Below are 42,266 nucleotides of genomic sequence, written 5' to 3' on the forward strand. Positions count from 1 at the left end.
AAGCAAACAACTTGTGCAACAACCCGTGCTGGCCACCATACTTCGCGCAGGGCTACCTATGCATAAGGGATTACTGAATATCTTCGATATGGCAGACTCTGCCTTTATTACCGCCTTCAGAAAAACGCACAAAAGCGGCGATTTTGAGATCCAGATGGAATATATTTCTTCACCAGACCTCACAGACAGGACGGTGATCGTTGCAGATCCTATGCTTGCTACTGGTCTGAGTATGGTGATCTGCTGCAAAGAATTACTCAACCGTTTCAGCATCAAAGAACTTCACATCGTAACTGCCATTGCCAGTGCGGAAGGTATTCGCCACGTGAGGGCCAATCTTCCCCATGCTAAACTGTGGGTGGGCGCAATAGATGAAGAGATGACAACAAAGGCCTATATCGTTCCCGGTCTTGGAGATGCCGGTGACCTGGCCTATGGCCCAAAACTTTAATCATGATCAAACATATCTTTTTTGACCTGGATCATACCATCTGGGATTTCGATAAAAATGCAGAAGAAACACTGAAGGAGCTCTATCAGACCTACCAGCTTCAAACACTCGGTTTAACTTCTACAGAAGAGTTCATTCAAACTTACACAGAAAATAACCACCGGCTCTGGGCCGCCTACCATGTGGGCAAAATCAGCAAGGAAACCCTTAGGTCTGAAAGATTCAGCACTACCTTTATCCAGTTGGGCATACACCCTGACCATATACCGAAGCAATTTGAGGACGATTATGTCCGGATCACTCCAACCAAAACAAATTTATTTGAGGGATCAGAAAAAGTACTGTCTTACCTGCAAAAAAAATACAGCCTTCATATCATTTCCAATGGTTTCAAAGAAAGTACCCTAACCAAAATGGAGGTTTCCGCTTTGAATCCTTATTTCAAAAATGTGATCATTTCCGAAGATGTAGGCGTTAACAAGCCCGACAAGGCTATTTTTGAACATGCTTTACAAAAAGCAGAAGCACTAAAAGAAGAAAGCATTATGATTGGCGACAGTCTGGAAGCCGACATTACCGGCGCCCAGAACTTTGGAATGAAGGCTATTTTCTTTAATCCGCTGAAGAAAGAAGCACCGGAATATGTGGACTGGCAAATACATCACCTCGAAGAATTACTCCAGTACTTCTAAAATTCTGTCAACGTGGTATGAGATTCGTAATATGGTTTCTACACACAAATGAAACCAAATGAAAAAGATCATCTTATTGCTTGCTGTACTGCTGCAAACTACCGCAATTTTTGCCCAGCGAAGGGCTCAGACCTCGGAACTGTTTCTTGAAATCGCTGACCGGGGAAAATTTACCGTTTACCTGAATGAAGAATATGCCGGATCTTCCCAGGGCAGGTTCCGCTTCTTTGAAGTTTCAGACCCAAACCCAGTGCTCACTATACTGCAGGAAAACCGACCCGTCTTTAAGCAACGCATCCGCCTGGAAGGTAATAAAAGGATTATTGCCTCTTATTCTCAAAGACGTGGATTTCAGATCAGCTCAGCACTTGCAATATTTAACCGGGGCCAGTATCTTCTTGATGACTGGGACGGTAATCTACATGCTCAGCCCGGTTATCCTCCTGTACATCCAGGCTATCCTGACCAGGGTTATGCCATGAACCCGGAAGATTTTACGCAATTCATGAACTCTGTGCATGCAGAACACTTCGACAAAGACAGGATCAGGATTATAGACATCGCCCTGAAAAACAATTATTTCAGCACCAAACAGGTTGGAGAAATCATTCGCTCCCTGGATTTTGAAGATCAGGGACTGGACATTGCAAAAAGAGCCTACAGCGTAACTGTAGACAAGAACAATTATTATACTTTAAAAAACAGCTTCAAATTCCTCAGCGGACAGAATGGCTTGATGGACTTTTTAAAGAATGCACCCTCAAACCGTTAAAATGAATACAACCACCATTTTCTCTTCCCTGCAAAGGATTACAGATGCTTATAACGACAAGCTGCAGAGCATCAGTGATGTCCAGTTCCAGACCAGCCCCCCCATCGGCGGCTGGTCTTACAGTGAAGTATATGCACATATTTTTGACGCAAGCCTCTTGTCACTGCATGCTATGGAAGATTGTTTAAACGGAAAAGGAAAGGATAAGCCGACTGCGTTTGCAGTAAAGCTTATTCTTTTCTTTGGCGCTTTGCCTCCTGGACGGTACAAAATCCCTAAACAACTGGAGGGCAGGGCAAAAGTCATCACCAAAAAAGAAGCACAAGACCTGATCGGCCAATTTAAAAAACAACTGGAAGCCGATTACAAACAAATCCCCAGGGCCAGGGACAATGTTAAATCCAAACACCCGCGGCTGGGTTACCTCAATGCCCGGCAATGGTTCCGCTTTACTGAGGTTCATTTAAAGCACCATTTAAAACAATTGCACAGGATCGAGAAAAGCTTCGCCCAATAACCGCAATTTTCACATCTTTGCAAGAATGAGAATCCCCGGACTTAAAGGTTTTGATGAAGCCGCATTTAGCAAGTATTTCAAAAACACCAGCTGGCTGATGTTTGGCAAAATACTCAGTATGCTGGTGAGTTTCCTGATTGTACGTTATTTAGGCCCCGTATCCTTTGGAGACCTGAGTTTTGCAGATGCCCTAACTGCAATTGTTGCAGCGGTGGGTACGCTGGGGCTCGACTCCTTTATCATTCGGGAAATTATTAACCAACCTGAAAAAAGAGATGAAATTCTGGGCACTTCACTCTGGTTGCGTATCGGGGTCAATGTTATCCTTATTCCGCTCAGCATTGGTCTTTACCTGGTCTTCCACCATTTTTCAGCTCAACCCGGCAAACCCCTGACGGCTATTGTGGCCTTACTTTCCCTGGCTTCTTTTTTCAAGTCTTTTAATGTCATAGACTCTTACTTTCAATCCCAGGTTCAGTCCAAATATGTAGTGCATGTACAAAACATTTGCGTGGTCCTTTCCGCACTGGTTAAAATTTTTCTGGTATGGATAAAGGCGCCTGTGATCTGGTTTGCTGCAGCCTTAACATTTGACGGTTTCATTCTCGCTATAGGATTGGTTTTAATCTATCGTCAAAGGGGTTTAAAAATCACGACATGGACATTTCGTTACGAACGCGCATTATCTTTATTAAAACAATCCTTTCCATTGATTTTAACAGCAGTAATGGTTACAATCTATATGAAAATCGACCAGGTCATGCTTAAAAGTGAGGGCAGTGGTGAAGTTGGGATTTACAGTGCAGCGGCAAAAATAAGCGAGGCCTGGTATTTTATTCCCATGGCCATTGTCACTTCTGTTTTTCCAGCATTGATTCTTGCCCGAAAAACAGATCCGGAAAGATACCATAAACGCCTCAACAATCTGTATGACCTGCTGGTCTTCATCAGTCTGCCAGTGGCTATTGTAATCAGTTTTCTTGGAACAGATATCATCCACCTGCTCTACGGGAACCGTTTTATCGGAGCAGGCACCATGCTGAGCATCCATATCTGGTCTGGCATATTCGTATTTTTTGGAGTTGCCAGTTCCCAATACCTAATCAATGAAGGATTCACTATGATCTCCTTTCAGAGAACAGCCGCAGGTGCCATCATCAATATCGCGCTGAACTTTTGGCTGATTCCGCATTACGGGGGTATCGGTGCTTCAATAGCGACGTTGATTGCCTGCGTGGTCTCTACTTTTTATATTTTATTCATTCCTAAAACAAGACAGCAGGGTATAATGATGTTAAAATCATTATTTTTGATCTCTGCATTTCAAAAAATAATAAAACGTTGAGTAAACTTAAAGCATTAGCTACCCTACTTTCTAAGCCCGACCGGCTCGCCGCTCTATTATCTTATGGCCATAAAGGTTACCTTACCAGTATTGGTTGGTTTAGGGCGTTTGATACCAAACAAGCCGTTGATGGCAAAGGTGAAGCCCTTCCATGGGTAACTTATTCCTTTATTGACTTTATTACCAGCAGGCTGAACAAATCTCAAACGGTATTTGAATATGGTTCGGGGAGCTCAACACTGTTCTATGCACAACGTGTAGGTAAAGTGGTATCCGTAGAGCATGACGAAAGCTGGTATCATAAAATTGCAGGCACCAAACCTCAAAATGCCGAAATGATCTTTACCAAGCTGGAAAGAGGCGGAGAATACAGTAAAAAAGCCAGACTCCTGGGCACAAAGTTCGACATTATTATTGTAGACGGACGCGACCGGGTGAACTGCTGCATAGAAAGCATACAGGCCCTTAGCCCTTCCGGAGTAATTGTTCTTGACGACTCTGAACGTCCGGAATACGAACAAGCCCGGAGCTTTCTGAAAGAAAATCAGTTCAAAGAACTTTCTTTCTCTGGTATCTCGCCAGGACTGTTCTACCTGAAAGCGACCTCTGTTTTTTACCGTACCGAAAACTGTTTGGATATCTAGAAAATGCAGCATCTCGCCCCCATAGCCCTGTTTGTTTACAACCGGCCTAAGCATACAGAACGTACGCTTAAGTTTTTGCAGCAGAATGAGCTGGCCGCAGAAAGCCGGCTGTTTATTTTTTCTGACGGACCCAAAACTCCCTCAGATCAGGAAAAGGTACAAGAGCTAAGGGATTTTCTAAAAACTGTCGACGGTTTCCGTTCCGTAGAGATCATCGAACGGAAAGAGAATATGGGCCTGGCCAATTCAATAATCGCCGGAGTAAGCCGGCTGGTTAAAGACTACGGACAAATCATTGTCTTTGAAGATGACCTGATCAGCTCTCCGCATACCCTCACTTATTTTAACGAAGCACTCAACCTATACAGAAAAGAAGAAAAGGTGATGCATATTGGTGCTTACATGTATCCTTTAAAGGATAAGCAATTACCGGAATCTTTCTTTTACCGTGCTGCAACCAGCTGGGGCTGGGCAACCTGGGAGCGGGCCTGGCAACATTTCGAACCCAATATCGATGTACTGCTGAAGCAATTTGACGCCCCTAAAAGAAATGCCTTCTCCATTGAGAAGACCATGAATTTCTGGAAGCAAATGCAGGACTTTAAAAAGGGCAGAAATAATTCATGGGCTATCCGCTGGTATGCATCAATCTTCCTGAAAGGTGGCTTAACTTTAAATCCTGCACAATCCCTGGTCAACAATATAGGACATGACGGCTCTGGCATCCATTCCGGCATCAACGACATCTATAATGTGGTGATCAATCCAAAACCGGTAAAAGCCTTTCCAACAGAGATCAAAGAGAACCCGGAAGCTTATGAAGCCATTAAATATTTCCTCTCTAATAGAAAAGGAAGTCTATGGCAGCGCATTAAACGACTGATCAAAGAAAAGCTGGGCTGATTTGCTTTTTAAGCATTTATCTACCCACAACTACTCCGGAACTATAAAATCCCGCTTTTTTTCGCCTGCAAAACAATATAAGGAGAAAGCTGTCTGGAGTTAAAAGGAAAGACCTTTGTAAGCACCTTCCCACCTGTCCAAAGTATTTTTTTAAACATTCGGACAGCGAATGATCTTTGTTTTTCATTTTCAAGCCATAAGCTAAAATGGCCATAATATGCCGATTCTACCTGTTCCAGCCCAGCAGCCCGGCAAATACCGGCCAACAATTCCGGGTCCATGCAGTCAATATTATGTTTATCGTAATTGTCTTTGTCAAATTTCCTTTGAAACCATCCATTCACAGCGTTGAAATTAGGCAAGGTAATAAACAAGGTCCCTCCTGGCTTTAAAAAAGCAATATGCCGGTTAACGATATCAGCCGTATCTTTAAAATGTTCAATCAGTCCGCAGGATAAAACAAGATCGTATTTTTGTTCAGGGACGTATTTAAACAGATCGGTTTCAATGATATGGATATCGCTTTCCTCCAGTCCGTTACTCTGCAACAACTCATTGGTAATGGGTGGATGAACAAAATAATCCAGTAAGGTCACCTCTAAATGAAGATATTTCTTCAAAAAAACTGCATAATAACCCGGGAAACCGCCCAGTTCAATCGCACTTTTTAAGCCTTGCTTTTGCACAACGTCCTTAAGCTCTTTGCTAAATAAATAATTTTCAGGAATATTAACAGAGAGATCTGTCTTGCTTTCCCAATAATTCACCCAAAATTCTCTGTCTGTTAACAGGTTGTTCATCAGTATATAATTTTTTTAACGGTTATGATTTATCATATGCGACCAAAATTTTCCGCAGCACGCCCATTTTCACTCCCTCATCTTCGCGGTTCAGCAAATGTATCAGTAATATTTTTTTCAAGGGTCTAAATATACTGATATTTAGATTTAAGTTACCGGAACCAGCACTATTCGATTTTCTCCAACCTTACCCGGAGTTCTTCACCAAGTTCGCTCATTTCTGTCATGATTGCAGTGATCTCCCGTTGATACTGCTTATTCCCTGCCTCTGTTTGCTTGTACATTAAACTGGCCAGCAGGTATCCTTTTTCTGCCATTTTCGAATTGTAGCGCCGCCGTAACTGATATTTTTCATCCAGTACCAACTGCTCCATTTGTTTAACAATGTGCTGATTCGCCTTCCATTTATCCAGACCGGAAGATTGAATGATCTGAAGTTTCTGCACCTTCGGAAAAGATCGTTCGATATAATATACCTGGTTAAAAGCCCTTGAGTTCTCCAAAAAATCACCCTGGAGTTTTTCAAATTCTTTCTGCTGGTAGTTTGGCATCCATAAAATAGACAACCCTGCAGTCAGAACAACAAGTAAAATTGAAACCATATAACGAACAGCAACAGGCATCCCCACGCGAAACGGCCGTTCATTATACAAAAGATAACAAATCACAAAGCCAGAAATCAGTCCTCCAATATGTGCTGCATTATCCACCCGACGAGTGAATGCACCATTAATCAACATATAAGCCACCAGGATGGCCGTACTTATAAACAAGGCTTTATTCGCATTTTTTTCGAAAGCTTTGCAAAGCATGAGTGCCAGGAGTGCGCCAAACATTCCTAAAATAGGCCCCGATGCACCCCCCATTATTCCGGTCGTATGCATGCCTACGCTCAAAATTCCACCACAGACACCACTCAAAATATAAACAACCAATGTCTTTGTACTTCCCAGTTTAGGCTCTACCATCAAGCCGATATAAATCAGCGCATACATATTAAAAAAAAGATGAAAGAAGGAAAAATGCATAAATTGTTGCGTAAGCAGCCGCCACCATTCTCCCTTAAGCACCAGAGCTCTGGAATTAGCCCCCAGTTTCAGGTATAAACTCTGCAATTGAAAAACGTCACCCTGCTGTCCCAGTTTCCCACGGATGTATAGTACAATTGCAATATTCAAAAAGACGACACAGAATAACCAGAAAAAGATATTGATCAATACAATCACCGGAGTAACCCGATATCCTTTCTGCGGATAGAACAAATACAAAACATTTTTGATCTTATCCTTATTGACCAGTGGTGCCCTTTCAAAATAAGAATCATCCTGCGTAGCCTTCAATTGCTCAAAAACATCAATTTCCTGTTCCCAAATGCCTTCCAGATGATATTCAACATATTCAAACTCATTGAAGAAGCGCTCCATATTCTGCTCGTTTTTCCCGTAATCGGTAAACAGCATCTGCACGCCTATGCACTCGCTTTTGAACAGCGCAAAATTTGAATTTATCCGTATAGATACCTCCTCACTATAAGATTGAAAAGAGATATTGGTATAAGCGATAATTCCTGTTGCAGAAACATGGCTCAGCTTCCAGCCGAGATTTTCAATCACACGCGTAGCGATAATCAAATACCTGTCTGCAGAAAAACTACCGAGCGGTATAAATTTCTCCACTTTCGGAGAATAACCCCACTTCCAGGCACCCATCAGTTCTGAACAGAAAAAAAGCCCCTAAGAGGCGCAACAATAACATTCATAGACAAAAACTATAAATTAAAATATTCCCATTAAAATAAACAATAATTCATCTGAACAGTCAGATTTCTATTTGGAAAGAAAACTCATCAGAAGTTTCCCTGAACCGAGCGTTATTGTATTATCAGAATTGAAATTACACAACAATTTGAAGAAAACTAAGCAATATTATGTATTTTTCGCCCGGAAGCTATTTTTTAACCATGTTCAGCATACGCGGGCAGTTTTATCTTTGGGGCAATTGAAAGTATTACATATAAACACTTACGAAGGAAATGGAGGCGCAGGCAGGGCATGCCTGAGGTTAAGTGACGCTTTAAATACAGCTGGTGTCCAATCTGAGGTCATGGTCTATTTTCAGTTCAATGAAAGCACTAAAACGAAAACTTTTAGTAAATCGCCCCTGCAAAAGGCCATTGCCATATTTAACATCCTTTCAGAACGGTACCTTTCTAAATTCTTTTCCAAAGCCTTAAAAACCCCGTTCTCGCTGCAGTGGTTTGGACGGTCTATTGTGAGAAACCGGATATTAAAAGAGGCAGACATCATCCACCTGCACTGGATCAACCATGGCTTTCTCACACCAAAGCTGCTTGCACAAATCGACGACCTGGACAAACCAATTGTGTGGACTTTTCATGACAGCAATGCTTTCACAGGAGGCTGCCATGTACGATATGCCTGCGAAAACTACCACCAGCAATGCGGTCATTGCCCCTTGCTAAAATTTAGCGGAGAAAATGATTTTTCCCATAAGAACTGGCTCCGCAAGAAGAAAGCCTATTCGAACCTGAACTATCATGTTGTAGCGCCCAGTAACTGGATGGCCGAATCTGTAAGAATCAGTAGTTTAATGGGGGCAAGACCTATAGACGTTATACCAAACACCATAGAAACAACCATCTTTAAGCCCTATGTTAAAACAGAAGCGAAAAAGATCTTAAAAATTGCCCCCGAAAAATTCGTTTTAATGAGTGGTTTTATGCCCTCTAAAAATGACAAACACAAAGGCACCTCTTACCTGGTAGAGGCATTAAACAGCTTTTCTAAAAGACCAGGTATTCGTAAAGAAGATATCGAACTGGTGATTTTTGGGAATAAGGAAAATGCAGAAATGCCTGAATTCCCGTTTAAAACCACTTTTTTAGGTACCATTAGTAACGATGAGCACCTGGCAAAATGTTATTCTGCAGCAGATGCCTTCCTTACACCCTCACTTGAAGACAACCTTCCCAATACAGTTATGGAAAGTCTTTCCTGTGCAACACCCGTTATTGCTTTTAAAACGGGCGGTATCCCGGATATGGTGAAACATCTGGAGAACGGCTATCTCGCCGACTATCAATCTTCAGAAGACCTGGCCAACGGCATGGAGTGGTTGTACCTCCACAAAAATCAGGAAGAAATTCAAAAAGAGGCACGCAGAACAATTCTGACGCAGTTTTCTCCAGCCGTTATTGCCGAAAAACACTTACTTTTGTACCAATCTCTTATCAATTTACAGCCGCGCTGATCTAAAACCTGCATGCAACCTAAGTTAACCGTTATTACGATCGTATACAATAATGTAAAGGACATAGAACGCACGATGCTTTCTGTATTACATCAAACCTATACAAACATAGAGTATATAGTCATAGATGGCGCATCTACAGATGGAACGCTCGAAGTGATCAACAGCTATAGATCCCAATTATCTAAAGTGCTGTCTGAAAAAGACAGAGGTATTTATGATGCGATGAACAAAGGCCTGGCGCTTGCAAGCGGCGATTATGTTCTATTCATGAATTCCGGAGATGAGATCTATGATGAAAATACTGTAGCTGCTGTATTCAGCACTGCAGAACATGCGGATATCTATTATGGTGAGACAGAAATGTATAACGAAAACTGGGAAAGCCTGGGCAGAAGACGGCATCAGGTTCCTGAAAATTTCAACTGGAAAAGTTTCAGATATGGAATGAACATCAGCCACCAGGCCATTTATATTAAAAAGAGTCTGACCGAGCCTTATGACCTTCAATATAAATACAGCTCTGATATAGACTGGATCATTAAAGCAGCAAAAAAAGCAAAGCTTACCATAAACACACACCGCTATGTCGCGAAATATCTGGTTGGCGGTGTTTCCAAGAAAAAACACCTGGATAGCCTGAAGGAACGTTTCAGGATCTTCAGTAAGTACTACGGTCTGATCCCTAATCTATTCCATCATTTTCTGATCGCCCTGAACCTGACGGGTTACTTTATCAAACACCGCAGAACCAATGACTAGTCCTGCGGCGATATAAATTCTATGGATTTGTAGACCAGAGCCCAGCCTCTTTAACAAATACCCTTCTGTTCAGCTTCAATTGAGCAACAATCAGTTCTGCAAAATCTTCCGGTTGCATCACGCGGTCAGGATTACCGTCGGTGAGTTTCAAGTCTTTTGCCATATCCGTAGCAATGGTGCTTGGGGTTAATGTCGTTACCCGTATATTATGTTTTCTTACTTCCTGCATTAAAGACTCAGACATTCCAATCAATGCAAATTTAGAAGCACTATAGGCACTGGTTACCGCAGCACCATTTTTACCTGCTGTAGAGGAGATGTTCACAATATCGCCCGTTTTTCTGTTGATCATATCTGGCAATACGGCACGTGTAACATAATAAGGCCCAAATAAATTCACTTTCACGATCTGCTCCCAGCGTTCCGGCTCAAGTTCCATGAAAGACCCAAAGCTGCTAATGCCTGCATTGTTTATTAAAATATCTACTGTCCCTAATCCAGCTTTTATTTCAGCAACGGCAGCATTTACCTCTGCGATATTCGAAACGTCTGCTATCGCTGTCACCACCTTCACCGGCCAGGCACTTAATTCCTCTGCCACTTTATCCAGATCTGCCTTTGTGCGGGCTACCAGACCAACATGTACACCTTCTTTAGCCAATTCGATAGCCAACGCCCTACCTATTCCTTTACCCGCTCCAGTAATCAGCGCGTTTCTTCCTTGTAATGATTCCATAGCATTCAATATTTAAACTCAAAGCTAAAAAGATAATATTTGATATCAGAATTACAGGCTAAGCTTGACAATTGTTTAACTCACTATTCACATAGGCTCAATACTTTTACATGAAAAGATATTTTAATGCCACCCCCACTTTTCAAAAAACTCTGGAGCCTCCCTTATTATTTTCTGCTAGCGCTGGCCTTTGCACTGGCCTCTTCCCTTTTCATCTTTCTTCATACCAAAGAAGAGGGCTTTACACTTCTCAATCCATTCCATACCAGTTGGCTGGACCTCTTCTTTATGGTCTATACCAATCTGGGAGATGGACTTACCTGTCTCGCGGTTATTATACTGTTGCTGATCCGCAACAAGAGAAAAAAAGCCATTACTCTATTTGTCGCTTTCCTGAGTTCAGGAATGATGGCTTCTTTGCTGAAGATCATCTTTCATCAGCCCAGGCCAAAGCTTTATTTCCAAACAGAAGGGCTGAATACCCCGGCTTTTATGAACCAAATGAGTTTGTACAGCTCTAATTCATTTCCATCAGGCCATACCACAACTGCTTTTGCCCTGGCTACCGTACTTGTTCTTGTTTATAAAAAGAACAGAATCTCTATCCCCTGCCTGCTGGGCGCCATATTGGTTGGTTATTCCCGGATCTACCTGGCGCAGCATTTCCCCGTCGATGTACTGGCAGGTATGTGTGTTGGGGTCTTCTTTGGTATGCTGAGCTACCACGTGGTTTACCATGTTAAGGTTCTGAAAGCAGTCAAAAAATGGCGGAAAAGCCAATCGAAAGCAAGTCATACAGCTTTAAAGAACAGCATTTTCTAAAACCGCTACCATCCGGCAAAAAAAAATCCTGATGGCCATGCCACCAGGATTTTTTATATTTAAATCCGTCTTAGAAATTAAGACTGGAATTTTTTAGCATTGATCTTACGCTCATTTTCTGTCAGGTAGATCTTACGTAAACGCATACTTACCGGAGTAATTTCGATATACTCATCAGCCTGGATATACTCCATAGCCTCTTCCAATGAGAATTTAATTGCTGGTGCAATACGTGTGTTGTCATCCGTACCAGAAGCACGCATGTTAGTCAAGGCTTTACCTTTAACAATATTTACAACTAAATCGTTGTCACGGATGTGCTCACCCAGGATCTGACCTTCGTAAATGTCTACGCCCGGATCAACAAAGAAACGACCGCGATCCTGCAATTTATCAATAGAATAAGCCGTAGTAGTACCTTTATCCATAGAAACCAGTACACCATTTAACCTTCCAGGAATTACACCTTTCCAAGGCTCGTAAGATTTAAAACGGTGTGCCATAATTGCTTCTCCTGCTGTTGCAGTCAATACATTGTTTCTTAATCCAATGATTCCACGTGATGGAATTTCGAATTCCAAATGTTGTAAATCACCTTTTGGCTCCATGATCAGCAATTCACCTTTACGTTGTGTCACCAGTTCAATTACCTTTCCGGCAACTTCACCCGGTACATCAACAATCAGGGTCTCCACCGGCTCACATTTTTTACCGTCAATTTCTTTAACGATTACCTGTGGCTGACCTACCTGGATTTCATATCCTTCGCGACGCATGGTCTCGATCAAAACAGATAAATGCAGAATACCCCTTCCGTAAACCAGATAAGAATCCGGAGATTCCGTTTCCACAACCTTTAAGGCAAGGTTTTTCTCCATCTCTTTGTACAAACGTTCTTTAATACGCTGAGAAGTCACAAATTTACCTTCTTTACCGAAGAAAGGAGAGTTATTGATGGTAAACAACATGTTCATTGTCGGCTCATCAATTTTGATTACAGGTAATTGTTCTGGTGCATCAAAATCAGCAATAGTATCACCAATTTCGAAACCGTCAATACCTACAACAGCGCAGATATCTCCTGAACTTACTTCCTGTGCACGGATTTTTCCAAGACCTTCAAAAACGTATAGTTCTTTTACTCTTGATTTCACCATCTTGCCATCACGTTTAATCAAAGTAACCGGCTGGTTTTCTCTGATTGTACCGCGGTGAACACGACCAATAGCAATACGACCTACGAAAGAAGAATAATCTAAAGAAGTGATTTGCATCTGTAAAGTACCTTCATTGATCGGTGCTGCAGGGATATGCTCTACTACCGCATCTAAAAGAGGGAAAATATCAGTAGTCGGCTTGGTATAGTCTGTGCTCATCCATCCTTGTTTAGATGAACCATAGATCACAGGGAAATCAAGCTGCTCTTCGGTAGCCGCCAGGTTAAAGAACAATTCAAAGATCTGCTCATAAACCTCTTCCGGACGACAGTTTTCTTTATCTACTTTGTTTACAACTACAATTGGTTTTAATCCCAATGCAAGTGCTTTCTGAGTAACGAAACGGGTTTGAGGCATTGCACCTTCAAAAGCATCGCATAATAAAAGAACACCATCAGCCATTTTCAATACACGTTCTACCTCACCGCCAAAATCCGCGTGACCAGGAGTATCAATAATATTGATTTTATAGTCTTTGTATCTTACTGAAACGTTTTTGGAAACAATAGTAATTCCCCGTTCACGCTCAAGATCGTTGTTATCAAGTATTAAATCACCTGTTTGTTCGTTATCACGAAAAATAGAACAAGTGTGTAAAATCTTATCAACCAGCGTAGTTTTACCGTGGTCAACGTGTGCTATGATAGCTATATTTCTTATTTTTTGCATATAATGCGCCCTAAATTTGGCGCAAAGATATGATTTTTAATCGATATATCAGCCTATTAACTAGGTATATAATAAAGGAATTGCTGATAAAAAATAATATACTCTTCGAGGACTGGACTCCTTACCCCGCTTCGCTCTTGTGGCAAGGCGCCCTGAGGTCCTCTCGGAGTAATATTATTTTTTTGGGCGCATAACCGGGCGGGGTGTCCGGGAAAGGAGTCAATTGGATAAGCCAAAACTGGAAACGGGATAGCGCAATGCTTCAATTTATAGTAATAATTTTTGTAATAACACCTACGTCTTCTGTAATTAATATATCCGTAGCAGCCAAAAGATAAGAACAAATTGCATAACCTTTTCTGCGCCATACCCGGACTCCCCCCAATTAAGCGCCCTATAAAAATCAATATTACTCCGAGAGGACCTCAGGGCGTCTTGCCACAAGAGCGAAGCGAGGCAAGGAGTCCAGTCCTCGAAGAGTATATTGATTTTTTCAAACAGCTTTTATCTTCAAAACTCTTATATTGTCTAGCTAATTACATTTAACAGTTATGAATGCAAAAAAATCCTTTTTCAGTGCTGCGCTCCTTATTTCGGGTTGTGTATCCATGGCAACCGCACAGGGAGCCAAACACGAAGACACAGAGTTTTACACCCCGGTACCCAAAGTCGTAACACCAGGAAAAATAAATTCAGACGCGCCATCCGATGCCATTGTTCTTTTTGATGGCACAAACCTTGATCAATGGGTCATGACAGACGATCGTTCCCAGCCAGCCAAATGGAAAGTTTCAGGAGGTATTTTAACAGTAGACAAGAAAACAGGAAATATTGAAACCAAACAATCCTTTGGCAATTACCAACTGCACCTGGAATGGAGAGTTCCTGCGAACATCACCGGAGAAGGCCAGCTAAGAGGCAATAGCGGACTATTCCTCGCCTCTATAGGCAAAGGAGATTTGGGTTATGAACTGCAAATCCTGGATTCCTACAACAATAAAACCTATACAAATGGAATGGCCGGCAGTATCTACAAACAAACTACACCAATGTTCAATGCAGCCAGGAAACCTGGCGAATGGCAAACCTATGATGTGATCTGGACAGCCCCTGTTTTTAATGCAGACAGCTCATTGAAATCACCAGCAAAGGTTACCGTACTGTTTAACGGAATCATTGTACAAAATAATTTCGAATTGAAAGGCCCGACCCAATACGTTGGCTTACCTGCATACAGAAAAGCACATGGCCCATCACCTATCAAATTACAGGCACATGGAGACAAAAGCGAACCGCTGAGTTTCCGCAATATCTGGGTAAGAGAACTCTAATTGTTTTTCCGGGGGAGGAAAACTTCTCCCGGTCTACATTGTTATTCAACATATGGGCAAAAAAGCAATTCTCTTAGGCGCAAGCGGACTCATTGGCACACATCTTCTTTCTCTGCTGCTCAACAGCAGCACTTACGAACAGGTATTGATCCTGGTCCGGAAAGAATTGGATATACAACATCCGAAACTCCGTCAGCTGGTTGTAGACTTTGAGCTTTTAAATCAATATGCGCATGAAATCAAAGGCAATGTGGTGTTTTGCTGTTTAGGTACCACCAAGAGTAAAACCCCAGACCCTGCTCAATACAGAAAAATTGATCTTCAATACCCGGTAGATGTGGCCTGGATGGCGCAATCCAACGGCGCAGAACAATATCATCTGGTATCAGCCTTGGGGGCCAACAGGAATTCTTCCATTTTCTATTCTAAACTAAAGGGGGAAGCCGAGCACGAGATCAAAGCCGTTCCATTCAAAGCTATTCACATCTATCAGCCTTCCTTGTTGGATGGAGATAGAAAAGAAAGCCGTTTTGGAGAACTCACCATGATCAGGATCATGCGCGTCCTTAACCCTCTGCTTATTGGTCCGCTGAAAAAATACAGGAGCATTAAGGTCAGCAAAGTGGCCATGGCCATGTTCCTGAAGTCAACAGAAGAGCATAAAGGCATCTATACCTATACCTCTGAACAGATAGAAACTATAGGTTCGTAAACCTCGGTTTTCTTGGAAATGCCCAGGTCAGAAATGCAGGCAATGCTTTTGCCCAGGTGGCCACTTCATGCTTTCCGCCCACCATCTCATAATAAAAGATATCCTCAGGCCGCTTATAGCTTTTTGCCATCAATTCCTTGATCACATCAACAGTATCATCGATAGAATCTATAATAAAATTCCGGTTCCGGTCAGCCGTTTCATCATCCGTACCGGTCATCAGCCAGAACTGGGCTTCGGGTTTTCCTGTTGTGGTTCTGATCATTTCATGCAAAATCCTGTCCTGATCATCCCGGTAACCATCTTTCAGGTCTTTTTTCCGCCACCAGAAAGATCCAGAAAATACCCCGGCTACATCAAATAAGTTATCATTGTTCCAAACGATATCAAATGCAGACAAGCCACCCAGGGAAAAACCAGCAAAAGCCCGTTTACCATTTACAGGAACAGACACTTCAGCCTGCACAAAAGGAAGTAACTCATTGGTAATAAAAGCGGTATACTTATCCGCTTTCGCCCCTCTCCCAAGGAAATCAGGAACACCGGCAACACCATATTCCTGAACACGATCTTCTGAAGCCTTAATGGCAACAACAATCAGCGGTTCAATTTTACCAGAAGTATACAATTGAGAAAGTGCATCCTGAACTTGCATCGCTTCCGATTCCTGGCCATCATTTAACAACAACAGATTCACTTCTTCATTCCCCATCAGCTCATCGGGACTGTACATCTCCAGTTCCACTGTTCTGTTTAGATGGAGCGATTTAATGCGATGCGTTGATTTGATAATTTCAGATGATAACATGGTTGTATACATAATTCAGCAATTCCCTTTCACAAAAATTTTTCGCAAAGATATTAATCTGTATAAATTTTGAGATAACACTTCTGTTTTTTTACTTAAAACACAGATTTATAGTAAGAAAACACCCTTAAATACTTGTTTATAAAAAGGTTCTTTCTTACCTTTTAGCACCTAAATTTTCGATTTATGCAAGAAGACTATATAAAGTGGTATAGCCCAAACCTGAGTGCAGATTTCGAAATGCTCACTTTTGGCCATGGCGGTTACCCCATCGTACTATTCCCTACAAGCAAGGGACGTTATTATGAGAACAAGGATTTTAAACTTATCGAATCCGCAAGGCATTTAATTGAGGAAGGAAAAGTTAAGATTTATTGTCCTGACGGAATTGACGACCTCAGCTGGTACAACAAAAGCATTCATCCGGCCGACCGGGTAAAGAACCACATCTGGTACGATAAAATGCTGCTGGAAGAAGTAGCGCCCCGTGCCAGACAGGAAACCGGATTTGAAAAGATCATTACTGCCGGATGCAGTTTTGGGGGTTACCATGCCGCAAACTTTGCCTTCCGGCATCCCTGGCTGGTCAGTCATTTATTCAGTATGAGTGGTGCTTTTGATCTCAGAGGGCAAATGGACGGCTTTTACAACGGCGATTTCTATTACAACAACCCTATTGATTTTCTACCGAACGATCAGAGTGCCGCACTCTGGGATATGAAAGTCGTTTTGGGTGCCGCCGACAGGGATATTTGCCGGCACGACAACGAAAGGTTGTCTGAAATATTAAGCCGCAAAGGGATGAACCACTGGCTGGACATTCGTCACAACGCAGATCATGACTGGGTCATCTGGCGGCAAATGTTTCCCGAATACCTTGGACAACTTTAAAAAACACATACAAACAGCATTTAAAAACGATATATTTATGAAGAAAATAGGCATCCTGTTCGGTAAAGAAAGATCTTTTCCGGAAGCTTTCGTAAAACGAGTTAACCAAATTGCCGGCAAAGATATCCGTGCAGAATTTGTAAGTATCGATAAAATATTCCAGGCTGAACCCCTGGATTACGCCGTCATTATCGACCGTATATCCCAGGATGTTCCATTTTACAGGGCCGCCTTAAAAAACGCAGCCATTACCGGAACTGCCGTCATCAACAATCCGTTTTGGTGGAGTGCAGACGAGAAATTCTTCAACAATGCCCTGGCCGTAAAACTCGGCATCCCAGTACCCAAAACAGCCTTGATCCCTTCAAAGGAACATCCCGATGATACTTCAGAACAGTCCTTCAGTAATCTGGCATATCCCATGGACTGGAATACCATATTTGATTACACTGGTTTTCCAGCCTATATGAAACCTTTTGACGGTGGCGGATGGAAAGAGGTTTATAAGCTTCACGACAAAGAAGACTTTTTTGACAAACACAGCCAAACTAAACAAACGGTAATGATGCTCCAGGAAGAGATCATTTTTGATGAATATTACCGGTGCTACTGTATTGGAGGGAAGTATGTACGCATCATGCAGTACGAGCCGAGAAACCCTTTTCATTTGCGCTACTCCGTAAACACCCCTCCTTCCAGCGAAAAATTGCTAAAAACCATACACGATTATGTGATTAAATTGAACCAATACCTGGGATACGACTTCAATACCGTAGAATTTGCGGTGAGAGACGGTATCCCTTATGCTATAGATTTCTGTAATCCGGCCCCGGATGCCGAAGTGACCAGTGTCGGACAGGAGAATTTTGACTGGGTCGTAGAACATGCTGCAAAATATGCCATTGAAAGAGCCCAAGCACACAAAACAGATCAGGATAACCTGACATGGGGCGAATACATTAAGACTTCAGCAGCAGGAAAACCACTGGTTGCCCCCAAAAAAACTGCAACTCCGGCAGGCAAACCCCTTGTCCAGGAAAAAGCAAAACCAGCTCCAGCAAAGAAAGCTCCGGTTAAAAAAACAAAATAAGCCAATAAAGGCAAACCAGATAAACACCTATAGAAATACCAAATATAATGATGAATGATTTCACACTGGGAATAGAAGAAGAGTACATGGTCATTGATCCTGTTACCCGCGAGCTGACTTCTCATGACCAAAAAATTGTAGAAGCAGCTCAAAAAATACATAAAGATCAGGTTAAGGCTGAAATGCACCAGGCTGTAGTAGAAGTTGGGACCGGAATTTGCAGGAACACCAGCCAGGCCAGGGAGGAAATCACCCAGTTGAGACATACCGTTTCCCAGCTGGCCGGAGAACAGGGTCTGCGGATCGGAGCCTCGGGAACACATCCCTTTTCCCACTGGGAGAAACAGCTGATTACTGAACACCCACGTTACAGCGAAATTGTAAATGAACTGCAGGAAGCTGCCCGTTCTAACCTGATCTTTGGCCTGCACGTACATGTAGGTTTTCAATCCCGGGAGCTGGCCATACATATTGCCAATCAGGTACGATATTTTCTACCGCATGTCTTTGCCTTGTCTGCCAATTCTCCATTCTGGGAAGGCAGAAACACAGGATATAAGTCTTTCAGAACCAAAGTTTTTGATAAATTTCCCCGTACAGGAATCCCCGATATTTTCAACAGCATTGAAGATTATGACAATTATGTAAAACTGCTCATCAAAACCAACAGCATAGACAACGCCAAGAAAATCTGGTGGGACATCCGGGTTCACCCTTTCTTCGAAACCATTGAGTTCAGGATTTGTGACTGCCCGATGCTGGTCGATGAAACCATGGCTTTTACAGCCCTGTTCCAGGCACTTTGTGCCAAACTCTACAAACTCAGACTGCAAAACATGAAATTTATCAGTTACTCCAGAGCTCTTATCAATGAGAACAAATGGCGGGCTGCCCGTTATGGTATAGACGGCAACCTGATCGACTTTGGAAAAGAAATGGAGGTGAACTGTCGCAACCTGGTCTTGGAACTTCTGGACTTTGTAGACGATGTAGTGGACGAACTGGGCTGCAGGGAAGACTTGAACTATGTCCATAAGATCTTACAGAATGGAACCGGCGCAGACCGGCAACTGGCGGTATACGAACAAACTGGCAGTTTTGAATCGGTAGTAGACTATATCACCACCCAAACCCTCCTGGGAACAAAATAACATGAGCAGCAAAAGAGCGATCAAAGTGGCCGTTATCGATATGAATAACGGCGCTCCGAATCAGGGCATGAGGGGAATTAAAGAGATCCTGCATCAATATAAAATGCAAACTGGCACACCTCTTTCTTTCGAAGTCTTTGACCTGAGACAAAAAGAGGAAATCCCAGGTATAGACTATGATATTTATATCTCCTCCGGTGGCCCCGGAAGTCCATATGAAGGAGAAGGTCTGGCATGGGAGACACATTTCTTCCATCTGCTGGACCAGGTAGAGGAGTTCAACAAGGAAAACGAACGAAAAAAATCCTTCTTTTTTATCTGCCATTCTTTCCAGTTGGCTTGCAGAAAGTACGGTCTGGGCAAGGTCACCCGACGCAAGTCAAACGCCTTCGGCATCTTCCCCATTACCCTCACCAGCGAAGGTGAAAAGGACCTGATCTACCAGGGCCTGCCGAATCCTTTCTATTCAGTAGACAGCCGCGACTGGCAGGTGATCTCCCCGGATGAAGACAAATTCAGCAACACCGGAGCAGAAATACTCGCCATTGAAAAAGAAAGACCACATGTAGACCTGGAACGCTGCATTATGTCCATCCGTTTTTCCAGAGAATTTGTGGGCACGCAATTCCATCCGGAAGCCGACCCGGTTGGCATGAAAATGTACTTACTGCAGGATGAAAAAAAAGCCGCAATTACAGAGAACCATGGAGAAGAAAAATACCTGGATATGCTCAACAGCCTGGACGATCCGGAACGTATTAGCCTTACCCAGCGGATTATTTTGCCCAATTTTTTAAACGAAGCCATTCAACTATTACAGGAGAAGGAACATGATCAGCAAGTATAGAAAACAATTCAACAGCAATTTTACGCATCAGAAATATAGCTTGTTCCTCCAAAACCTAACAAAGGATCTTCTTCCAATTTCCTTCAGGGTTGCAGAAACACCTATATTTATCCCCCCCGAACTGAAGGAGAAACTTATTTCCGCCGGCGAAGAGATCATTAACCTGATCCGTCAGCCGGATTTTAAGGAGCTGACCAGCAAATCCATTCCGGATCAATGGAAAGTCCCGGGAGAAGAAAAACATCCACATTTTTTAACTTTTGATTTTGGGATATGTAAAGATCAAAATGGGGAACTGATCCCCAAACTGATAGAGATGCAGGGGTTTCCATCACTCTATGGTTTTCAGGCACACCTGGCCGAACGATACATCGACAGCTATGAACTGGATGAAATGGCTTCGTTCAGCCCGTTCTTCAACCAGCTGAACAAGGAGCAATACGTCAATCTGCTAAAAGAAGTCCTGATCGGAGCACATGAGCCACACGAAGTTGCCCTCATGGACATTGATGCGCCTGATCAAAAAACCGCGATCGACTTTTACCTCACCCAGAAATATACCGGACTGAAAATACTCAGCCTCACCGATATTTTCAGAGAAGGCAATCAGTTATTCTATGAAGAAAACGGAAAGAAAATCCGTTTAAAACGCATTTATAACCGCTTAATCTTTGATGAGATAGAAAACAAAACGCATTTGTTTGAGCAGAGTTTTGACCCCAGGACAACCCTGGATATTGAATGGATCACCCACCCCAATTGGTTTTACAGGATCAGCAAGTATACCATGCCTTTCCTGAAAAGTGATTTTGTACCCGAAACCCGGTTCCTGAACCAAATCGATCCCCTTCCGTCAGACCTGGAGAACTATGTGCTGAAACCGCTGTTTTCTTTTGCCGGCCTGGGTGTAATCATTGATGTAAAACTTCAGGACATTAAAAATGTAAAAGATCCGCATAACTGGATCCTGCAACGAAAAGTGCAGTACGAACCTGTAGTGCAGGCCCTGGATGGCGGGGTAAAAGCAGAAATCCGCCTTATGTATCTGTGGCCTGAAAACGGCGAACCACAGCTTTGCATTAATCTGGCAAGGCTGAGCCGGGGAAAAATGATCGGCGTACGTTATAATAAAGATTTTGACTGGGTGGGTGGAACTGTTGGATTAATGGAGAAGTAAATTTACATTTGAAAGACGGCATCGCTTCAATTCTTTTTTATTTTTGTGTTATGGATATTCAGACCATATTAGTGATCATTCTTTTTGCAGGCGCACTGTTCTACGTTGGCCGCATGGTGTACAAATCTATCAGTCCCAAAAAAGGTGGCTGCGGATCCAACTGCAAGTGTGGTGTAGATTTTTCCAATATCGGACCAGAAAAAAAATAGACTTTATCTATATCCCCTATGCTTGAACCTTTCAAGGAATATCTGCAAAAGAAAGTAGCGATAACTGATGAACAATTTGATCTTATTTCACATAAACTGAAGGTAAAAACTTTCAGTAAAAATGAAATGATCCTGATGAAAGGTGATTTTTCGACACAAGGCTTTTTCGTGCTTAGCGGATTGCTGCGCAGTTACTCCATCGATGCCAAAGGAAAAACCCACATCATCCAGTTTGCACCTGAACAATGGTGGCTTTCTGAACGCAACGGCCATTTCAATGAACCATCTGATTTCTTTATAGATGCCATTGAGTCCACTCAGGCCATCCTGATGCCAAAAGACTTCATCAATGAGGCGGCAGAAATTGTGCCCTGTATGAATCCGCTCAACAGTACTATGCTGAATAATGCCATTCGTTTTATGCAGAAACGCATCAATATGCTCTTAAGCGCCACGGCAGAAGAGCGGTACCTTGACTTTATAAAGCTCTATCCCAATCTCACTTTAAGGGTTCCCCAATGGATGATTGCCTCTTATTTGGGCATCACACCTGAATCGTTAAGCCGGGTACGTAAAGACCTTGCACACAAACATTTCCACCCATAAGCATTTCTTATCCTAGATCAATGCGGAGCTGATGACTTGGCTGTAATTTTGTGCTGTATTATTAATCAATCTAATAATTAAAATATTATGGCAACAACTAAATGGTCTTTAGACCCAACCCACAGCGAACTGGAATTCAAGGTAAAACATTTAATGATCACTACGGTGACCGGAAAATTAAACGAATTCACTTCCGAACTCGTTTCTGAAGGTGACGATTTCAATCATGCAAAAGTTTCTTTCGAAGCGAAACTTTCCTCGGTAGACACCGGTAACACAGATCGAGACAACCATTTGAAAAGTCCTGACTTCTTTGATGCAGACCAGTTCCCTTTACTAACGTTCGACTCTGGTGTATTGTCTGAAGACGGAGATGACTATGCATTAAAAGGAAATCTAACGATTAAAGGCATTACCAAACCCGTTCAACTGACCGTTGAATTTGGTGGTATTGCAACAGATCCCTGGGGAAATACCAAAGCCGGTTTTACACTGAGCGGCAAGATAAAAAGAACCGACTTTGGACTAAACTGGAATGCAGCTCTGGAAACAGGTGGTGTAATGGTGAGTGAAGAAGTCCGCATACTGGGTGAATTGCAATTTGTAAAACAAGCCTAATTGCAACATCCTTTTTCAACAGAAAGGAAACAAATGAAAACAACAATAAAGTCGGTTGCTGCCGTTTTAAATGCGCCGGCACCTCATATGGTGGGCGACGGTTTCAGGGTCCACAATTTTTTCCCTGGAGGCTATAAAATAAATATGAGCCCGTTCTACCTGCTCGATTACAATGCGAAAATTGATTTTTCAGCACGAAATGAACCAAGAGGGGTCGGAGTGCATCCCCACAGAGGGTTTGAAACGGTGACCATCGCTTATCATGGTGCCGTAGCGCATCATGACAGCGCCGGAAACAGCGGTGTTATTTACCCGGGAGATGTGCAATGGATGACCGCTGCAAGCGGAATTCTGCATAAAGAATACCATGAAGAAACCTATAGCAAAAGCGGAGGTCCTTTTCAAATGGTCCAGCTCTGGGTAAACCTGCCGTCGCAATACAAAATGACCAGGCCCAAATATCAGGCCCTGAAACATGATGAAATCAACCGGGTCAATCTACCAGACCATAGCGGACAAATTGAAGTCATTGCAGGCAACTATCAAGGTATAAAAGGTTCCGCCAGTACCTTTACTCCAGTTCACGTATATAATGCCAGGCTGAATACTGGAGCAAAAGCCTCCTTTGACTTTCCTGCAGCGTACAACACAGGTTTTGTGGTTATTGAAGGAAAGATCAGGATCAATCAAACAGAGACTGCCCTGGCCAATCAGTTCATTCACTTCGGCCCTGAGGGCGAGGAAATTGAAATAGAAGCTTTAGAACCTAGCGTAGTGCTGATTCTAAGCGGGGAACCTATTGATGAACCTGTTACTGCCTATGGTCCGTTCTTAATGAATACGCCCGAAGAAATACAACAGGCGATCAGCGATTACAACCAGGGGAAATTTGGTTTCCTGGAAGACTAGTTTTCCAGGAAAATTGATAAAAAAGGCTTTAACCAGATAGTGGTTAAAGCCTTTTTTATGGCTTTTTGCTTTTTGCCGTACTATCTGTTTTTACCGTATCTTTCATAATGGTCCCTCTTCCGGTATTCACTGCTGGTGCTTCATTAATACCCGTACCAGTTGATCCCGCATTTGGATCAGAATGTTTTGAAGTATCTACCTTTAAAGTATCTGTTCTGTTCTCACTTCCCTTATCGCCAATACAGCCAACGGCGAGCAGCACCGGCAAAGCAACTAAAAAGCTATATTTCTTTAAATTTCTCATAACAAAAGGATTTCAACTAAAAACCCTTACCTCTTGCAATTGTTTGCTGGGAGCGCTTAATTTTTCTCGATCAGACAAACCGCATAAGCCACAACCCCCTCTTCCCTACCAATAAAACCCATTTGCTCATTTGTAGTGGCCTTAATAGAAATATCTTCTTCAGAAAGGCCAATGGCCTCCGCAATATTTTTCTGCATTGCAGGAATATGCGGGTTGATCTTAGGCGCTTCCAGGCAAAGCATCGCATCTATGTTTCCAATAGACCAGCCCTTTTCCTGCAACATTCTGGCGGTTTCCTGCAACAGGATCACACTGCTGATTCCCTTCCATCTTGGATCTGTATTCTTAAAATGAAAGCCGATATCTCTTAAATTTGCAGCCCCTAGCAAGGCATCACAAATAGCATGTAACAATACATCTGCATCAGAATGGCCAAAAGCACCTTTATGGTGTTCCAAATGAACACCCCCTACTACAAATGGATGCTGATCCTTTAACTGGTGCACATCAAATCCAAATCCTACTTTAATCTTCATATGTATTCTCTATAAATTATTTGCTGCCGCCTCCAAAATTGAACAGCAGGGTGAACCGGAGTGTATTCGCCATCGGACTTTTTTGAGGAGAAGCCACCAGATAAGCGAAATCTATATTTAAAACATCATATTTAAAACCAGTCCCAAGGGTAAGGTAACGACGGTTTCCCTTATCCGGACTTTCATAAAAATATCCCCCGCGCAATGCGAATTTACCTGCATACAAGTATTCAAGACCCGCGGCTATATTAATTTCTTTAAGTTCTTCACTAAACCCACCAGGTGCATCCCCAAAAGAACCAAAAATCCCGGCAGGAACCGAAACATTTGGATCCCTTCCCTTAATGATATGGCCATTTCCATCATACTGCGGCTGCGTAGGGACCAACAGCTTGTTAAAATCAATAGCCAGGGTAAACTGGTTCATATCATCCAGCAAAAAGGTAGACGCCCCCCCAATTCTAAGATTGGTTGGCAAAAAATAGGCATTACCCGCATCTGTATAGCTCATCTTTGTCCCAATATTAGAGATATTGGCACCGGCAGCCAGGATGGCATCAGCGCCAAGGAAATAGGTTTGCTTTTTAAAATAAGCAGAAACATCCACAGCAACCGACTGTCCTGCCTTTACCTGCTGCCCGGCGCTAAACTGTCCGGTAGACAAAGCTGAACGGATATACCTTAAAGAAGTTCCTAAAGAAAAGGAGTCGCCAAAACGTCTTGAAAAGGTACCGTCTATGGCAAATTCATTGGGACTGTAGGTCCCCAGATCCTGCTTATTGGCATCTGTAAGCTGTATTTTCCCATAGGAGAAATACCGCAAAGAGCCCCCTACTATATTCCGGTCGTCAATTTTATAAAAACCACTTAAATAACCCAGGTTAATATCCGAAACCAGGTTTCTCAACCATGGGCTATAAGACAGGGACAAGCCATAACGTTGATCCAGAAAAGCAAGCTTAGATGGGTTATTGCTCATCGCATTCGCGTCCGGAAGTACCGCAACCCCTGCCTCTCCCATACCTCCAGCTCTCGCATCGGGGGAAATCAGCAGGAACGGGACTGCAGTTATGATATTACTTCCCCCACTTCCATTGCTCTGTGCACCTGACGGAAGTCCCTGAGCCTTCAAATCGCCGGAAAGAATAAGCAATCCCAACAAGCCAATACCTGCGATCAGAAAACACTTAAAACCCATATGTTATAATTCTGTTACGCAAGTTAGCACTGCGTTTCCGATTTTCAAATTATTATTCAGGTTTAAGACTGTTTTAATTCATCTCCGCCCGGATCTGTGGTTTTATAAGCTTAAACAGCCTTTATAATAAATATTTTGGCGCATAAACCTTTTTTTATGTAATTTTATCAAGTGGGTGCGATTTACCAGCACCTGCAAGAAAAAAACACTCGGTTCCGATGAACCCAAGAGGATTAAAAGAATGATTCCGTGCACAGGGCAATAGTTATTTTAATCATCAAAGGCTTCATCTGACAAAAAACAAAATAAAACAATAGATGAAAAGAATCCCCCTATATTCATTTAGTTTCTTAACGATCATAATCTTGTTTACTTCATGTTCCTCCAAAAAAAACGGCACTTCCGATAAAACAGGAATGGCTTACAATAAAAAGGAGTACGGGGGATTTCAAGTTAACAATAAGTTTAAAAGAGGTCCGGGCCCCGGGCTCGTAGAAATTGAGGGTGGTGTTTTCGTGATGAGCGGCAGCGCTATAGAAGCACCCGGTCAGGAACTCGGAAATTACAACCAGAAAAGAGAAACTACAGTTTCTTCCTTCTATATGGACGAGACAGAAGTCTCCAACACCAACTGGCTCGAGTATCTGGACTGGATCAGAAGAACTTACCCGAATGACCATGAATACTATTATGATGAAATTCCGGACACCCTGGTTTGGCGCAGACCGCTTTCCTATAATGAGCCTTATGTAGACAATTACCTGAGACATCCGGCCTATCAGGACTATCCTGTAGTTGGTGTAACCTGGGAGCAGGCCAATCGTTATTGCGCCTGGAGAACAGATCGGGTCAATGAACTTCTGCTTCGCGACCGCGGTTATATGACTTCCTTTAAAGATTTAAACGGTGGTGGAAAAGGTGCTGCTATCGCCTCCTCTCCAAAACCAACAGAGCCCTTTAATACAGACATGTACCTGAATGGCCAGATTGATGACAAAGGGAAAAAAGCAATGAAAGACCTGAGTCCTTCAGCCACCCAAACCACCAACAACACCAGGAATGCACCAACCCGTACTGTAAGGCTCGAAGATGGTATTCTAAAACAACCTTACCGCCTACCTACAGAGGCCGAATGGGAATATGCTGCCTTGGGTCTGATTGGAAATACCCAATACGAAAATATCAACACCAATAAAATCTATCCATGGAACGGCCTTGGTCTGAGTTCTGCAAAGAAAAAGACAAGAGGTATGATCCTGGCCAATTTTAAACGCACAAAGGGCGATTATATGGGTGTAGGTGGAGCGTTAAACGATAAGGGAGGAATTACAGCTCCGGTAAGATCTTACACGCCAAACGATTTTGGGCTGTATAACATGGCAGGAAACGTAAATGAATGGGTTGCCGACGTTTATCGTCCAACCACATTTGAAGCCGTGGACCCGCTGAACCCTTACCGCGGAAACTTCTACCAGGATAAAAAGACAATGGATCCCATCACAGGAAAAATTGCCAAAGATAAATACGGAAAACCGATTCTGTTGCCTGCAGTAAATGCTAAAAAGCAAACCTGGGCAGAGCGTCAGGCAGGAATCCCTGCGGGAAGTGCCCCGGTTACTGCTCCTGCAGTTACAGATACGGCAGCTAAAGCAAAACCTGCTGCTGCAGCCCCTTCTAACACCTATGCAGATCAAAGAGGCTACAGGGACCGCGAAAACGGCCTTTACGGAGAAACTACACTGGTCAACAATAAATCAAGAGTGTATAAAGGAGGCTCCTGGAATGACCAGGCCATCTGGTTAAATCCGGCAGCAAGACGGTTCCTACAACAGGATGAATCCTCTGCAGATATCGGTTTCCGATGTGCAATGACTATGCTGGGTGCTTCAGAAATCAGTACCGCAGGGAAACGCGAATTCAAAGTAAAACCTCAAAAGAAATTCAGTTCAAACAAGTTCTAAATAGAACAAGCTTCCTGACTTATATAGAAAAAGCCCTCCAGACAAAAGAGGGCTTTTTCATGTTTATTCCCACGGAGCGGTATTACGAAAACTGCAGCAATACTGCATTCTTATCCACCTTTTCCCCGTGTTTAACAGCAATCTTTTTCACTATACCATCTGTACTGGATTTTATAATATTTTCCATCTTCATAGCCTCCAGCACCAATAAACTATCTCCTTTCTTCACTTCCTGCCCCTCAGTAACCAGGACATTTAACACCAGGCCAGGCATTGGCGCTTTGATCTCCTGCACCTTGTTTGCCGACAAATTATCCATTCCAAGTTGCTTCAGCAACTGATCAAACTGGTCCTCCACGTTAACAACGTACATTCTTCCGTTCACTTTAACCTCCAGCTGCTTTGCATCCCGGTCTTCAGAAACCATTTCTATACGATAGGAACGGTCCTTATAAATCATATGGGCATGGCCACCTGTCAACACAGCTCTATCTACATTCAACATTTCCCCGTTCACTTTCAAGCCCTCTTGTTCTGCTTCAATTTCGAAGCTGTACCGATCGTTTACTTTTACTTTGTACATAATTATTGTGTTAAAGCATATTGTATTAGATTTGCGCCCATTTTAAGCGCCTCTGTTCTCTTTTCTTGTGTATCGCCAGGATAAGTCCCATAGTCTTCCCATCCATTCCCCAGATCGCATTCATAGGTATAAAAACACACCACCCGGCCCTTCCAGATCAAAGCAAAGCCCTGTGCCCGCTTTCCATCATGCTCATGAATCTTTGGAAGTCCATTGGGAAACTTAAAGTGCTGCTGGTAGAGCGGATGGCTGACCGGCAGTTCCACGAAAGACAATTCGGGAAATACCTTTTTCATTTCCTTGCGGATAAACTTATCCAGCCCATAATTATCATCGATGTGGAGAAAACCACCACCAACCAGGTATTTTCTGAGGTTTGCCGCCTCCGCATCACTGAATACCACATTGCCATGTCCTGTCAGGTACACGAACGGATAATCAAAGATTTCAGCACTTCCAACCTCAACCGTTGCCTCATCAGTTGAAAAATTTGTAAAAATGTTTTGGTTGCAAAATTTCACCAGGTTAGGTAAGGCAGTACGGTTACCATACCAGTCACCTCCACCACTATACTTCAGTTTAGCAATTTTATAGGTAGGCGGGCTGAAACTGCTCAGCAGCAAGATCAGTCCGGCAAAGAAAACAAGCTGTCTGGTGTTCATCGATTTAAGTAATTCACCTCAAAACAGACTGCAAGTGCTGCAGTTTCGGTTCTGAGCCGGGTATTACCTAAAGTTAAAGGTTTAAAACCATTTTCCAAAGTCAGGGCAATTTCATTTGGACTGAAATCTCCCTCGGGGCCAATTAAAATGGTATACTGTTCTTGCGGCCGGATCAGCTCGCTGATGTATTGTCTGGGTTCACCATCCACGCAATGTGCAACCATTTTAGTTCCGGCATGACTTTGCTTTACAAAATCAGTTAAGGATACAGCTGCGTTAAGTACCGGATGATAGGCCTGCAATGATTGTTTAACGGCAGAGGTGATCACTTTGAACAAGCGATCCTCTTTAACCACTTTACGTTCTGAACGCTCACAGATAATTGGCGTAATCTCGTCAATTCCAATCTCTGTAGCCTTTTCCAGAAACCACTCTATCCGGTCGATATTTTTAGTAGGTGCTACAGCAATGTGCAGATGATGGTTTCTCTTTTGATATTCCTGCTGCACATTCAGTACATGAAGGGAAACATTTCTTTTGGTTTCCCGGATAATTTCCGCCTCATAAAATCCACCCTTTCCATCAATCAGAAAAACGTGGTCACCAAGTGTCAGACGTAATACTTTTGTACAATGCCTGCTTTCCTCTTCATTTAAAGTATACTGATCAGCATTGATATCCGGCGTATAGAAAACATGCATGTGCAGAAGGTTTAATGATTATCGACCTGATCTTCTTTAGCAATCACCAGTTCCAGTTTAATGGTCTCAATATTCTGCTCCGTCTTTTTCAAAATGGTAAACAGATAACCATAACATTCCTCGCTGTCTCCAACTTCCGGAATTCTTCCAAAAGCATGAGAAACCAAACCTCCAACGGTGTCAAAATCTTCATCTTCCGGAAGGTCATGCGGCAAATGCTCATTCACATCGTAAACAGTTGCATAGGCATTGATGATAAATTCCGTATCGGAGATCTTCTCCACATTCGGTTTTTCCTCATCATACTCATCCTGGATTTCCCCCACAATCTCTTCCACAATATCCTCCAGGGTCACCATACCTGCAGTTCCGCCAAATTCATCAATCACAATAGCAATCTGGATCCTTTTCTGCTGAAGTTCACTCAGCAGATCATTGATCTTTTTGGTTTCAGGAACGAAATAAGGTTTACGGATAATGTCCTTTAAAGTCCAGTCTTTATGACTCGCCAGTAAAGGCAATACATCCTTGGCGTGAATGATCCCTATGATCTTGTCAATAATATCATCATAAACAGGCAAACGCGAATACCCTTCAGCAATGATCTTTTCAATCACCTCTTCTTTAGGGGTAGATAATTCTATACCTGAAATCTTGGTTCTCGGAACCATGATGTTCTTCACCACACGCTCATTAAAATCAAAAACGTTCCGGATCAGTTCATGTTCATTAGTATCCAAAGCACCACTTTCCTTTCCCTGGTCCAGCAGGTAGTACAGTTCTTCGGTACTGTGTACGGCTTCATGACCGCCTACTGTATTGATGCCAAATGCCTTCAGGATAATATTGGCAAAGCCATTGAGCAACCAGATAAATGGCCTGAACACCACATAAAAAACCTGCAGGGGTAAAGACACAAATAATGTAGTTGCAACCGGCCTTTGTATGGCAACAGATTTTGGGGCAAGTTCACCAAATACAATGTGCATAACGGTGATGAAACAAAAAGCAATAATAGGCGCAGCAGTCTTTGAAAACGAATCTATAAACTCCGGAGAAGACCCCAGTACCGTTAACAGATTGTGTAAAAGATGCTCCATAACAGATTCTCCAACCCAGCCCAAACCAAGAGACGCCAGTGTAATACCCAGCTGCGTTGCAGCCAGGTATCCATCCAAATGTTGGGTAATGTATTTGGCAATATTAGCTACTCTACTACCTGATTTAGCTTTAATCTCTATTTGTGAAGCACGGACCTTTACAATTGCAAACTCTGCTGCAACAAAGAAACCGTTCAACACAACCAGGAAAAAGGTTAAAAATATCTGAAAGCCCATTTAAGAATTATTTCTGAATGTTTTATCGTAAAGCTCTATGCTTTCATGGATCACTTTGTGTGCAAATTTTACACCCAGTAAATCCTCAATAGTTACATTTTTATTCTCCAGCGCCTTATAATCCTGGAAGAAACGCACAATTTCTTTCATAGTATGCGGAGGAAGCTCTGAAATGTCGTTGATGTAATTTACAGACATATCATTTTTAGCTACTGCAATGATCTTATCATCCTGTTCGCCATTGTCTACCATATGCATTACCCCAATCACTTTCGCTTCGATAATAGAAAGCGGGTACACATCTACAGAACAAAGAACCAGGATGTCCAAAGGGTCATTATCGTCGCAATACGTTTGAGGAATAAAGCCATAATTGGCCGGATACATTACTGAAGAGAAAAGAACACGATCTAATTTAATTAAATTGGATTCTTTATCTATCTCATACTTTGCTTTGGATCCTTTAGGAATTTCGATAATTGCATTTACAAATTCAGGCAGTTTAGCGCCGGGAGAAACATTATGCCACGGATGGTGATCGTCTTTAGTCATTTTTTATTAATCAGTGTTTGTTGTTTTATCATTATCGCTGCTCAGCACCTTCCCTTTAACAAAGGTATAAATCAAGGGGATCGATGTGATCACAATAAATCCAGTAATTATATATAATAAATAAGCATTAATCTCTTTTTCAAATCTTTTACCCAAAAAATAGCCCAGTAAAGTTAAGGATGAAATCCATAATAATCCACCGGCTATGTTATAAAATGCGAACCTTTTAAATTCCAGTTTAACCACACCAGCAAAAATCGGTGCAAAAGTTCGAACAATCGGTACAAATCTACCCATAATCAATGCAAATGCGCCCTGTTTATTGTAATATTCTTCCGCTGCCTTTAAATACTTCTTTTTAAAAAAGAAGGTGTCTTTTCTATGGTACAACACAGGCCCGGTTTTTCGCCCAAACCAGTAACCTGTAAAATTACCCAGCACTGCAGCTATAAAAAGCCCCAGAACCAGCACATAAATACTAACGTCTAATTTACCTGTAGCAACGAACATGCCAGCCAGGAACAACAGATAATCTCCGGGTAAAAAGAATCCGAAAAACAAGCCCGTTTCTGCAAAAATCACGAACAACACCACATAAAAACCACCTTCTTTTAGTAATTTCTCAGGATCGATGAAGTGCTGTAATGAATTCCAGAATTCGTGCATAGTTCAATTATTCGTAAAACTACAAATAATTATCAAGAGAAGCCCGTTATATCAAATTTAAAATTATGGACGGAAATATGCCCAAAAGGACAGTAACAGCTACCGAAAGAACCAGTACAACTTTGTATTGCACAGGTGTATCCAGACTGACTTCATTGCCTTCTTTAAAGTACATGGCCACAATGACTCTGAAGTAATAATAGAAGCCAACCAAGGCATTTAAAATTGCAAAAGCAACCAGGAAGATTCTATAATCATTCATCACATTCAGGAACATGACATATTTACCGATAAAGCCCGCTGTTAAAGGAATACCTGCCAGAGACAACATAGCAACAGTCAGGACCAATGCGGCAAGCGGGTTCTTCTTAGCCAGGCCATTAAAGCTTTCAAAGTTATCGCTGCCTGTCTTTTGTTTCACCAGGATCAATACGCCAAAAGCCACAATACTGGCAAAAGTATAAGCAGAAGCATAAACAAGCACATCACCTGCTGATCTTGAAGTCAACGCCACCAGAGAGAATAATAAATAACCAGCATGAGAGATACTTGAATAAGCCAGCATTCTTTTGAAGCTTTTCTGGAACAGTGCCGTTACGTTACCAATCAGTAAAGTCAAACAAACAATGACCATCAGCGGTGGCAACCAAAAATCATGCAACGGAGCAAACGTATCGGCGAACAAGCGCAAAAAGGCTGCAAATCCCGCAGTTTTAACTACTGTAGACATAAAAGCTGTTACCAGGCTTGGAGATCCTTCATACACGTCCGGAGTCCAGAAATGAAAAGGCGCAGCACCTACCTTAAAACTCAGGCCGATCATCATTAAAATGATGCCCGGATAGAACAAAGGAGAAACCGCCGTATAATTTCCAACCAGGTATTTATTGATCACTTCTAAATCGAAAGATCCGGTAGCACCATAGATCAGTGTAATTCCAAACAACAGGAAACCTGTAGAGAAGGCACCCATTAAGAAATATTTCAGCGAAGCTTCATTGGAAGCAAAATTGTTTTTACGGATACCCGCCAGGATGTATAAACTCACCGACATAATTTCAAGGCCAATGAACAACATCGACATGTTTTTATAAGAAACCATGATCACAATCCCAGCAAGGGCAAAAAGAATCAAAGTCAGATATTCTGCAATATTTTCACTGTCTTTGGAGAAGTAGTTCTGTGTCAGTAATAAGATCAGAAGGGTACCCAAAATGGTCAGGCCAGAAAAAGCAAGCGCAAAATTGTCCATTTGCATCATGCCGTAAAACACCTGATTGGTATTCCATGAGGTAACAACAAAAGCCAGTGAGGTAAGCAGACCAATAATGGAAATAGGTAATAACGCTTTTTTAGCTTTAAACAAACCTGCATAAAGAACTACTAAAGCTGTAACCGCAATTGTTATAATGATATTCATTTCCTTAGTTTACCGATGTTAATTTTTGATTTACCTGTTCTATTAATTGTTGTACAGCCGCTTCAGATAAGTGAAGGACAGGCTTTGGATATACACCCAATACAATGATCAACGCACAAATGATATATAATACTAATTTTTCAGATCCTTTAATGTCTGTAAAGCCAATGGTCAGCTCGTTGGTTTTACCCAGCATAATGCCCTGATACATTCTCAGCATGTATACTGCACCGAAAATGATGGTCAGTCCGGCAAATACCGCTGCCCACAGATTAAACTGATAAACGCCCATCAGCAGCAGGAACTCCCCGATAAACCCGTTGGTTCCAGGTAAAGCAACCGTACCAAACACGATGATCAGAAAAGCAATCGCCAAATGCGGTGCCTGGCTCGCAATACCACCCAGATCTGCAATTTTATTGGTCTTCATCCGGTTAAAAATGATGTCCAGAACAAAGAACAGACCGATCACATTGATACCATGGCTCAACATCTGGATCATCGCCCCTTGCATACCTTGAGTATTCAAAGCAAAGATACCTGCAGAGATCAGCCCAACGTGTGCAATAGAAGAATAGGCCACCAGCCTTTTTGCATTCTTTTGTGTAAAAGCAATAACAGAGGCATAAACAATACCAATAATGGATAATATAATAGCTGTAGTACCCCAATCCTGAACACCTGCAGGAACGATTGGTAATAACCATCTGATCACCCCATAAATACCCATTTTCAGCATAATACCTGCCAGGAGCATCGTTCCCGTTGCAGGCGCCTCCGTATAAGTATCCGGTTGCCAGGTATGGAATGGAAATACCGGCATTTTAATCGCAAAAGCTATAAAGAAAGACCAGAAAATCCAACCTTGTTGTGTAGCATCCAGGTTCAGCTTATAAAAAGCCTGAATATCAAAATTGTGCGCCGGGTTTTGTAAGTACAGATAGATAATACCCAAAAGCATAAATAAAGAACCTGCGATGGTATACACAAAAAATTTCATGTTTACTTTAATACGGTCCTTACCTCCCCAAACCGCGCAGATAAAATACACAGGAATCAATGCCGCTTCCCAGCCAATATAAAATAGAAAAGCATCTAAAGCGGTAAATACCACTAATAAACCAGCCTGCATAAATAAGATCAGGGCATAAAAAGCATTTGCTCTTTTGTAATCATGCTGATAACTGGCCAGGACAATGATCGGAATCAAAACATTGGTCAAAAGGACAGTGATCAGGCTAATGCCGTCAATCCCCGCATGAAAATTAATGCCCAGTTCCTGGATCCACGGGCAGTTCACCACAAACTGAGTGCTGGCATCCGGAATAAAATTAACCGCTACAACAGCTGTAACAGCCAAAGATACGATTGCAGAGATTAAAGCTACATATTTTGCTGCTTTGCCGGCAAACGCCGTCACTAAAGCACCAGCCAGAGGTAGAAATATAAGAAGTATTAAAAGTTGTTCCATTATGCTTGTTTGAACGATCTTTTAGATAGATAAATAAGTATACAATAACAAAGAGATGATTCCGGCCACCATCATGAAAATATAGAACCCTACATTTCCAGTCTGCAATAAACGCAAACCTTTACTGGTTTCCGAAGTACCCCAGCCCAAACCATTCACAATTCCGTCTATGATCTTACGGTCAACGATTTTGTAGAAGAACGTAGAAAACGCATCCAGCGGCCTCCTGATGATCAGATCGTAAAGTTCATCAATATAAAATTTATGGTAGGAAAGATTTGCAAAAGCAGATCTCTTTGCTTCATCAGGAACAGGTACATGACCTTGTTTATTGTATTTGTTGTAAGCTATAGCGATCGAGATCAATACCCCGACTACAGAAACCCCCATCAGCATATATTCTGTAGCATGATCAGGCCCTTCTGCATGATGAGCGATCACCGGTGTCAGCCAATGCGCCAGCCATTGATTTCCCCCTAAAGATTCAGGGATGTTCAACGCACCGCCGATCACAGATAAAACCGCCAGCACAATCAATGGCAATGTCATGGTCGAAGGCGATTCATGAATATGCTCTTCTGCATGATGTGTTCCCCGGTATTTACCATAAAAAGTTAAATACAACATTCTGAACATATAGAAGGCCGTCAGGAAAGCGGTAAATACACCAATCGCCCAAACGACTTTATTGTATTGATAAGCATGCGCCAGGATTTCGTCTTTAGAAAAGAAACCAGAAAAAGGCGGTAAACCTGCAATAGCAATAGTACCAATCAGCATCGTAATAAAAGTAACCGGTAATTTCTTACGTAAACCACCCATATGTCTCATATCCTGTTCATGGTGCATTGCATGGATCACAGAACCTGCACACAGGAATAATAAAGCTTTAAAGAAAGCATGGGTAATTACATGGAAGAAGGCCCCATCATAAGCACCAACACCAAGACCAAGGAACATATAGCCCAATTGAGATACGGTAGAATAAGCCAGTACCTTTTTAATATCCGTTTGTGTAATCGCAATCAGTGCACCCAGTACAGCCGTAGCCAAACCGATGATGGCAATCAAATGCTGGATCACAGGGGCCAGGTCGAACAGCACATTAGATCTTGCAATCATATAGATACCTGCCGTTACCATCGTCGCTGCGTGGATCAAAGCCGAAACCGGCGTTGGGCCTGCCATCGCATCCGGCAACCAGGTAAACAATGGAATTTGTGCAGATTTACCGCAGGCACCGATAAACAGCAACAGGGTAATCAATACCACAGTAGAATGACCTGGCATTAAATTCGCTGCCTGAGGAAATACCTTTGAAAACTCTACACTTCCAAAAGTGGTAAAGATCAGGAACACGGCCAGTAAAAAACCAAGGTCACCGATTCTGTTCATCACGAAAGCCTTTTTGGCTGCCGAAGCGTAACTGCTGTTGGTGAACCAGAAGCCGATCAGCAGGTAAGAACATAAACCTACGCCCTCCCAGCCAATGAACATGACAATATAATTTGATCCAAGGACCAGTAATAACATGAAGAAGATAAACAGGTTCAGGTAGCTGAAAAACTTACCAAAACCCTCATCGCTGTGCATATATCCAATAGAATATACATGGATCAGGAAACCTACCCCTGTTATGATCAGCAGCATAATACTGCTTAAAGGATCAACTAAAAAAGACAGGGGAATGTGTAAACTACCTGCATTGATCCAGTCGAAAAGGAAGATCTCATGCGATTTGTTCGCATCAGCACCCAATGCAAAAAAGATCCCCACGCTAATGGCAAATGAAATGAAAATCACTCCGCTTCCAATAAACCCGATCAGGTTTTTAGATAATGTATTTCTTCCAAGGCCATTAATTACAAAGCCTAAAAGAGGAATCAACGGAACCAGCCAAACTAAATCTATCATTTTATAATTCTATTCTTAATAATTACCACTTAAGGCGATTCAATACATTAACATCAGTAGACTGGGTATTCCTGTAGACCATTACAATAATACTCAGGCCCACAGCAACCTCGGCGGCTGCAAGTGCCATAATAAAAAACACGAATACCTGTCCTGAGGGATCGTTACTGTGTACCGAAAAAGCGGTCAGCAGTAAATTAACTGCATTCAGCATCAACTCCACCGACATAAAAATCACAATGGCATTTCTGCGGGTCAATACCCCAACAACACCAATCGTGAAAATAATAGCGCTCAGCCAGATGTAATGGTTAAGCGGCACTCCCTGCAATGTTTGCGTTAGATTTCCCACTATACTTTTTCTTTTTTAGTTAACAATACCGCTCCTACCATCGCTGTCAGCAATAAAATGGAAGACAATTCAAATGGAAGCATAAACGGACCAAATAATTCTTTACCCAGGTTTTTCACCAGACCCAGGTCCGGGTTCTGCAAAACCAGCGGATTAGAAAGTGTCGTTGCTTTGAAAGAACCAATCAGCGTCACCACCAGGCAGCAGCCGGCAATGATCCCCACCACCTTGATCAGGTTGGATTTGGATGGTTCGTTTTCCTTATTGAGGTTCAATAGCATCAGCACAAAGAGGAAAAGTACCATAATAGCCCCCATGTACACGATAAAATTCACTACCGCAAGAAACTGCGCATTTAATAAAACGTAATGAACCGTGAAGGTGAAAAAAGTAACGATCAGGTAAAGCACACTGTGCACCGGGTTCTTCGAAAAGATCACCATCAGTGAAAAGAAGATGCTTAAAGCTGCGACTACATAGAATACAGATGTACCCATTTATTATTTTGTTTTAAAGCCGTTTAAAAGCGACAAATGTATTAAACTATTTATTTTTTCTCTAATGGTGCCTCTACCAGTTTATCTTTTCCGTAAATGAAATCCTTACGCAGGTAATCAGCCGGAACAATAGGTCCGTCTAAGTAAATGGCCTCTTTAGGACAAGCTTCTTCACATAAACCACAGAAAATACAACGCAGCATATTGATTTCATACACTGCAGCATATTTTTCCTCTCTGTACAGTTCTTTCTCTTCCGGTTTGCGTTCAGCAGCAATCATAGTGATGGCCTCTGCCGGGCAGGACAATGCACATAAACCACAGGCCGTGCAGCGCTCCCTTCCGTCTTCGTCTCTTTTTAAGGAGTGCATTCCCCTGAAGTTGGTCGAAAATTCTCTTTCTACCTCAGGATAGCGTATCGTAGCTTCCTTTTTAAAGAAGTGACTGATGGTGATAGACATCCCCTTCATAATCGCCGGCAGATACATACGCTCTGCAAACGTTAAGGGCTTTTGTTCTAATACTTTCTTTTTACTGGTTAATGGTTCCATTAAACCTCCTTTTATTTTTACCGCTGCGCGGGAGTTAAAACTTTTCTATATAAGCAATCACAAGTCCTGTGACAATAATATTCGCAATAGCCAGTGGAATTAACATCTTCCAGCCCAAATGCATCAACTGATCATAACGGAAACGCGGAATGGTCCAGCGCACCCACATAAAGAAGAATATAAATGCAAAGATCTTAATGAAGAATACCCCAGTGCCAATCAATGGTCCGATCACCGATCCTGTATGAGCGAGTACCCAGTCCATACCCGGATAGTTATAACCTCCAAAATAAAGCGTAGCCATTACCGCCGAAGACACAAACATATTGATGTACTCTGCAAACAGGTAAAAGCCCAGTTTCATGGAAGAATACTCTGTATGGTATCCACCGATCAGTTCCGTTTCACATTCCGGTAAATCGAAAGGTGCACGGTTGGTTTCTGCAAAAGCACAAACCATAAACAGAATGAAGCCAACCGGTTGATACAACACATTCCAGTGCCAGCCATGCTGTTGTTCCGTAATTTCTTTTAAACTCATGGTACCCGTTACCAGCAATAAAGCGATAATGGATAAACCCATGGCAATTTCATAACTGATGTTTTGAGAAGCGGCACGGATCGCAGACAATAATGAATATTTATTGTTGGATGCCCAGCCTCCGATCATTACACCGTAAACCCCTAAAGAAACCACACCAAAAATGTATAAAAGACCTACATTGATGTCTGTTACCTGCAAAGGAATGACACGGCCACCTATCGTGATCGGTGAGCCCCAAGGAATTACTGCTGTACCGATACAAGCCGTCAGCATGGCCAGACCAGGTCCAACCATAAACAACCATTTACTCGAATTTGCAGGTACGATCTCTTCTTTCATGAACATCTTTACCCCATCCGCAAGCGGCTGTAAAATCCCGAAGGGACCTGCTCTGTCTGGACCTAAACGGTCTTGTAAAAATGCCGCCACTTTTCTTTCAGCATACGTGGAATACATCGCAATCAGTAAGCTGATCCCGAAAATGATCGCCACCAGTATAAATTTTTCTATAACAAACGAGATATCCATTAGAATTTAGTGGTTTTTTCTAGTTCTATTTTATTTGCAAGCTGCAATTTAGGATTGTCCTGAATTACAGGTAAAGGTTTCATGGTTTCATAGTGATTAGAAGAAATCACTGAAGTATCACTGATGTGCGTAGGATGTTCAATAACCCAGTCTGCAGTCTTTTTCTTATCAAAACGACAAGTATTGCAGATGAACTCTTCCACCTCACCATACACATCCTTACGGGCAGTTACCCTCAGTACATCTTCTCCCTTATACCACAGCGTTACTTTACCGCTGCAGGTCGGGCAGTCACGGTGTGCATCAATCGGTTTAGTAAACCAAACCCGGTTTTTAAACCTGAACGTTTTATCTGTTAATGCACCTACAGGGCAAACATCAATTACGTTTCCGGAGAAATCATTGTCTACAGCCGTTTGGATATAGGTAGAAATCTCTGAATGATCACCCCTGTTTAAGATACCATGAACACGTTTATTGGTGATCTGATCTGCAGTAAACACACAACGATAGCATAAAATGCAACGGTTCATGTGCAGCTGGATCTTATCGCCAATATCTATGCGCTCAAAAGTACGGCGCTCAAATTCATATCTTGTTTTCTGCAAACCGTGCTCATAGCCCAGGTTCTGCAAATCGCATTCTCCTGCCTGATCGCATACCGGGCAATCCAGCGGGTGGTTGATCAATAACATCTCTACAACCCCGCTGCGGGCTTCCAAAACCTCCGGAGAAGTAATGTTCTGCACTTCCATACCATCCATTACCGTTGTACGGCAGGAAGCCACCAGTTTAGGCATCGGTCTCGGGTCTTTTTCAGAGCCCTTGCTTACCTTAACAATACAGGTACGGCATTTACCTCCGCTGCCTTCCAGCTTGGAATAATAGCACATTGCCGGAGGTACAATATCCCCCCCAATTTGCCTTGCAGCATTCAGGATCGTCGTACCAGGATCTACTTCAACAGTTATCCCGTCTATGGTTACCTTAACTTTATCACTCATTGTTGCAGCTATTCTTTAATTTTCAGTAGTCACTTCTGCTTTCGCAATCGGGTTGGCATAATTAGCCAAACCATAATTTGTATCCAGACATTTAACCGGTTCTTTTACATGCCATTCAAATTCATCTCTGAAATGTCTGATGGCACTCGCTACCGGCCATGCTGCTGCATCTCCCAACGGACAGATGGTATTTCCTTCTATCTTCCTGGATACATCCACCAACAGGTCAATATCACTCATTTTACCATGTCCGTATTCCAGGCGGTGCAATACCTTTTCCATCCATCCTGTACCTTCACGGCAAGGGGAGCATTGTCCGCAGCTTTCATGGTGATAGAACCTTGCAAAGTTCCAGGTATTTCTAACGATACACTGATCCTCATCAAAAGCAATAAAGCCACCAGATCCCATCATGGTCCCTGTAGCAAAACCGCCCTCAGATAAAGATTCATAGCTCATCAGCCTTGGATCACCATTCGCTAACTTTAAAGTTAAATTAGCCGGCAATACAGGAACAGAAGAACCTCCGGCCACGGTGGCTTTCAGTCTCTTTCCATTGGCAATACCACCACAATATTCATCAGAATAAATAAACTCTTCTACGGGTAAACCCAGCTCTATTTCATAAACACCCGGTCTCACGAGGTTACCTGAAGCAGAAATCAGTTTGGTTCCGGTACTGCGGCCGATACCGATTTTAGCGTACTCATCGCCACCATCGTTGATGATCGGAACAGTAGCCGCAATAGATTCAACGTTATTCACTACCGTAGGGCAGCCATATAATCCGGCAATCGCAGGAAAAGGAGGTTTAATCCTCGGGTTTCCCCTCTTGCCTTCCAAAGATTCCAATAAAGCCGTCTCTTCACCGCAAATATAAGCACCGCCCCCAGGTTGAACATACAGTTCCAGGTCATAACCCGAACCTAAAATATTCTTGCCTAAAAAGCCTGCATTCTTTGCTTCAGCAATCGCTCTTTCCAAAATACGGATCTGCGGCATCATTTCACCCCTTACATAGATGTAAGACGTTTTGGCCCCAAGCGCAAAACTGGATACGATCATTCCCTCAATCAAAGCATGAGGAATATAGGTCATCAGGTACCTGTCCTTAAAGGTTCCAGGTTCAGATTCATCCGCATTACAAACCAGGTAACGTGGCACACCTTCCGGCTTAGCCAGAAAGCTCCATTTCATTCCTGTAGGGAATCCTGCACCACCACGACCGCGTAATCCTGATTTCTTTACTTCTTCCACAACCTCGTCCGGGGTCATTTTCAAAGCTTTTTCCACAGCGCGGTAACCACCTTTCTGGCGGTACACATCAAAAGTATTGATGCCGGGTACGTTGATATGTTCTAATAATAGTTTACGGGCCATTATTTCTTACGTAAGTCCTCTATTAAATCGTCTACCTTTTGTTCATTCAGGTTCTCATAGAATGTATATTCAGGGCCGATCTGTAAGACAGGTCCATAACCGCATGCGGCCAGACATTCTACACCTCTCCAGCTGAACAAGCCATCAGGCGTTACT

Annotated in this window: 46 protein-coding genes; 22 read left to right on the plus strand and 24 right to left on the minus strand. The window is 42.5% G+C overall.

The annotated features are described in order from the left end of the window. From upp to VNZ46_RS26005, 7 genes are all read left to right on the plus strand, one after another. On the plus strand, positions 1 to 451 hold a 451-nt coding region (gene upp, locus VNZ46_RS25975; RefSeq protein WP_325564046.1), incomplete at its 5' end, for a uracil phosphoribosyltransferase. Positions 452 to 453: 2 nt separating this feature from the next. Beyond that, entirely contained in the window at positions 454 to 1,143 is a 690-nt protein-coding gene (locus VNZ46_RS25980) for a YjjG family noncanonical pyrimidine nucleotidase (protein ID WP_325564048.1), read from the plus strand. Between the two features lie 58 nt (positions 1,144 to 1,201). After that, the gene (locus VNZ46_RS25985; protein ID WP_325564050.1) at positions 1,202 to 1,915 is read left to right on the plus strand and encodes a DUF4476 domain-containing protein; all 714 of its coding nucleotides are present in this window, start codon (positions 1,202 to 1,204) and stop codon (positions 1,913 to 1,915) included. A gap of 1 nt (position 1,916) precedes the next feature. After that, on the plus strand, positions 1,917 to 2,432 hold the full coding sequence (locus tag VNZ46_RS25990; RefSeq protein WP_325564053.1) for a DinB family protein: 516 nt from the start codon (positions 1,917 to 1,919) through the stop codon (positions 2,430 to 2,432). Positions 2,433 to 2,457: 25 nt separating this feature from the next. After that, on the plus strand, positions 2,458 to 3,777 hold the full coding sequence (locus VNZ46_RS25995) for a flippase (protein WP_325564055.1): 1,320 nt from the start codon (positions 2,458 to 2,460) through the stop codon (positions 3,775 to 3,777). Beyond that, positions 3,774 to 4,421 (plus strand): FkbM family methyltransferase, encoded by a 648-nt coding sequence (locus VNZ46_RS26000; protein ID WP_325564057.1) that lies wholly within the window; start codon positions 3,774 to 3,776, stop codon positions 4,419 to 4,421. The genes VNZ46_RS25995 and VNZ46_RS26000 overlap by 4 nt, the downstream gene beginning before the upstream one ends. Positions 4,422 to 4,424: 3 nt before the next feature. Beyond that, positions 4,425 to 5,324, plus strand: a complete 900-nt coding sequence (locus VNZ46_RS26005; RefSeq protein ID WP_325564059.1) for a glycosyltransferase — start codon at positions 4,425 to 4,427, stop codon at positions 5,322 to 5,324. Positions 5,325 to 5,365: 41 nt separating this feature from the next. On the opposite strand, the gene VNZ46_RS26010 is transcribed toward VNZ46_RS26005, so the two are convergent. Further along, on the minus strand, positions 5,366 to 6,124 hold the full coding sequence (locus VNZ46_RS26010) for a class I SAM-dependent methyltransferase (RefSeq protein ID WP_325564061.1): 759 nt from the start codon (positions 6,122 to 6,124) through the stop codon (positions 5,366 to 5,368). Positions 6,125 to 6,291: 167 nt separating this feature from the next. Further along, positions 6,292 to 7,833, minus strand: coding sequence for a rhomboid family intramembrane serine protease (locus VNZ46_RS26015; protein WP_325564063.1), 1,542 nt, complete (start codon positions 7,831 to 7,833; stop codon positions 6,292 to 6,294). Positions 7,834 to 7,954: 121 nt separating this feature from the next. Between VNZ46_RS26015 and VNZ46_RS26020 the strand changes: the two genes are divergently transcribed. Together VNZ46_RS26020 and VNZ46_RS26025 are read left to right on the plus strand one after the other, a co-directional pair. Next, entirely contained in the window at positions 7,955 to 9,394 is a 1,440-nt protein-coding gene (locus VNZ46_RS26020) for a glycosyltransferase (RefSeq protein ID WP_325564065.1), read from the plus strand. Between the two features lie 12 nt (positions 9,395 to 9,406). Next, positions 9,407 to 10,156 (plus strand): glycosyltransferase family 2 protein, encoded by a 750-nt coding sequence (locus tag VNZ46_RS26025; RefSeq protein ID WP_325564067.1) that lies wholly within the window; start codon positions 9,407 to 9,409, stop codon positions 10,154 to 10,156. Positions 10,157 to 10,175: 19 nt separating this feature from the next. Here VNZ46_RS26025 and VNZ46_RS26030 read toward each other — a convergent pair whose 3' ends face one another. Next, positions 10,176 to 10,892, minus strand: a complete 717-nt coding sequence (locus VNZ46_RS26030; RefSeq protein ID WP_325564069.1) for a 3-ketoacyl-ACP reductase — start codon at positions 10,890 to 10,892, stop codon at positions 10,176 to 10,178. A gap of 126 nt (positions 10,893 to 11,018) precedes the next feature. On the opposite strand from VNZ46_RS26030, the gene VNZ46_RS26035 reads away from it, so the two are divergent. Further along, positions 11,019 to 11,714 (plus strand): phosphatase PAP2 family protein, encoded by a 696-nt coding sequence (locus VNZ46_RS26035; protein WP_325564071.1) that lies wholly within the window; start codon positions 11,019 to 11,021, stop codon positions 11,712 to 11,714. Positions 11,715 to 11,791: 77 nt separating this feature from the next. Here VNZ46_RS26035 and typA read toward each other — a convergent pair whose 3' ends face one another. Further along, entirely contained in the window at positions 11,792 to 13,600 is a 1,809-nt protein-coding gene (gene typA / locus VNZ46_RS26040) for a translational GTPase TypA (RefSeq protein ID WP_325564073.1), read from the minus strand. Between the two features lie 551 nt (positions 13,601 to 14,151). Here typA and VNZ46_RS26045 point away from each other — a divergent pair. Then, on the plus strand, positions 14,152 to 14,931 hold the full coding sequence (locus VNZ46_RS26045; protein WP_325564075.1) for a DUF1080 domain-containing protein: 780 nt from the start codon (positions 14,152 to 14,154) through the stop codon (positions 14,929 to 14,931). 52 nt (positions 14,932 to 14,983) lie between these two features. After that, positions 14,984 to 15,643 (plus strand): NAD(P)H-binding protein, encoded by a 660-nt coding sequence (locus tag VNZ46_RS26050; RefSeq protein ID WP_325564077.1) that lies wholly within the window; start codon positions 14,984 to 14,986, stop codon positions 15,641 to 15,643. On the opposite strand, the gene VNZ46_RS26055 is transcribed toward VNZ46_RS26050, so the two are convergent. Beyond that, complete coding sequence (locus VNZ46_RS26055) at positions 15,630 to 16,451, minus strand: alpha/beta hydrolase (protein ID WP_325564079.1); 822 nt, start codon at positions 16,449 to 16,451, stop codon at positions 15,630 to 15,632. The genes VNZ46_RS26050 and VNZ46_RS26055 overlap by 14 nt on opposite strands. Before the next feature lie 186 nt (positions 16,452 to 16,637). On the opposite strand from VNZ46_RS26055, the gene VNZ46_RS26060 reads away from it, so the two are divergent. From VNZ46_RS26060 to VNZ46_RS26100, 9 genes are all read left to right on the plus strand, one after another. Then, positions 16,638 to 17,342 carry an esterase family protein gene (locus VNZ46_RS26060; RefSeq protein ID WP_325564081.1) on the plus strand — a complete coding sequence of 235 codons (705 nt, stop codon included), beginning with the start codon at positions 16,638 to 16,640 and terminating at the stop codon, positions 17,340 to 17,342. Between the two features lie 37 nt (positions 17,343 to 17,379). Further along, positions 17,380 to 18,432, plus strand: coding sequence for a hypothetical protein (locus tag VNZ46_RS26065; protein ID WP_325564083.1), 1,053 nt, complete (start codon positions 17,380 to 17,382; stop codon positions 18,430 to 18,432). A gap of 47 nt (positions 18,433 to 18,479) precedes the next feature. Further along, positions 18,480 to 19,583 carry a carboxylate-amine ligase gene (locus VNZ46_RS26070; RefSeq protein ID WP_133779305.1) on the plus strand — a complete coding sequence of 368 codons (1,104 nt, stop codon included), beginning with the start codon at positions 18,480 to 18,482 and terminating at the stop codon, positions 19,581 to 19,583. 1 nt (position 19,584) lies between these two features. Continuing rightward, complete coding sequence (locus VNZ46_RS26075) at positions 19,585 to 20,430, plus strand: type 1 glutamine amidotransferase (protein WP_325564086.1); 846 nt, start codon at positions 19,585 to 19,587, stop codon at positions 20,428 to 20,430. Then, on the plus strand, positions 20,414 to 21,607 hold the full coding sequence (locus VNZ46_RS26080) for a hypothetical protein (protein ID WP_325564088.1): 1,194 nt from the start codon (positions 20,414 to 20,416) through the stop codon (positions 21,605 to 21,607). Before VNZ46_RS26075 ends, VNZ46_RS26080 begins: the two co-directional genes overlap by 17 nt. Positions 21,608 to 21,657: 50 nt before the next feature. Next, positions 21,658 to 21,816 carry a FeoB-associated Cys-rich membrane protein gene (locus VNZ46_RS26085; protein ID WP_325564090.1) on the plus strand — a complete coding sequence of 53 codons (159 nt, stop codon included), beginning with the start codon at positions 21,658 to 21,660 and terminating at the stop codon, positions 21,814 to 21,816. An 18-nt stretch (positions 21,817 to 21,834) separates the two neighbouring features. Continuing rightward, positions 21,835 to 22,422 (plus strand): Crp/Fnr family transcriptional regulator, encoded by a 588-nt coding sequence (locus VNZ46_RS26090; RefSeq protein WP_199075064.1) that lies wholly within the window; start codon positions 21,835 to 21,837, stop codon positions 22,420 to 22,422. Between the two features lie 87 nt (positions 22,423 to 22,509). After that, positions 22,510 to 23,040, plus strand: a complete 531-nt coding sequence (locus VNZ46_RS26095; RefSeq protein WP_325564093.1) for a YceI family protein — start codon at positions 22,510 to 22,512, stop codon at positions 23,038 to 23,040. Between the two features lie 33 nt (positions 23,041 to 23,073). Then, positions 23,074 to 23,949 carry a pirin family protein gene (locus VNZ46_RS26100; RefSeq protein WP_325564095.1) on the plus strand — a complete coding sequence of 292 codons (876 nt, stop codon included), beginning with the start codon at positions 23,074 to 23,076 and terminating at the stop codon, positions 23,947 to 23,949. A gap of 55 nt (positions 23,950 to 24,004) precedes the next feature. On the opposite strand, the gene VNZ46_RS26105 is transcribed toward VNZ46_RS26100, so the two are convergent. The 3 genes from VNZ46_RS26105 to porV are packed head-to-tail and all read right to left on the minus strand — an operon-like array spanning position 24,005 to position 25,987. Continuing rightward, on the minus strand, positions 24,005 to 24,253 hold the full coding sequence (locus VNZ46_RS26105; protein WP_325564097.1) for a hypothetical protein: 249 nt from the start codon (positions 24,251 to 24,253) through the stop codon (positions 24,005 to 24,007). A 56-nt stretch (positions 24,254 to 24,309) separates the two neighbouring features. Continuing rightward, positions 24,310 to 24,789: a 2-C-methyl-D-erythritol 2,4-cyclodiphosphate synthase gene (gene ispF / locus VNZ46_RS26110; RefSeq protein ID WP_325564099.1), complete on the minus strand. Its 480-nt coding sequence runs from the start codon at positions 24,787 to 24,789 to the stop codon at positions 24,310 to 24,312. A 16-nt stretch (positions 24,790 to 24,805) separates the two neighbouring features. Further along, positions 24,806 to 25,987: a type IX secretion system outer membrane channel protein PorV gene (gene porV / locus VNZ46_RS26115; protein WP_325564101.1), complete on the minus strand. Its 1,182-nt coding sequence runs from the start codon at positions 25,985 to 25,987 to the stop codon at positions 24,806 to 24,808. A gap of 317 nt (positions 25,988 to 26,304) precedes the next feature. On the opposite strand from porV, the gene VNZ46_RS26120 reads away from it, so the two are divergent. Next, a complete protein-coding gene (locus VNZ46_RS26120) occupies positions 26,305 to 27,948 on the plus strand; it encodes an SUMF1/EgtB/PvdO family nonheme iron enzyme (protein ID WP_325564103.1) in 1,644 nt (547 codons plus the stop codon). Between the two features lie 82 nt (positions 27,949 to 28,030). Here VNZ46_RS26120 and VNZ46_RS26125 read toward each other — a convergent pair whose 3' ends face one another. The 16 genes from VNZ46_RS26125 to VNZ46_RS26200 form a co-directional block, all read right to left on the minus strand. Next, positions 28,031 to 28,531, minus strand: a complete 501-nt coding sequence (locus tag VNZ46_RS26125; RefSeq protein ID WP_325564105.1) for an acetyl-CoA carboxylase biotin carboxyl carrier protein subunit — start codon at positions 28,529 to 28,531, stop codon at positions 28,031 to 28,033. Between the two features lie 2 nt (positions 28,532 to 28,533). After that, the gene (locus VNZ46_RS26130) at positions 28,534 to 29,193 is read right to left on the minus strand and encodes a DUF4159 domain-containing protein (RefSeq protein WP_325564107.1); all 660 of its coding nucleotides are present in this window, start codon (positions 29,191 to 29,193) and stop codon (positions 28,534 to 28,536) included. Then, positions 29,190 to 29,894, minus strand: coding sequence for a 16S rRNA (uracil(1498)-N(3))-methyltransferase (locus tag VNZ46_RS26135; RefSeq protein ID WP_325564109.1), 705 nt, complete (start codon positions 29,892 to 29,894; stop codon positions 29,190 to 29,192). Before VNZ46_RS26135 ends, VNZ46_RS26130 begins: the two co-directional genes overlap by 4 nt. 11 nt (positions 29,895 to 29,905) lie before the next feature. After that, complete coding sequence (locus tag VNZ46_RS26140; protein ID WP_108549721.1) at positions 29,906 to 31,231, minus strand: hemolysin family protein; 1,326 nt, start codon at positions 31,229 to 31,231, stop codon at positions 29,906 to 29,908. Next, complete coding sequence (locus tag VNZ46_RS26145) at positions 31,232 to 31,783, minus strand: inorganic diphosphatase (RefSeq protein ID WP_133779290.1); 552 nt, start codon at positions 31,781 to 31,783, stop codon at positions 31,232 to 31,234. It abuts the gene before it with no gap. Positions 31,784 to 31,789: 6 nt separating this feature from the next. Next, on the minus strand, positions 31,790 to 32,449 hold the full coding sequence (locus VNZ46_RS26150; protein WP_199075051.1) for a DedA family protein: 660 nt from the start codon (positions 32,447 to 32,449) through the stop codon (positions 31,790 to 31,792). Between the two features lie 46 nt (positions 32,450 to 32,495). Beyond that, positions 32,496 to 33,869, minus strand: coding sequence for an NADH-quinone oxidoreductase subunit N (locus tag VNZ46_RS26155; RefSeq protein ID WP_325564115.1), 1,374 nt, complete (start codon positions 33,867 to 33,869; stop codon positions 32,496 to 32,498). 4 nt (positions 33,870 to 33,873) lie between these two features. Beyond that, the gene (locus tag VNZ46_RS26160; protein ID WP_325564117.1) at positions 33,874 to 35,340 is read right to left on the minus strand and encodes an NADH-quinone oxidoreductase subunit M; all 1,467 of its coding nucleotides are present in this window, start codon (positions 35,338 to 35,340) and stop codon (positions 33,874 to 33,876) included. 21 nt (positions 35,341 to 35,361) lie between these two features. Further along, the gene (gene nuoL / locus VNZ46_RS26165; RefSeq protein WP_325564119.1) at positions 35,362 to 37,254 is read right to left on the minus strand and encodes an NADH-quinone oxidoreductase subunit L; all 1,893 of its coding nucleotides are present in this window, start codon (positions 37,252 to 37,254) and stop codon (positions 35,362 to 35,364) included. Between the two features lie 22 nt (positions 37,255 to 37,276). After that, entirely contained in the window at positions 37,277 to 37,606 is a 330-nt protein-coding gene (gene nuoK / locus VNZ46_RS26170; RefSeq protein WP_108549715.1) for an NADH-quinone oxidoreductase subunit NuoK, read from the minus strand. Beyond that, the gene (locus tag VNZ46_RS26175) at positions 37,606 to 38,103 is read right to left on the minus strand and encodes an NADH-quinone oxidoreductase subunit J (protein ID WP_108549714.1); all 498 of its coding nucleotides are present in this window, start codon (positions 38,101 to 38,103) and stop codon (positions 37,606 to 37,608) included. Before VNZ46_RS26175 ends, nuoK begins: the two co-directional genes overlap by 1 nt. A gap of 50 nt (positions 38,104 to 38,153) precedes the next feature. Then, entirely contained in the window at positions 38,154 to 38,654 is a 501-nt protein-coding gene (locus VNZ46_RS26180) for a NuoI/complex I 23 kDa subunit family protein (RefSeq protein WP_108549713.1), read from the minus strand. Positions 38,655 to 38,688: 34 nt separating this feature from the next. Next, a complete protein-coding gene (nuoH, locus tag VNZ46_RS26185) occupies positions 38,689 to 39,726 on the minus strand; it encodes an NADH-quinone oxidoreductase subunit NuoH (RefSeq protein WP_325564123.1) in 1,038 nt (345 codons plus the stop codon). After that, positions 39,726 to 40,730, minus strand: coding sequence for a 2Fe-2S iron-sulfur cluster-binding protein (locus VNZ46_RS26190; protein ID WP_108549711.1), 1,005 nt, complete (start codon positions 40,728 to 40,730; stop codon positions 39,726 to 39,728). Before VNZ46_RS26190 ends, nuoH begins: the two co-directional genes overlap by 1 nt. Positions 40,731 to 40,745: 15 nt before the next feature. Next, positions 40,746 to 42,110, minus strand: a complete 1,365-nt coding sequence (gene nuoF / locus VNZ46_RS26195; RefSeq protein WP_325564126.1) for an NADH-quinone oxidoreductase subunit NuoF — start codon at positions 42,108 to 42,110, stop codon at positions 40,746 to 40,748. Then, on the minus strand, positions 42,110 to 42,266 hold a 157-nt coding region (locus tag VNZ46_RS26200), incomplete at its 5' end, for an NAD(P)H-dependent oxidoreductase subunit E (protein ID WP_325564128.1). The genes VNZ46_RS26200 and nuoF, both read right to left, overlap by 1 nt.

Origin of the sequence: Pedobacter sp., from assembly GCF_035566355.1 — a bacterium.
Taxonomy (GTDB): domain Bacteria; phylum Bacteroidota; class Bacteroidia; order Sphingobacteriales; family Sphingobacteriaceae; genus Pedobacter.

What these genes read in the sequence shown, in the direction of transcription:
- VNZ46_RS25980 (WP_325564048.1), top strand. Translation starts at nt 454, where the DNA reads ATGATCAAACATATCTTTTTTGACCTGGATCATACCATCTGGGATTTC.
- VNZ46_RS25985 (WP_325564050.1), top strand. Translation starts at nt 1,202, where the DNA reads ATGAAAAAGATCATCTTATTGCTTGCTGTACTGCTGCAAACTACCGCA.
- VNZ46_RS25990 (WP_325564053.1), top strand. Translation starts at nt 1,917, where the DNA reads ATGAATACAACCACCATTTTCTCTTCCCTGCAAAGGATTACAGATGCT.
- VNZ46_RS25995 (WP_325564055.1), top strand. Translation starts at nt 2,458, where the DNA reads ATGAGAATCCCCGGACTTAAAGGTTTTGATGAAGCCGCATTTAGCAAG.
- VNZ46_RS26005 (WP_325564059.1), top strand. Translation starts at nt 4,425, where the DNA reads ATGCAGCATCTCGCCCCCATAGCCCTGTTTGTTTACAACCGGCCTAAG.
- VNZ46_RS26010 (WP_325564061.1), bottom strand. Translation starts at nt 6,124, where the DNA reads ATGAACAACCTGTTAACAGACAGAGAATTTTGGGTGAATTATTGGGAA.
- VNZ46_RS26015 (WP_325564063.1), bottom strand. Translation starts at nt 7,833, where the DNA reads ATGGGTGCCTGGAAGTGGGGTTATTCTCCGAAAGTGGAGAAATTTATA.
- VNZ46_RS26025 (WP_325564067.1), top strand. Translation starts at nt 9,407, where the DNA reads ATGCAACCTAAGTTAACCGTTATTACGATCGTATACAATAATGTAAAG.
- VNZ46_RS26030 (WP_325564069.1), bottom strand. Translation starts at nt 10,892, where the DNA reads ATGGAATCATTACAAGGAAGAAACGCGCTGATTACTGGAGCGGGTAAA.
- VNZ46_RS26035 (WP_325564071.1), top strand. Translation starts at nt 11,019, where the DNA reads ATGCCACCCCCACTTTTCAAAAAACTCTGGAGCCTCCCTTATTATTTT.
- typA (WP_325564073.1), bottom strand. Translation starts at nt 13,600, where the DNA reads ATGCAAAAAATAAGAAATATAGCTATCATAGCACACGTTGACCACGGT.
- VNZ46_RS26045 (WP_325564075.1), top strand. Translation starts at nt 14,152, where the DNA reads ATGAATGCAAAAAAATCCTTTTTCAGTGCTGCGCTCCTTATTTCGGGT.
- VNZ46_RS26050 (WP_325564077.1), top strand. Translation starts at nt 14,984, where the DNA reads ATGGGCAAAAAAGCAATTCTCTTAGGCGCAAGCGGACTCATTGGCACA.
- VNZ46_RS26055 (WP_325564079.1), bottom strand. Translation starts at nt 16,451, where the DNA reads ATGTTATCATCTGAAATTATCAAATCAACGCATCGCATTAAATCGCTC.
- VNZ46_RS26060 (WP_325564081.1), top strand. Translation starts at nt 16,638, where the DNA reads ATGCAAGAAGACTATATAAAGTGGTATAGCCCAAACCTGAGTGCAGAT.
- VNZ46_RS26065 (WP_325564083.1), top strand. Translation starts at nt 17,380, where the DNA reads ATGAAGAAAATAGGCATCCTGTTCGGTAAAGAAAGATCTTTTCCGGAA.
- VNZ46_RS26070 (WP_133779305.1), top strand. Translation starts at nt 18,480, where the DNA reads ATGATGAATGATTTCACACTGGGAATAGAAGAAGAGTACATGGTCATT.
- VNZ46_RS26075 (WP_325564086.1), top strand. Translation starts at nt 19,585, where the DNA reads ATGAGCAGCAAAAGAGCGATCAAAGTGGCCGTTATCGATATGAATAAC.
- VNZ46_RS26080 (WP_325564088.1), top strand. Translation starts at nt 20,414, where the DNA reads ATGATCAGCAAGTATAGAAAACAATTCAACAGCAATTTTACGCATCAG.
- VNZ46_RS26085 (WP_325564090.1), top strand. Translation starts at nt 21,658, where the DNA reads ATGGATATTCAGACCATATTAGTGATCATTCTTTTTGCAGGCGCACTG.
- VNZ46_RS26090 (WP_199075064.1), top strand. Translation starts at nt 21,835, where the DNA reads ATGCTTGAACCTTTCAAGGAATATCTGCAAAAGAAAGTAGCGATAACT.
- VNZ46_RS26095 (WP_325564093.1), top strand. Translation starts at nt 22,510, where the DNA reads ATGGCAACAACTAAATGGTCTTTAGACCCAACCCACAGCGAACTGGAA.
- VNZ46_RS26100 (WP_325564095.1), top strand. Translation starts at nt 23,074, where the DNA reads ATGAAAACAACAATAAAGTCGGTTGCTGCCGTTTTAAATGCGCCGGCA.
- VNZ46_RS26105 (WP_325564097.1), bottom strand. Translation starts at nt 24,253, where the DNA reads ATGAGAAATTTAAAGAAATATAGCTTTTTAGTTGCTTTGCCGGTGCTG.
- ispF (WP_325564099.1), bottom strand. Translation starts at nt 24,789, where the DNA reads ATGAAGATTAAAGTAGGATTTGGATTTGATGTGCACCAGTTAAAGGAT.
- porV (WP_325564101.1), bottom strand. Translation starts at nt 25,987, where the DNA reads ATGGGTTTTAAGTGTTTTCTGATCGCAGGTATTGGCTTGTTGGGATTG.
- VNZ46_RS26120 (WP_325564103.1), top strand. Translation starts at nt 26,305, where the DNA reads ATGAAAAGAATCCCCCTATATTCATTTAGTTTCTTAACGATCATAATC.
- VNZ46_RS26125 (WP_325564105.1), bottom strand. Translation starts at nt 28,531, where the DNA reads ATGTACAAAGTAAAAGTAAACGATCGGTACAGCTTCGAAATTGAAGCA.
- VNZ46_RS26130 (WP_325564107.1), bottom strand. Translation starts at nt 29,193, where the DNA reads ATGAACACCAGACAGCTTGTTTTCTTTGCCGGACTGATCTTGCTGCTG.
- VNZ46_RS26135 (WP_325564109.1), bottom strand. Translation starts at nt 29,894, where the DNA reads ATGCATGTTTTCTATACGCCGGATATCAATGCTGATCAGTATACTTTA.
- VNZ46_RS26140 (WP_108549721.1), bottom strand. Translation starts at nt 31,231, where the DNA reads ATGGGCTTTCAGATATTTTTAACCTTTTTCCTGGTTGTGTTGAACGGT.
- VNZ46_RS26145 (WP_133779290.1), bottom strand. Translation starts at nt 31,783, where the DNA reads ATGACTAAAGACGATCACCATCCGTGGCATAATGTTTCTCCCGGCGCT.
- VNZ46_RS26150 (WP_199075051.1), bottom strand. Translation starts at nt 32,449, where the DNA reads ATGCACGAATTCTGGAATTCATTACAGCACTTCATCGATCCTGAGAAA.
- VNZ46_RS26155 (WP_325564115.1), bottom strand. Translation starts at nt 33,869, where the DNA reads ATGAATATCATTATAACAATTGCGGTTACAGCTTTAGTAGTTCTTTAT.
- VNZ46_RS26160 (WP_325564117.1), bottom strand. Translation starts at nt 35,340, where the DNA reads ATGGAACAACTTTTAATACTTCTTATATTTCTACCTCTGGCTGGTGCT.
- nuoL (WP_325564119.1), bottom strand. Translation starts at nt 37,254, where the DNA reads ATGATAGATTTAGTTTGGCTGGTTCCGTTGATTCCTCTTTTAGGCTTT.
- VNZ46_RS26175 (WP_108549714.1), bottom strand. Translation starts at nt 38,103, where the DNA reads ATGGGTACATCTGTATTCTATGTAGTCGCAGCTTTAAGCATCTTCTTT.
- VNZ46_RS26180 (WP_108549713.1), bottom strand. Translation starts at nt 38,654, where the DNA reads ATGGAACCATTAACCAGTAAAAAGAAAGTATTAGAACAAAAGCCCTTA.
- nuoH (WP_325564123.1), bottom strand. Translation starts at nt 39,726, where the DNA reads ATGGATATCTCGTTTGTTATAGAAAAATTTATACTGGTGGCGATCATT.
- VNZ46_RS26190 (WP_108549711.1), bottom strand. Translation starts at nt 40,730, where the DNA reads ATGAGTGATAAAGTTAAGGTAACCATAGACGGGATAACTGTTGAAGTA.
- nuoF (WP_325564126.1), bottom strand. Translation starts at nt 42,110, where the DNA reads ATGGCCCGTAAACTATTATTAGAACATATCAACGTACCCGGCATCAAT.